General features: G+C 63.3%; 57 protein-coding genes and 1 pseudogene (2 of these 58 only partly in view). 32 read left to right on the top strand and 26 right to left on the bottom strand.

Annotation, left to right across the window (positions count from 1 at the left end; genetic code table 11):
* Positions 1–54, bottom strand: partial view of an L-fuconate dehydratase gene (locus D8767_RS16025; protein ID WP_016714166.1) — the 5' portion only. Its footprint begins 1,260 nt before the window's first position; 54 of the gene's 1,314 nt are visible here — the first part of the coding sequence; the start codon lies at positions 52–54; its stop codon lies beyond the left edge, outside the window.
* Between the two features lie 101 nt (positions 55–155).
* On the opposite strand from D8767_RS16025, the gene D8767_RS16020 reads away from it, so the two are divergent.
* The 17 genes from D8767_RS16020 to ureG all read left to right on the top strand — a co-directional run bounded on the left by D8767_RS16020 (position 156) and on the right by ureG (position 18,511).
* Positions 156–1,103, top strand: coding sequence for a LysR family transcriptional regulator (locus D8767_RS16020; RefSeq protein ID WP_016714165.1), 948 nt, complete (start codon positions 156–158; stop codon positions 1,101–1,103).
* Positions 1,104–1,131: 28 nt separating this feature from the next.
* Positions 1,132–2,079 (top strand): LysR family transcriptional regulator, encoded by a 948-nt coding sequence (locus tag D8767_RS16015; RefSeq protein WP_016714164.1) that lies wholly within the window; start codon positions 1,132–1,134, stop codon positions 2,077–2,079.
* A 191-nt stretch (positions 2,080–2,270) separates the two neighbouring features.
* Positions 2,271–3,812, top strand: coding sequence for a UxaA family hydrolase (locus D8767_RS16010; RefSeq protein WP_016714163.1), 1,542 nt, complete (start codon positions 2,271–2,273; stop codon positions 3,810–3,812).
* Positions 3,813–3,847: 35 nt separating this feature from the next.
* Positions 3,848–4,906, top strand: coding sequence for an Ldh family oxidoreductase (locus D8767_RS16005; RefSeq protein ID WP_016714162.1), 1,059 nt, complete (start codon positions 3,848–3,850; stop codon positions 4,904–4,906).
* A complete protein-coding gene (locus tag D8767_RS16000) occupies positions 4,903–6,147 on the top strand; it encodes a fumarylacetoacetate hydrolase family protein (protein ID WP_016714161.1) in 1,245 nt (414 codons plus the stop codon). Before D8767_RS16005 ends, D8767_RS16000 begins: the two co-directional genes overlap by 4 nt.
* A 99-nt stretch (positions 6,148–6,246) precedes the next feature.
* Positions 6,247–7,548 (top strand): MFS transporter, encoded by a 1,302-nt coding sequence (locus D8767_RS15995; protein WP_016714160.1) that lies wholly within the window; start codon positions 6,247–6,249, stop codon positions 7,546–7,548.
* 73 nt (positions 7,549–7,621) lie between these two features.
* Positions 7,622–9,271 (top strand): VRR-NUC domain-containing protein, encoded by a 1,650-nt coding sequence (locus D8767_RS15990; protein WP_029380298.1) that lies wholly within the window; start codon positions 7,622–7,624, stop codon positions 9,269–9,271.
* Entirely contained in the window at positions 9,268–11,526 is a 2,259-nt protein-coding gene (locus D8767_RS15985) for an ATP-dependent DNA helicase (RefSeq protein WP_016714158.1), read from the top strand. The genes D8767_RS15990 and D8767_RS15985 overlap by 4 nt, the downstream gene beginning before the upstream one ends.
* A 227-nt stretch (positions 11,527–11,753) precedes the next feature.
* The gene (gene xerC, locus D8767_RS15980; RefSeq protein ID WP_016714157.1) at positions 11,754–12,668 is read left to right on the top strand and encodes a tyrosine recombinase XerC; all 915 of its coding nucleotides are present in this window, start codon (positions 11,754–11,756) and stop codon (positions 12,666–12,668) included.
* 279 nt (positions 12,669–12,947) lie between these two features.
* Entirely contained in the window at positions 12,948–13,781 is an 834-nt protein-coding gene (locus D8767_RS15975; protein WP_016714156.1) for an urease accessory protein UreD, read from the top strand.
* Between the two features lie 9 nt (positions 13,782–13,790).
* Entirely contained in the window at positions 13,791–14,093 is a 303-nt protein-coding gene (locus tag D8767_RS15970; protein ID WP_003253929.1) for an urease subunit gamma, read from the top strand.
* Positions 14,094–14,112: 19 nt separating this feature from the next.
* On the top strand, positions 14,113–14,430 hold the full coding sequence (locus D8767_RS15965) for an urease subunit beta (RefSeq protein WP_016714155.1): 318 nt from the start codon (positions 14,113–14,115) through the stop codon (positions 14,428–14,430).
* Positions 14,427–16,130: an urease subunit alpha gene (gene ureC / locus D8767_RS15960; protein ID WP_016714154.1), complete on the top strand. Its 1,704-nt coding sequence runs from the start codon at positions 14,427–14,429 to the stop codon at positions 16,128–16,130. The genes D8767_RS15965 and ureC overlap by 4 nt, the downstream gene beginning before the upstream one ends.
* 10 nt (positions 16,131–16,140) lie before the next feature.
* A complete protein-coding gene (gene ureE / locus D8767_RS15955) occupies positions 16,141–16,638 on the top strand; it encodes an urease accessory protein UreE (protein ID WP_016714153.1) in 498 nt (165 codons plus the stop codon).
* A gap of 18 nt (positions 16,639–16,656) precedes the next feature.
* Positions 16,657–17,202, top strand: a complete 546-nt coding sequence (locus D8767_RS15950; RefSeq protein WP_016714152.1) for a HupE/UreJ family protein — start codon at positions 16,657–16,659, stop codon at positions 17,200–17,202.
* Positions 17,202–17,876, top strand: coding sequence for an urease accessory protein UreF (locus tag D8767_RS15945; protein WP_016714151.1), 675 nt, complete (start codon positions 17,202–17,204; stop codon positions 17,874–17,876). Before D8767_RS15950 ends, D8767_RS15945 begins: the two co-directional genes overlap by 1 nt.
* Positions 17,877–17,887: 11 nt before the next feature.
* A complete protein-coding gene (gene ureG / locus D8767_RS15940) occupies positions 17,888–18,511 on the top strand; it encodes an urease accessory protein UreG (protein WP_010953755.1) in 624 nt (207 codons plus the stop codon).
* An 87-nt stretch (positions 18,512–18,598) separates the two neighbouring features.
* Here ureG and D8767_RS15935 read toward each other — a convergent pair whose 3' ends face one another.
* From D8767_RS15935 to mcpP, 11 genes are all read right to left on the bottom strand, one after another.
* Entirely contained in the window at positions 18,599–19,327 is a 729-nt protein-coding gene (locus tag D8767_RS15935) for a thioredoxin family protein (RefSeq protein ID WP_016714150.1), read from the bottom strand.
* A gap of 94 nt (positions 19,328–19,421) precedes the next feature.
* Complete coding sequence (locus D8767_RS15930) at positions 19,422–21,623, bottom strand: LTA synthase family protein (RefSeq protein WP_016714149.1); 2,202 nt, start codon at positions 21,621–21,623, stop codon at positions 19,422–19,424.
* A gap of 136 nt (positions 21,624–21,759) precedes the next feature.
* The gene (locus D8767_RS15925; protein WP_016714148.1) at positions 21,760–23,040 is read right to left on the bottom strand and encodes a hypothetical protein; all 1,281 of its coding nucleotides are present in this window, start codon (positions 23,038–23,040) and stop codon (positions 21,760–21,762) included.
* Between the two features lie 46 nt (positions 23,041–23,086).
* Positions 23,087–23,839, bottom strand: a complete 753-nt coding sequence (locus tag D8767_RS15920) for a hypothetical protein (RefSeq protein WP_016714147.1) — start codon at positions 23,837–23,839, stop codon at positions 23,087–23,089.
* A 45-nt stretch (positions 23,840–23,884) separates the two neighbouring features.
* On the bottom strand, positions 23,885–24,565 hold the full coding sequence (locus D8767_RS15915) for a C39 family peptidase (RefSeq protein WP_016714146.1): 681 nt from the start codon (positions 24,563–24,565) through the stop codon (positions 23,885–23,887).
* A 63-nt stretch (positions 24,566–24,628) separates the two neighbouring features.
* Complete coding sequence (locus tag D8767_RS15910) at positions 24,629–26,080, bottom strand: hypothetical protein (protein ID WP_016714145.1); 1,452 nt, start codon at positions 26,078–26,080, stop codon at positions 24,629–24,631.
* 51 nt (positions 26,081–26,131) lie between these two features.
* Positions 26,132–26,710: a hypothetical protein gene (locus D8767_RS15905; RefSeq protein WP_016714144.1), complete on the bottom strand. Its 579-nt coding sequence runs from the start codon at positions 26,708–26,710 to the stop codon at positions 26,132–26,134.
* A 1-nt stretch (position 26,711) separates the two neighbouring features.
* Positions 26,712–27,152 carry a hypothetical protein gene (locus tag D8767_RS15900; RefSeq protein ID WP_016714143.1) on the bottom strand — a complete coding sequence of 147 codons (441 nt, stop codon included), beginning with the start codon at positions 27,150–27,152 and terminating at the stop codon, positions 26,712–26,714.
* 297 nt (positions 27,153–27,449) lie between these two features.
* A complete protein-coding gene (locus D8767_RS15895; protein ID WP_016714142.1) occupies positions 27,450–28,019 on the bottom strand; it encodes an AAA family ATPase in 570 nt (189 codons plus the stop codon).
* Positions 28,016–28,582, bottom strand: a complete 567-nt coding sequence (gene pnuC, locus D8767_RS15890) for a nicotinamide riboside transporter PnuC (RefSeq protein ID WP_016714141.1) — start codon at positions 28,580–28,582, stop codon at positions 28,016–28,018. The genes D8767_RS15895 and pnuC overlap by 4 nt, the downstream gene beginning before the upstream one ends.
* Before the next feature lie 93 nt (positions 28,583–28,675).
* Positions 28,676–30,310 carry a methyl-accepting chemotaxis protein McpP gene (gene mcpP, locus D8767_RS15885; protein ID WP_016714140.1) on the bottom strand — a complete coding sequence of 545 codons (1,635 nt, stop codon included), beginning with the start codon at positions 30,308–30,310 and terminating at the stop codon, positions 28,676–28,678.
* 300 nt (positions 30,311–30,610) lie between these two features.
* On the opposite strand from mcpP, the gene D8767_RS15880 reads away from it, so the two are divergent.
* Together D8767_RS15880 and D8767_RS15875 are read left to right on the top strand one after the other, a co-directional pair.
* Positions 30,611–31,441 carry an undecaprenyl-diphosphate phosphatase gene (locus D8767_RS15880; protein WP_016714139.1) on the top strand — a complete coding sequence of 277 codons (831 nt, stop codon included), beginning with the start codon at positions 30,611–30,613 and terminating at the stop codon, positions 31,439–31,441.
* Entirely contained in the window at positions 31,434–31,847 is a 414-nt protein-coding gene (locus tag D8767_RS15875) for a DUF1294 domain-containing protein (RefSeq protein WP_016714138.1), read from the top strand. Before D8767_RS15880 ends, D8767_RS15875 begins: the two co-directional genes overlap by 8 nt.
* Positions 31,848–31,909: 62 nt before the next feature.
* Here the strand turns inward: D8767_RS15875 and D8767_RS15870 are convergent, their stop codons facing one another.
* Complete coding sequence (locus tag D8767_RS15870; RefSeq protein WP_016714137.1) at positions 31,910–32,269, bottom strand: MmcQ/YjbR family DNA-binding protein; 360 nt, start codon at positions 32,267–32,269, stop codon at positions 31,910–31,912.
* A complete protein-coding gene (locus D8767_RS15865) occupies positions 32,262–33,164 on the bottom strand; it encodes a LysR substrate-binding domain-containing protein (protein WP_016714136.1) in 903 nt (300 codons plus the stop codon). Before D8767_RS15865 ends, D8767_RS15870 begins: the two co-directional genes overlap by 8 nt.
* 133 nt (positions 33,165–33,297) lie before the next feature.
* Here D8767_RS15865 and D8767_RS15860 point away from each other — a divergent pair, with 133 nt between their 5' ends.
* Entirely contained in the window at positions 33,298–33,909 is a 612-nt protein-coding gene (locus tag D8767_RS15860; protein ID WP_016714135.1) for an FMN-dependent NADH-azoreductase, read from the top strand.
* Positions 33,910–33,954: 45 nt separating this feature from the next.
* On the opposite strand, the pseudogene D8767_RS15855 reads toward D8767_RS15860, so the two are convergent.
* Positions 33,955–34,824: pseudogene (locus D8767_RS15855) on the bottom strand (NAD(P)/FAD-dependent oxidoreductase); the annotation flags it as partial.
* A 246-nt stretch (positions 34,825–35,070) separates the two neighbouring features.
* On the opposite strand from D8767_RS15855, the gene D8767_RS15850 reads away from it, so the two are divergent.
* From D8767_RS15850 to D8767_RS15835, 4 genes are all read left to right on the top strand, one after another.
* Positions 35,071–35,955, top strand: coding sequence for an O-acetylserine/cysteine exporter (locus D8767_RS15850; RefSeq protein WP_016714133.1), 885 nt, complete (start codon positions 35,071–35,073; stop codon positions 35,953–35,955).
* Positions 35,956–36,024: 69 nt separating this feature from the next.
* Positions 36,025–36,345, top strand: a complete 321-nt coding sequence (locus D8767_RS15845) for a YbjQ family protein (RefSeq protein ID WP_016714132.1) — start codon at positions 36,025–36,027, stop codon at positions 36,343–36,345.
* A 138-nt stretch (positions 36,346–36,483) separates the two neighbouring features.
* Positions 36,484–36,672, top strand: coding sequence for a hypothetical protein (locus D8767_RS15840; RefSeq protein WP_003253897.1), 189 nt, complete (start codon positions 36,484–36,486; stop codon positions 36,670–36,672).
* 145 nt (positions 36,673–36,817) lie between these two features.
* Positions 36,818–37,129, top strand: a complete 312-nt coding sequence (locus D8767_RS15835; protein WP_016714131.1) for a hypothetical protein — start codon at positions 36,818–36,820, stop codon at positions 37,127–37,129.
* A gap of 46 nt (positions 37,130–37,175) precedes the next feature.
* Here the strand turns inward: D8767_RS15835 and D8767_RS15830 are convergent, their stop codons facing one another.
* Both D8767_RS15830 and ampC read right to left on the bottom strand, forming a co-directional pair.
* On the bottom strand, positions 37,176–37,508 hold the full coding sequence (locus D8767_RS15830) for a hypothetical protein (RefSeq protein ID WP_003253895.1): 333 nt from the start codon (positions 37,506–37,508) through the stop codon (positions 37,176–37,178).
* Positions 37,509–37,809: 301 nt separating this feature from the next.
* Positions 37,810–38,952, bottom strand: a complete 1,143-nt coding sequence (gene ampC / locus D8767_RS15825) for a class C beta-lactamase (RefSeq protein ID WP_016714130.1) — start codon at positions 38,950–38,952, stop codon at positions 37,810–37,812.
* Positions 38,953–39,071: 119 nt separating this feature from the next.
* On the opposite strand from ampC, the gene D8767_RS15820 reads away from it, so the two are divergent.
* Positions 39,072–40,064: a bile acid:sodium symporter family protein gene (locus D8767_RS15820; RefSeq protein WP_372237738.1), complete on the top strand. Its 993-nt coding sequence runs from the start codon at positions 39,072–39,074 to the stop codon at positions 40,062–40,064.
* Between the two features lie 47 nt (positions 40,065–40,111).
* Here the strand turns inward: D8767_RS15820 and D8767_RS15815 are convergent, their stop codons facing one another.
* The gene (locus tag D8767_RS15815) at positions 40,112–40,705 is read right to left on the bottom strand and encodes a DUF4157 domain-containing protein (protein ID WP_016714128.1); all 594 of its coding nucleotides are present in this window, start codon (positions 40,703–40,705) and stop codon (positions 40,112–40,114) included.
* A complete protein-coding gene (locus tag D8767_RS15810) occupies positions 40,692–41,255 on the bottom strand; it encodes a TetR/AcrR family transcriptional regulator (protein ID WP_016714127.1) in 564 nt (187 codons plus the stop codon). The genes D8767_RS15815 and D8767_RS15810 overlap by 14 nt, the downstream gene beginning before the upstream one ends.
* An 89-nt stretch (positions 41,256–41,344) precedes the next feature.
* Between D8767_RS15810 and D8767_RS15805 the strand changes: the two genes are divergently transcribed.
* Positions 41,345–42,076: an SDR family oxidoreductase gene (locus D8767_RS15805; RefSeq protein WP_016714126.1), complete on the top strand. Its 732-nt coding sequence runs from the start codon at positions 41,345–41,347 to the stop codon at positions 42,074–42,076.
* A gap of 30 nt (positions 42,077–42,106) precedes the next feature.
* On the top strand, positions 42,107–42,721 hold the full coding sequence (locus D8767_RS15800) for a 2-hydroxychromene-2-carboxylate isomerase (RefSeq protein ID WP_016714125.1): 615 nt from the start codon (positions 42,107–42,109) through the stop codon (positions 42,719–42,721).
* On the opposite strand, the gene D8767_RS15795 is transcribed toward D8767_RS15800, so the two are convergent.
* The 5 genes from D8767_RS15795 to D8767_RS15775 form a co-directional block, all read right to left on the bottom strand.
* On the bottom strand, positions 42,694–42,993 hold the full coding sequence (locus tag D8767_RS15795) for a hypothetical protein (RefSeq protein ID WP_016714124.1): 300 nt from the start codon (positions 42,991–42,993) through the stop codon (positions 42,694–42,696). The two genes, D8767_RS15800 and D8767_RS15795, sit on opposite strands and share 28 nt — an antisense overlap.
* A gap of 2 nt (positions 42,994–42,995) precedes the next feature.
* Positions 42,996–43,541 (bottom strand): cupin domain-containing protein, encoded by a 546-nt coding sequence (locus D8767_RS15790; RefSeq protein WP_003248033.1) that lies wholly within the window; start codon positions 43,539–43,541, stop codon positions 42,996–42,998.
* A gap of 81 nt (positions 43,542–43,622) precedes the next feature.
* Positions 43,623–44,828, bottom strand: a complete 1,206-nt coding sequence (locus D8767_RS15785) for an MFS transporter (protein WP_016714123.1) — start codon at positions 44,826–44,828, stop codon at positions 43,623–43,625.
* 83 nt (positions 44,829–44,911) lie between these two features.
* On the bottom strand, positions 44,912–45,445 hold the full coding sequence (locus tag D8767_RS15780; protein ID WP_016714122.1) for a cytochrome b: 534 nt from the start codon (positions 45,443–45,445) through the stop codon (positions 44,912–44,914).
* Positions 45,442–46,494: a catalase family peroxidase gene (locus tag D8767_RS15775; protein ID WP_016714121.1), complete on the bottom strand. Its 1,053-nt coding sequence runs from the start codon at positions 46,492–46,494 to the stop codon at positions 45,442–45,444. Before D8767_RS15775 ends, D8767_RS15780 begins: the two co-directional genes overlap by 4 nt.
* 124 nt (positions 46,495–46,618) lie before the next feature.
* Between D8767_RS15775 and D8767_RS15770 the strand changes: the two genes are divergently transcribed.
* Together D8767_RS15770 and D8767_RS15765 are read left to right on the top strand one after the other, a co-directional pair.
* The gene (locus D8767_RS15770) at positions 46,619–47,140 is read left to right on the top strand and encodes a sigma-70 family RNA polymerase sigma factor (protein WP_016714120.1); all 522 of its coding nucleotides are present in this window, start codon (positions 46,619–46,621) and stop codon (positions 47,138–47,140) included.
* Complete coding sequence (locus D8767_RS15765; RefSeq protein ID WP_016714119.1) at positions 47,137–47,889, top strand: anti-sigma factor; 753 nt, start codon at positions 47,137–47,139, stop codon at positions 47,887–47,889. Before D8767_RS15770 ends, D8767_RS15765 begins: the two co-directional genes overlap by 4 nt.
* 109 nt (positions 47,890–47,998) lie before the next feature.
* On the opposite strand, the gene xthA is transcribed toward D8767_RS15765, so the two are convergent.
* Positions 47,999–48,811 (bottom strand): exodeoxyribonuclease III, encoded by an 813-nt coding sequence (xthA, locus tag D8767_RS15760; RefSeq protein WP_016714118.1) that lies wholly within the window; start codon positions 48,809–48,811, stop codon positions 47,999–48,001.
* A 162-nt stretch (positions 48,812–48,973) separates the two neighbouring features.
* Between xthA and D8767_RS15755 the strand changes: the two genes are divergently transcribed.
* From D8767_RS15755 to D8767_RS15745, 3 genes are read left to right on the top strand one after another with little or no spacing between them, the layout of a single operon-like run.
* The gene (locus D8767_RS15755; protein WP_016714117.1) at positions 48,974–49,624 is read left to right on the top strand and encodes an N-acetyltransferase; all 651 of its coding nucleotides are present in this window, start codon (positions 48,974–48,976) and stop codon (positions 49,622–49,624) included.
* A gap of 52 nt (positions 49,625–49,676) precedes the next feature.
* Entirely contained in the window at positions 49,677–51,419 is a 1,743-nt protein-coding gene (locus tag D8767_RS15750; RefSeq protein ID WP_016714116.1) for an autotransporter assembly complex family protein, read from the top strand.
* The gene (locus D8767_RS15745; RefSeq protein WP_016714115.1) at positions 51,416–55,090 is read left to right on the top strand and encodes a translocation/assembly module TamB domain-containing protein; all 3,675 of its coding nucleotides are present in this window, start codon (positions 51,416–51,418) and stop codon (positions 55,088–55,090) included. Before D8767_RS15750 ends, D8767_RS15745 begins: the two co-directional genes overlap by 4 nt.
* 18 nt (positions 55,091–55,108) lie before the next feature.
* Here the strand turns inward: D8767_RS15745 and D8767_RS15740 are convergent, their stop codons facing one another.
* On the bottom strand, positions 55,109–55,215 hold the final stretch of the coding sequence (locus D8767_RS15740) for a DUF2589 domain-containing protein (protein ID WP_016714114.1). 448 nt of this gene lie beyond the right edge of the window; the window shows 107 of its 555 coding nt (coding positions 449–555); its start codon lies off the right edge, out of view; it ends in the stop codon at positions 55,109–55,111.

The raw sequence follows: 55,215 nt of genomic DNA, 5'->3' as shown, positions 1-55,215 counted from the left end.
TGAAGTGGGGAAACGGATGTCACGGACGCTGAGGTGGGTAATACGAATGCTCATGGTCGGCTCTTGTTCTGCTCAAGCACTGGGAGCGCTGACTGTAGGTTGTCGAGCGATACAGGCATAATCGCCAAATCTTAACCAGCGATACCGGATTCGATATGTCTCGCTTGCCGCCCGATAACGCCCAGGCGCCTGCCAGCCTTGGCGCACTGAAAATCTCCAGCCGGCAGATCACGCTGCTCAATGCCTTGGGCGAATTTGGCAACCTGCGCCGCGCTGCGGCAGCGATGCACACCACGCAACCGGCGGCCAGCCTGTTGCTGCAGCAACTGGAGGAGCGTCTTGGCGTACGGTTGTTCGAGCGTTTGCCAAGGGGCATGCAAGCAACGCTGTACGGCGAGGTGATGATCCGCTACGCACAGAACGCGTTGCATGAGTTCGAGCATGCCCAGGCGCAAATCGCCGAGCTGGCGCGCGGGGCCTTGGGCCTGGTGCGCGTGGGCAGCGTCATGGGGCCGGTGCCGGGCGTGCTGACCAAGGCGATACTGGCTTACAAGCACGACCACCCCAAGGTACGCATCGCCCTGGAAGTCGGTACCAGCGATACCTTGCTGCCCGCCTTGCTGCGCGGTGACTTCGACATGGTGGTGGGGCGCCTGCCGGACCAGAGCGACAGCCAGGCGCTGAACATCGAGCTGTTCGAAGGGGGTGAGCAGATGCGCGTGATTGCCCGCGCAGGCCACCCCTTGGCCCGCGCCACCGGGTTGCAGCTGGCAGACCTGGTGAGCCTGACCTGGATCCTGCACCCCATCGGCAGCCCGATGCGCCGCCGCGTCGAAAGCGCGCTGCAGGCCGGCGGCATGGTGCAGTCGCTGGACATCGTCGAAACCGCCTCGATCCTGGCAACCACGGCCATGCTCGAAGCCTCTGAAATGATTGCAGTGGTGCCCAATGACGTAGCCGAGCACTATGCCCGCTATGGGATGGTCGCCATCCTGCCGGTGGAACTGCCGCTGGCCATGGCCAACCTCGGTGTACTCACCTTGCGTTCACGGCCCCACTCGGTTGCCCTCGATACTTTGCTGCGCTACTTGCGGGCGCAATGACCTTCACCCAGCATGAGGCCCTGCGTCTATGCCGCCGGACATGACCCATTCCAGCTTTTGCAACTGGATTCGCTACAAGCACCTGGTGCTGATCGACACCCTGGCGCGCACGCGCAACATGCATGCAACCGCCACCCGCATGAACCTTAGCCAGCCGGCCCTGAGCAAGATGCTGCGCGACCTTGAGGAGCAGTTCGGCTTCGCCCTGTTCGAGCGCTTGCCGCGCAGCATGCCACCTACCGAACTGGGCGAGTACGTGGTGCGTTACGCTCAGGGTGCGCTGGCCGAGTCGCAGCAGTTCGTCGACCAGGTCAACCGCCTGCGCAACGGCGGGCACGGCTTTATTCGTGTTGGCGGTATCTTTGCCGCGACTGCATTGGTTCTGCCGCAGGCCATCGCCGCCATCAAGGCGCGCAGCCCGTTACTGTCGATTGAAGTGGTGGAGCACTCCAGCGATCACCTGCTGGCCATGCTTGAGCAGAACAAGCTGGACATCATGATCGGCCGCTTTACTGAGGAACGCTTCAGCCAGCTGTTCGACTTCCAGCCCTTGGAGCCCGAACCTTTCAGCCTGGTAGTGAACAGCGAGCACCCGCTCAACCAGCTCGACAGCACACCCCTTGAAGCGCTAGGCGACTGGCCGTGGGTGCTGTACCCGGTGGGCACGCCGATCCGCAACCGCCTGGAGCAGGCGTTCCGGGTGGCCGGTATCGCCACGCCTGCCGACAGTGTCGAGACCATCTCCATGCCGATGTTCCTGCAGCTGCTGCAATCGGCACCGATGATTGCCATGTTGCCGCGCTCGATGGTTGCCGCACAGCTGGCCAGCGGGCAATTCAAGGAGCTGCGCAGCCCCTTGCATGTACCTGCGTTGGAGTATGGTGTGGTCACCCGTAAGGAGGAACCGCTGAGCGCTTCGGCTCGGGCGTTTGTCGAGATCCTGCTGGAGGGCGCGCAGCGTCGCAGGGCCGTGTAGAGATAGCCCCGGGGGGCGTGTAGCGCAGCCCTCATGGTCGCACAGGTGATTGATAATCAGGTGCTGAAATCCTCTTGCGATAACTTCAGGTTATCGCTTGATCGGATCATCTCATTGGGAATGCCACGCAAGGCTTCTTAAAGTGGCCACAGCCATAACAAGAAGTCAGCCGCACCGCCCTGAGAGGTCCCATGCAACTGATTGCCAAATCCGGTGACCCTGCCGTCATCCGCCTGAACCCGCTGGACAATGTACTGATCGCCCGTCAGCCGCTGCCGCAAGGCCTGCGCCTGGAGGCCGAGGCGATTACCGTGCGCCAGCCTATCCCCTCGGGCCACAAGCTCGCCACGGTTCGTGTGGAGCAGGGCCAGCCGCTGCGCCGGTACGGCCAGATCATCGGTTTTGCATCGCAGGCCATCGATGCTGGCGACCATGTGCATGTGCACAACGTCCAGATGGGTGACTTTGCCCGCGACTATGCCTTCGGTGTCGATACCCGCAGCCAGCCGGGCAGCGCAGCGCAGTTCCAAGGCATCGTGCGCGCCGATGGCCGGGTCGCCACTCGCAACTACATCGGTATTCTCACGTCGGTGAACTGCTCGGCCACGGTAGCCCGGGCGGTGGCCGACCATTTCCGCCGCGACATCCACCCCGAAGCGCTTGCCGACTACCCGAACATCGACGGTGTAGTGGCCCTGACCCACGGTGCCGGCTGCGCTGTGGACCCCAGCGGCGAAGCCCTTGGCCTGCTGCGCCGAACCCTAGCCGGGTACGCCGTGCATCCCAACTTCGCTGCCGTGCTGATCATCGGCCTGGGCTGCGAAACCAACCAGATCGAAAGCCTGCTGGAAACCCAGGGCCTGCAGGCCAGCGCACAGTTGCGTGCGTTCACGATCCAGGGCATCGGTGGCACCTCGAAAACCATCGCGGCAGGCATCGAGCAGGTTCGTAGCCTGCTGGCCGAGGCCAACCAGGTGAGGCGTCAACCGGTCAGCGCACAGCATCTGGTAGTCGGCCTGCAATGCGGCGGATCCGATGGCTACTCGGGGATTACCGCCAACCCCGCATTGGGCAATGCGGTTGACCGCTTGGTGGCCGCCGGTGGTACCGCGATCCTTTCCGAAACCCCGGAAATCTACGGCGCCGAGCACTTGCTGACGCGCCGCGCGGTCAGCCGTGAGGTGGGTGAGAAACTGGTGGCGCGCATTCGCTGGTGGGAAGACTACTGCCAGCGCATGAACGCCGAACTGAACAACAACCCTTCGGCCGGTAACAAGGCAGGCGGGCTGACCACCATCCTCGAGAAATCCCTCGGCGCGGTGGCCAAAGCGGGTTCCAGCAACCTGGTCGACGTGTATCAGTATGCCGAAGCCGTGCGCGCACAAGGCCTGGTGTTCATGGACACCCCCGGCTACGACCCGGTCTCGGCCACCGGCCAGGTGGCCGGCGGGGCCAACCTGATCGCCTTCACCACCGGTCGAGGCTCGGCTTACGGCTGTGCCCCCGCGCCGTCGATCAAGTTGGCTACCAACAACCGGGTGTTCGAGCACCAGCAAGAAGACATGGACGTCAATTGCGGTGGCATTGCCGATGGCTCCACCAGCATCGAGGAGCGGGGTGCGTACATCTTCGATCAGATGCTGCGCATCGCCTCCGGGGCGCGCAGCAAGAGCGAACAGCACGGTTATGGGCAGAACGAATTCGTGCCCTGGCAGATTGGCGCCGTGACCTGATCGTCCGCTGCAGTCCCATTTTCGAGGCAACCGTAATGACCCAACCCACACGTTGCAACGTGCAAGCGCTAACCGCCTTTGTCGAGCAACTGTTCGTAAAAGCCGGTGCCGATAGCGAAGTCGCCCAAGTGGTCACCCGGGTGCTGCTCGAAGGCGAACTGCTCGGGCACCGTACCCATGGCCTGAACCTGGTCAGCCGTTACATCGATGGCATGCTCAGCGGGCAGGTCAAGGCCCGCGCACAGGCGCTGGAGCACGTGTCGGACAGTGGTATTTCCAGCGTGTTCGATGGCCACTATGTACTTGGGCCATACTGCGTCAGCCGTGCACTGGACTGCGCAGCCAAAGGTGCGACCGCGCAGGGCATCGGTATCGCCGTGGTGCGCCGGGCTTCGCACATAGGTTGCCTGGCCGCCTACCTGAAGCCCTATACCGACCAAGGCCTGGTGGCCATGGTCTACTCGTCTGACCCGTCTGTGGCGCTGGTCTGCGCCCATGGCGGCATCGACCCCGTGTACACCCCCAACCCGATTGCTGCCGGTATACCGACCCAGGGCGAGCCGATACTGCTGGACGTCAGCATGTCCACGGTCACCCTTGGGTTGGTGGGCCAATGCCGCGATGCCGGCAGCCGCCTGCCGCACCCGGTGCTGGTGAGCAACGACGGGCAACTGAGTGACGACCCGCGCGATTTTTTCACTACCCCGCCAGGCAGCATCCTGCCTTTGGGGGGGCAGGCCTTTGGTCACAAAGGCTTCGCCTTGGCGCTGCTGGTCGAAGCCCTGACCTCGGGCCTGGCCGGTCATGGACGCAAGGACGAACCCACCCAGTGGGGCGCCTCGGCCACTGCCGTGGTCATTGACCCGCGCTTCTTCGGTGGCCTGGAGGCGTTCACCCACGAAACCAGCTTCCTTGGCCGCCTGATTCTGGCAAGCCGCCCGCTCGATCCCGAACGCCCGGTACGCCTGCCCGGGCAAGCCGGCCTTGCCCTGCGTCGCCAAGCACTGGCGCAGGGCGTAAGCCTGTCGCCGCAGTTGATGGCCGACCTCGACCGCCTGGCCGGGCTGATGGAACTGCCGACATTTTCCCAATGATGCACAGTAAGGGTACACAGATGACTGATGATCGATCGAACACCCATCAACCGCTACCGCTAAGTTTTGATGCCAGCGTGTTCGACAGTGGCAGTTGGGTAGGGCGCGTCTGGTTGCCGGAACAGGGGCCGGCGGTGGTGCGGGTGAAGGCTGGCGCCGTCTACGATATCAGCACCCATGTGGCGACGGTCTCGGCGCTGCTTGAAGTGGATGACCCGGCCGCATACCTGCGTGCCTTGCCGTTGGCCGAGCCGCTCATTGCGCTACCGGCGTTGCTGGCCAACAGCGACCCCGCTCGGCGCGACCCGCGCCAGCCATGGCTGTTGGCACCCATCGACCTTCAGGCGGTGAAGGCCGCGGGTGTGACCTTCGCCACCAGCCTGCTGGAGCGTGTGGTGGAAGAGCAGGCCAAGGGTGACCCGGCCAAGGCCGATGCGATCCGTGACACCTTGGCCAGCCGCATTGGCGCCGACCTTTCGCAGATCGTGCCGGGTTCGGCTCAAGCCGAAGCGCTGCGCAAGGTGCTGGTGGAGCAGGGCCTGTGGTCGCAATACCTGGAAGTGGGCATTGGCCCGGATGCCGAAGTGTTCACCAAGGCCCAGCCGCTGTCGGCGGTTGGCCATGGCGCGGACATCGGCATCCACCCCAAGTCCAGCTGGAACAACCCGGAGCCGGAAGTGGTGCTGGCGGTGTCGAGCGATGGCAGTATCAAGGGCGCCATGCTCGGCAACGACGTCAACCTGCGCGACTTCGAAGGGCGCAGTGCCTTGCTGCTGTCCAAAGCCAAGGACAACAACGCCTCCACTGCATTGGGGCCGCTGCTGCGGCTGTTTGACGAAAGCTTCGGGCTGGACGACGTTCGCACTGCCGAGGTGGACCTGCGGGTGGAGGGTGAAGACGGTTTCGTTCTGTCGGGTCGCAGCTCCATGCGCCAGATTAGCCGCGACCCCCAAGACCTGGTGCAGCAGACGCTTAACGAAAACCATCAATACCCCGACGGCCTGGTGCTGTTCCTTGGCACCCTGTTCGCGCCCAAGCAGGACCGCGACCAGCCGGGCAACGGCTTTACCCACAAGCCGGGCGATGTGGTGAGCATCAGCAACCCGCAACTGGGTACCTTGTGCAACCGCGTGACCACCAGCGACCTGGCACCGCAATGGGCGTTCGGCCTGCGCGCGCTGATCGACAACCTCGGCCGGCGTGGCTTGCTGGAGGTTGCAGCCACTGCACGCAGGCCCTGATCGACACGCTGCGCCAGGGAGGGGCGCAGCATCAACGAGGGATCGCCAAGGCGCTGACAGCGCGGCAACAATAATAATAAAGGTCGACACATGAACCCTATGAAGAAGTACCAGCGCATCACCGTCGTGTTCCTGCTGCTGATCGGCATCGTCAACTACCTGGACCGCAGTGCGCTGTCGATCGCCAACACCTCCATCCAGAAAGACATGATGATCAGCCCTTCGCAGATGGGCATTCTGTTGTCGGCGTTTTCCATCGCCTATGCCTTTGCCCAACTGCCGATGGGCATGATCATCGACCGCCTGGGCAGCAAGATCGCCCTCGGTGCCTCGTTGCTGGGCTGGTCGGTTGCCCAGGCTGCGTTCGGCATGGTCAGCAGTTTTGCCGGTTTCATGGGCCTGCGGGTATTGCTGGGGATTGGCGAGGCGCCGATGTTCCCGTCGGCCGCCAAGGCTTTGTCGGAGTGGTTCGATGCCAACGAACGCGGCACGCCAACCGGCGTGGTGTGGTCGTCGACCTGCCTTGGTCCCTGTCTGGCACCGCCGTTGCTGACGCTGTTCATGGTCAACTTCGGCTGGCGCGGCATGTTCATCATTACAGGCGTGATCGGCGTGGTACTGGCGGTGTGCTGGCTGAGCTTCTACAAAAGCAAGGCGCGATACCTGGCCGAGCTGGCAGCCGAAGGCAAGCCGCTGCCGGGTGAGCACCAGGCGCCCGCGTCCTCGGTGCACGCGCCGAAGCCTTCTTACTTTGCCGGCTGGCTCGACCTGTTCAAGCACCGCAGCACCTGGGGGGCGGTACTGGGCTTCATGGGTGTGATCTACATGCTGTGGCTGCACTTGACCTGGTTGCCGGGTTACTTCGAGCGTGAGCACGGCCTGGACCTGTACAAGACCGCCTGGGTCGTGTCGCTGGCCTACGGTTTTGGCGCGGCAGGTACTATCGTTGCCGGCCGCTTCTGCGACTGGCTGGTAAAACGTGGCATGAGTGTGCTGGGCAGCCGCAAGTTCAGTGTCATCACCGGCCTGGTGCTGGCAGCACTGTTCACCTTGCCGCTGTCGTTCGTCACCGGCCTGACCGGCTGCATCATCCTGCTGTGCCTGGCGCTTTTCAGCATCAACATGGCCAGCGCAACCGCCTGGATGATCGTCAACACCATCGTCGACAGCCAGCGCGTGGCCTCGTTTGGTTCGATCCAGAACTTCGGCGGCTACATCGCCGGCTCTGTCGCGCCGATCGTGACCGGCTTCAGCATCCAGTATTCGGGCTCGTTCACCACGGCGTTCATGATCAGTGCGGTGGTGGCGCTGTGCTCGGCGGTGGCTTACTTCCTGCTGCTGCAGACGCCGCTTGGCAGCGTGAAGGCCGAGGCGGGGGACATGGTCACCGCGACGGAGTGACCCACGGTACTTGCCAGGCGTGCTGGTCTGTATGTATAACCAGTAGTTGTTCCAGCCGCCTGACTCTGTACTTGTGATTGCTCATTCCGTCGACGACCCGTTCTACTACCTGCACAATTTCCGCCAGGTGCTGCTGTGGGTAGAACAGCGCTACCAGGACCTGCTCGATGACCAGGAGCTGGCGTTCATCCAGGCCTTCAACCATCTGGAGGCGCCCGCTCAGGCCTTGATGGTGCGCATGGTCATGCGCAAGGGCGAGTTGTTTCGCAGCGACCGGCTGGACTACGTCGAAATCGGCGATACCGCGCTGGCGCTGCAGCCGTTGCAGGCGCTCGGCTGGGTACGGGAGCCCGAGCAACTGGCACTGGAGCAACTGTTCGCCTTGCTGCGCAAAGACGAGCTGGCCCGTTGCTTCGCCCCGCAATTGAGCCGCCCCCGCGCCGCCAAGCAGGATCTGCTGGCACAGCTGCAACCCTTGGAGCTGGCTGCCCGGCCACTGAGCGAATGGTTCCCTGACAGCAAGGTACGCATTGTCCAGTGGTGCCTGCAGCCCCTGTGCGACCGCATGCGTCTGCTGTTCTTCGGCAACCTGTACCAGGACTGGTCTGACTTCGTCCTCGCCGACCTGGGGGTACTGCGTTACGAGCAGGTACCGTTCAGCAACGATTCACGTGCCTTGCAGCAACGTGCCGAAGTCGACCTGGCCATGGCGCTGCACCAGTGCGCCGAGCGCCTGGAGCAGGGCGGCGACCCGCTGCCAATCCTCGCGGCGTTGCAGGGCCTGCACAGCGACAACCCCTGGCTGGCCCGGCGCCATGCGCGGTTGCAATTCGCCCTGGGCCAACACTGCGAGCGCCTGGCTGAATGGGACCTGGCCATGGCCGTGTATGCGCAGTGCAACCATGCCCAGGCACGTATCCGCCAGGTGCGGGTGCTGGAGCGCAGCGAACAGTGGCCCCAGGCCCACGCATTGGCGTTGCAGCTGGCTGCGGCACCTGCTAATGCGCTGGAAGTGCAGGCGCTGGAGCGCATGCTGCCGCGCCTGGCGCGAAAACTCGGCGGCCCGCCACAGCGGCGCCAGCGGGTTGCGCCACTGGAGCTGATCGAACTCGAACTGCCCCGCGAGCACGCAGCACTCGGCGTGGAGGAAGCCGTGCGCCAGCATCTGGCACAAGCGGGAGGCCAGGCACACTACGTGGAGAACACGCTGTTCAACAGCCTGTTTGGCCTGTTGTGCTGGGAGGCCATCTTCGCTCCGGTGCCCGGCGCGTTCTTCAACCCGTTCCAGGCAGGGCCGCAAGACCTGCACGACAGCGACTTCCAGCAACGGCGCAGTGCGCTGTTCGATCACTGCCTCGGTCGGCTCGACGAGGGTAGCCATCGCCAGGCGATTCTCGACTGCTACAAGGCCAAGCAGGGTTTGCAGTCGCCATTCGTGTTCTGGTCCATGCTCAGCGAGGAACTGCTGGAACAGGCCTTGGCTTGCCTGCCGGCGGCCCAGTTGAAGCAGTGCTTCCTGCGCCTGTTGCAGGACATTCGCAGCAACCGTGCCGGCATGCCCGACCTGATCCAGTTCTGGCCCGAGCAGGGCCGTTATCGCATGGTCGAGGTCAAGGGGCCCGGTGACCGCCTGCAGGATAACCAACTGCGCTGGCTGGAATTCTGCCGGCAACACGGACTGCCGGTCGCGGTGTGCCATGTACGCTGGAGCGAAACACCTTGAGCTACAGCGTGGCGGTGCGCGCCTTGTGCGAGTTCAGTGCCAAGGTCGGTGACCTGGACCTGCGCTTCACCCCGTCGCCCACCGCTCAAGAGGGCATTGAAGGGCACCAGCGGGTAGTGGCACGGCGTGCTGCCGGCTACGAGTCGGAGATTACCCTCGAAGGCCAGTTCGAAACCCTCAAGGTGCGCGGCCGTGCCGATGGTTATGACCCGGCCAGCAATCGCCTGGAAGAGATCAAGACACACCGTGGCGACCTGGCGCGCCAGCCGGCCAACCACCGGCAGTTGCACTGGGCGCAGGCCAAGGTTTATGGCTGGCTGATGTGTCAGGCGCGTCAACTGTCGGCCATCGAGGTGGCGTTGGTGTACCTGGACGTCGACAGCGATGGGCAGACGCTGTTCAGTGAGCATTACACGGCTACTGAACTGCGGGCCTTCTTCGAAATCCAGTGTCAGCGCTTTCTGGGCTGGGCTCAATGCCAGCAGCAACGTTTGGTCGAACGCGATCAGGGCCTTCAGGCACTGAGCTTTCCCTACCCACAGTTCCGCCAGGGCCAGCGGCAATTGGCCGAAACCTTGTACAAGGCGGTGAGTACCGGCCGTTGCCTGATGGCCCAGGCCAGCACCGGCATTGGCAAGACCCTCGGGACCTTGTTCCCGCTGCTCAAGGCCATGGTGCCGCAGCAGCTGGACAAACTGTTCTTTCTCACGGCCAAGACGCCGGGCCGGGCGCTGGCGCTGGACGCCATGCGCCAGATTACCGATGCAACGCCCCAGCCCGCGTTGCGCACACTGGAGCTGATCGCCCGCGACAAAGCCTGCGAGCACCCGGACAAGGCCTGTCATGGCGAGTCCTGCCCATTGGCGGCGGGCTTCTACGACCGCTTGCCGGCGGCGCGCGAAGCGGCGGCAGCACTGCCGTTGCTCGACCGCGCCAACCTGCGTGAAGTGGCCTTGGCACATCAGGTATGCCCGTACTACCTGGGCCAGGAGATGGCGCGCTGGGTCGACGTGCTGGTCGCCGACTACAACTACTACTTCGATGCGCATGCGCTGCTGTACAGCCTTGCCCAGCTCAACCAGTGGCGCGTTGCCGTGCTGGTGGACGAAGCGCACAACCTGGTCGAGCGTGGGCGCGGCATGTACAGCGCCAGCCTCGACCAGGGCCAGTTGCTGGCATTGCGCCAGAGCAAACCACCCGGGCTTGGCAGTGCGCTGGACCGGCTGAACCGGCAATGGAACGCGTTGTACAAAGAGCAGCGTGCGCCGTATCAGGCCAGCGAGTCGTTGCCCGAAGGCCTGCTGCGTGCCTTGCAGCAGTGCATTGGGTTGATTCAGGATCAGATGAACCAGGCGCCCGCGTACATGGACCCGCAGGTGTTGCAGTTCTTCTACCACGCCTTGCAATTCACCCGGGTGGCCGAGCTGTTCGACGAGCACTTCCTGTTCGACATCAGCCAGCGCCAGGGCCCACGCAAGCGCCGGCTGGCTACGCTGTGCCTACGCAATGTCACCCCGGCGCGCTTGCTGGCCCCGCGCATGCAGGCGGCGCGTAGCGTGACGCTGTTTTCCGCCACACTGAGCCCGCGGCATTTCTACAGCGACCTGCTGGGCATGCCAGCCGACACCGCCTGGCTGGAAGTGGCCGCGCCGTTTCGCGCAGAGCAACTTGAGGTGCGGATTGCCAGCCAGGTGTCTACCCGTTACCAGCAGCGTCACGCCTCTCTGGCGCCAATCGTCGAGCTGATTGCCCGGCAGTATGAGCGGATGCCGGGCAACTACCTGGCCTTCTTCAGCAGTTTCGAATACCTGCAGCAGGTGGCAGGGCTGTTGGCAGAGCAGCATGCGCAGATTCCGCAATGGGCTCAGGAACCGGGCATGGACGAGGCGGCCCGTCAGGCATTTCTCGATCGTTTTGTCAGCGACGGGCAGGGCATCGGCTTCGCCGTATTGGGCGGTGCTTTTGGTGAGGGGGTGGATTTACCGGGCACGCGCTTGATCGGCGCGTTTGTCGCAACACTCGGGCTGCCGCAGGTCAACCCGGTCAACGAGCAGTTCAAGCAGCGCCTTGGGCGGCAGTTTGGTGCGGGGTTCGATTACGCCTATCTCTACCCGGGGGTGCGCAAGGTGATCCAGGCGGCGGGCCGGGTTATCCGAGGTGACCAGGACCGTGGCGTACTGGTGCTGATTGATGAGCGCTTTGCCGAGCCCCGGGTGCAGCAGATGTTCCCAGGGTGGTGGCCGACGGCCATTTAGTTGGCTGGCAGGCTTGGCGCCGTACGGGCGGCCCTTGACGCTGTAAATGGGTTAAGATCTGGCCCGTGTCAGTTATAAAATCCATGAATATCAAGATGATGGCACTTCTTCGGGTTCGAATGGCGTGCGCTTGAAACGTCATTGGCCCTCGTTCATCAATCGTTTCAACTTGCTTGAGATGCTGGCCGGCTCAATACCGGCCGCCGCTTCGCTACAGGATTCACGTTTTGTCCGATCTCTCCAACAATCCGCTGCTGCAGTACATGGCCCGCCTGGCCCCATCCAGCCAGCAAACCATGCGCTACATCCTTCAGGACGCCGCCGACCGGCTGGGCTTTGTCGACTGCAACATCGTCGATGTGCCTTGGCATCGGCTCGAGCCCGGCCATGTGATCGCGCTGGTGGCTGCCCTGCGTGCCGACGGATACGCCCCCAACAGCTCGTCGTTGTACGTCAACGCGATTCGCGGCGTGATGAACGAGGCCTGGCGCCAGGGCCTGATCGATCATGAGCAACTGTTGCGCATTCGCGAGGTCAAGCCGGCCACTGGCACCCGCCTGCCACCCGGGCGCAACTTGCGGCGCAGCCTGATTCGCGAATTGATGGACGTGTGCGCGGCCGACCCTCGGCCGCAGGGCGTACGCGATGCCGCGATCATTGCCTTGCTGTACGGAACCGGCATGCGCAAGTCGGAGTCGGTCGACATCGACCTGAACCAGGTCGATTTCGAGGCGCGCAGCCTGCAGGTGGTGGGCAAGGGCAACCACCAACTGGTCAAGTACGCCCCACCGTGGGCATTCGAGAAGTTGCAGGCCTGGCTCGACCTGCGCCGCCAGGACCTGCCTGCCGGTGCGGAGGATGACCCGTTCCTGTTCAACCGCATCCGCCGTGGCAGCCACATTACCCGGGCGCGCATTACCAAACATGCCATCTACTACATCGCCCGCCAGCGCGGTGCACAGGTGGGGGTGAAGATCATGCCGCACGACTTCCGCCGGGCATTCATCACCCGGGTGATCGAAGAGCATGACCTGTCGATTGCGCAGAAGTTGGCACACCATGCCAATATCCAGACCACGGCCATCTATGACCGCCGTGATGACAACGAACGCCGCCGTGCGGTGGACCGTTTCGACTACTGAGTCTTGTTGTGTTTGGGGCCGCTTTGCAGCCCCGATTGCACTTCTGTAGGCACCGAAACAGGGCCAGTGCGCGCCCCCGCTTTGTGCGCCATTCCCCCATATGCCCTGTGCCAGAGCGGCTACGAAAAAAGTTTCATCTGCCTTCACCTGCGGAGTTGGCCCGCAAACTGCTATATCCAGCCTGCGAATTTGATCGAGTGGTCAGGCCGTGCGCGCTAGCAGCCGCCCGCGCCGGACCCTCTAAACGGCCAGCAGGCCACGGATTTCAGGGGCCGCAGGATGTCGCTCGCGGAGCAGATCGAACAACAACAAGACGATGCAGGCTGGAGCGCCCACCTGCAGTTGCGCTTTGTCAGGCGCGACGACGTGACCCGCCTTGGTGCGTGGCGCCATTTCGGACCTCTTTTGGTGCAGCGGCCTTTCTATCCTGAAGGTGCGCCGTGCCATGTCTATGTGTTGCACCCGCCGGGTGGCATTGTCGCCGGCGACCGCCTGGAACTGGATATCCACCTGGAACCTGGCAGCCACGCGCTGCTGACTATGCCCGGCGCCAGCAAGTTCTACCGCAGCATCGGCCCCACCGCACGGCTGACCCAGCGTTTTCGGCTGGCGGCTGGCAGCACCCTGGAATGGCTGCCGCAAGACAGCATCTTCTTCTCCGGCGCCCGCGCCAGCCTCGACAGCCGTTTCACCCTGGAACCCGGGGCGCGGCTGCTGGCCTGGGAAACCTTGTGCCTCGGCCGCCCGGTCATGAGCGAGCGTTTCGAGCAGGGCAGGCTGGACAGCCGTTTGCACATTGAACTGCCCGACGAAGTCGGCCTGCACGAACGCCTGCGCATCGAAGGCGGGCGCCTGGACAAGCTCGCCGGCCACCCGCTGCTCGCCACGTTCTGTGCGGCACCGGCCGACCAGGCGGTGCTGGAGCAGGTTCGCCCACTGCTGGATGAACTGGACACCCCGGCCGGCGCGACCCTGCTGGGGTCGTTGCTGGTCATCCGTGTGCTCGACCACGACAACCAACACCTGCAACGCACCCTGCAACGTCTGTGGCATGTGCTGCGCCCGGCCGTCCTCGGCCTGCCAGCTTGCCCACCACGCATCTGGGCCACCTGAGAGAGCGCCATGGAGCTGACCCCAAGAGAGAAAGACAAACTGCTGCTGTTCACCGCTGCCTTGCTGGCGGAACGGCGCCTGGCCCGTGGCCTGAAGCTGAACTACCCGGAAGCGGTGGCGTTGATCAGCGCCGCCGTGCTCGAAGGCGCACGCGATGGCCGCACTGTGGCCGAGTTGATGAGCCTCGGGCGCGAAGTGCTGACCCGCGAGCAGGTGATGCCCGGCATTGCCGAAATGCTCCACGACGTGCAGGTCGAAGCGACCTTCCCGGATGGCACCAAGCTGGTGACCGTGCATGACCCCATCGTCTGAACCTGCCAAGGAGCCCCGCATGATCCCAGGTGAAATCCAGGTCGCTGCTGGCGACATCGAACTGAACAGTGGCCGGGAAACCGTCAGCGTCAGCGTGGCCAACCACGGTGACCGGCCGGTGCAGGTCGGCTCACATTACCACTTCTTCGAAGTCAACGACGCGTTGGTGTTCGACAGAGCGCCCACTCTGGGCTTTCGTCTGGACATTCCGGCCGGCACTGCCGTGCGTTTCGAGCCAGGCCAGGCGCGCACCGTGCAATTGGTGGCCTACGCCGGCAAGCGTGAGGTCTACGGCTTCCAGGGCAAGGTGATGGGTGCGCTGGAGGGCAGGGTATGAGCCGTATTTCCCGCCAGGCCTATGCCGACATGTTTGGCCCCACGGTGGGCGACCGCGTGCGGCTGGCCGACACAGCGCTGTGGGTTGAGGTAGAGAAGGACTTCACGATCTATGGCGAAGAAGTGAAGTTCGGCGGCGGCAAGGTGATCCGCGATGGCATGGGGCAGGGCCAGATGCTGGCCGCCGAAGCCATGGACCTGGTGCTGACCAATGCGCTGATCATCGACCACTGGGGTATCGTCAAGGCCGACATTGGCATCAAGCACGGGCGTATCGCAGTGATCGGCAAGGCCGGCAACCCCGATGTGCAGCCGGGCGTGAACGTACCGGTCGGGCCAGGAACCGAAGTGATCGCGGCCGAAGGCAAGATCGTCACCGCCGGCGGGGTGGACTCGCATATCCATTTCATCTGCCCGCAGCAGGTGGACGAGGCGCTTAACAGTGGCGTCACCACCTTCATTGGCGGCGGCACCGGGCCGGCCACCGGCACCAATGCCACCACCTGCACGCCCGGCCCCTGGTACCTGGCGCGCATGCTGCAGGCCGCCGACAGCCTGCCGATCAACATCGGTTTGCTGGGCAAGGGCAATGCCTCGCGGCCTGAAGCGCTGCGTGAGCAGATCGCTGCGGGCGCTGTCGGCCTGAAACTGCATGAAGACTGGGGCTCTACGCCTGCAGCCATCGACTGTTGCCTGGGCGTGGCCGAGGAAATGGACATCCAGGTGGCGATCCACACCGACACACTCAACGAATCCGGCTGCATCGAAGACACCTTGGCGGCCATCGGCGACCGCACCATCCATACCTTCCACACCGAAGGTGCCGGCGGTGGCCATGCGCCGGACATCATCCGCGCGGCGGGGCAGGCCAACGTGTTGCCTTCCTCGACCAACCCGACCTTGCCGTACACGGTCAACACCGTTGACGAGCACCTGGACATGCTGATGGTCTGCCACCACCTGGACCCAAGCATTGCCGAGGACGTGGCCTTTGCCGAATCACGCATTCGCCGCGAAACCATTGCGGCCGAGGACATTCTCCATGACATGGGTGCCTTTGCCATGACGTCGTCCGACTCCCAGGCCATGGGCCGGGTCGGGGAAGTGGTACTGCGTACCTGGCAGGTCGCGCACCAGATGAAGCTGCGCCGCGGGCCTCTGGCACCTGACACTGCCTACAGCGACAACTTCCGGGTCAAACGCTACATCGCCAAGTACACCATCAACCCGGCACTCACCCATGGCATCGGCCACGAAGTGGGGTCGGTGGAGGCGGGCAAGCTGGCCGACCTGGTGCTGTGGTCGCCGGCGTTCTTCGCGGTCAAGCCGGCGCTGGTGATCAAGGGCGGAATGATCGTCACCGCACCCATGGGCGATATCAACGGCTCTATCCCCACGCCGCAGCCGGTGCACTACCGGCCCATGTTCGGCGCCCTGGGCGCTGCGCGGCATGCCACACGCATGACCTTCCTGCCCCAGGCGGCCATGGACCGCGGCCTGGCAGAAGAGCTGAACCTGCGCAGCCTGATAGGCGTGGTCAACGGCTGCCGCCGGGTGCGCAAGCCGGATATGGTCCACAACACTTTGCAGCCGCTGATCGAGGTCGATGCGCAAACCTACCAGGTGCGTGCCGATGGTGAGCTGCTGGTCTGCGAGCCGGCCTGCGAGTTGCCGCTGGCTCAGCGTTATTTCCTGTTTTGAAGGAGCACCGATGATTGTCTTGACCCGCCGCATCACCGAGCCCGGCACGCTCACCGAAACCGGCACCGTCACCCTGGATGTGGACAGCCGTATCAAGAGCCGCCTGCGCGTGACCCTGGACGATGGCCGCGAGGCCGGCCTGATGCTCGAACGCGGCCACCTGCTACGCGGGGGAGAGTTGCTTGCCGATGCCGATGGCAGCCAGCTGATTCGCGTGCTGGCGGCACCCGAAACGGTGTCGACGGTGCGCTGTGCCGACCCGCACCTGTTGGCCCGTGCGGCCTATCACCTGGGGAACCGCCACGTGCCCCTGCAGATCGAGCCTGGCCTGCTGCGTTTCCAGCACGACCATGTGCTGGACGACATGCTGCGTGGTCTGGGCCTGACGGTGGAGGCCGAACAGGCTCCGTTCGAGCCCGAAGCGGGCGCCTATCAGAGCGCGCCGCATGGCCACAGCCATGCCCACGGCAACGATCACCCGTTCGTTCGCCTGCCTGCCCATTCCTGAACTGCCCTGGAGCAACCCATGAAAAAGACGTTCGCCCTGTTTCTACTGATGCTGGCGCTGCCGGCTTTCGCTCACCCTGGGCATGACAGCAATCCGTTGCACGATGGCCTGCTGCACCCGCTGACGGGCCTTGACCACCTGCTGATGCTGTTGGGCACTGGCGTACTCGCTGCACTGACCCGGCGCAGCCTGACACTGCCCCTGGCAACCCTGGCGGCGATGTTTGGCGGGGCAGTCTGTGGCCACTTGTTCGGTGACGTGCTGGGCATGGAAACCTTGATTGCCGGGTCGCTGCTGGTGGCCGCCGGGGCGGTGCTGCTACCAAGCCGGCAGTTGCTGCTGGCCATGGCCATGCCGGTGTTTGCCCTGTTCCACGGCTGGGCCCATGGCGTGGAAGCCACGCCGAGCGCGTTCTGGCAGTTCAGCGCCGGCTTTGTCACGGTCAGCGGCTTGCTGTTGGCGGCGGGCTTTGCCATCGGGTGCCTGCTGCGCCGGCACAGTGGCCTGCAGAAAGCCTTCGGTGGTGGCCTGCTGGCCGGTGCCGCGCTGGTGCTGGCCGGTTGATGGACAGCGACCTGGCGTTGCTGCGCCTGTTGCAGCTGGCCAGCCCCGGCCTGCCGGTGGGCGGTTTCACGTATTCGCAAGGCCTGGAGTGGGCGGTCGAGGTGGGCTGGGTGAAGGGCGTGGACGGCTTCGCAGCCTGGCAGCGCGAGCAGGTCGAAGACACCTTGGCTTGCCTGGACTGGCCGGTGCTGGCGCGCTTGTATCACGCTTGTCAGGCCGAGGACGCCGAGGCCTTCGGCCATTGGAGCCGCTTCTTGCTGGCCAACCGCGAAACCGCCGAGCTGCGCCTGGAAGAGCAGCAGCGTGGTGCGGCGTTGGCGCGTCTGCTCGACGGCTGGCAACTGGGCCAGGCGCCGGCGTGGCGCGCCAGCCTTGAATTGACCCAGTTGGGCGGTATGGCCTGGTTGGCTGCGCACTGGGGCATTCCACTGCGTCAGCTGGCCCTGGGCCATGGCTTTGCCTGGCTGGAAGGCGCGGTCATGGCCGGGGTCAAGCTGGTGCCGTTCGGCCAGCAGGCGGCCCAGACCTTGCTGCGCGACCTGGGCACCGAATTGCCCGCTGCACTTGACCAGGCACTGGCGCTGGCCGATGACCAGCTCGGTGGCGGCCTGCCATTGCTGGCCATTGCCTCATCGCGTCACGAAACCCAATACACCCGTTTGTTCCGTTCCTGAGGACTGCCTTCATGCAAAGCTATCAACAACCCCTGCGCGTCGGTGTCGGCGGCCCGGTCGGCTCTGGCAAGACCGCACTGCTGGAAGCGCTGTGCAAGGCCATGCGCGATCACTACCAGATTGCTGTGGTTACCAATGACATCTACACCAAGGAAGACCAGCGCATCCTCACCGAAGCCGGCGCCCTGGAGCCGGAGCGGATCGTGGGCGTGGAAACCGGTGGTTGCCCGCACACGGCCATTCGCGAAGACGCCTCGATGAACCTGGCCGCCGTTGAGGCTCTAGCACGCAAGTTCGGTAACCTGGAGGTCATTTTCGTGGAAAGCGGCGGTGACAACCTCAGCGCCACGTTCAGCCCGGAGCTGGCCGACCTGACTATCTATGTGATCGACGTGGCTGAGGGCGAGAAAATTCCACGCAAGGGCGGCCCGGGCATTACCAAGTCGGACTTCCTGGTGATCAACAAGACTGATCTGGCGCCCTATGTGGGGGCTTCGCTGGAGGTGATGGAGCGCGACACCCAGCGCATGCGCCCGCAGCGGCCGTGGACGTTCAGCAACCTGAAGAAGGGCGAGGGGTTGCAGGCGGTGATCGACTTTATCGTCGAGCGCGGGATGCTAGGCGTTCGCGGCTGATGTGATGGATCGAGTGCTGGCTGGGCCGTGGCGCGGTCATTGTGGGAGCGGGAAACCCGCTCCCACAGGGTTTCGTGCTGGGTTGGGTCATTTGTGGCAGCAGTGAGGTTTATCTGGCTGCCCTTCATACCGGTCATGGTGCCGTACCCAGTCCATGGTCCCGCCTTCGTTGCGCCCCAGTGGCGCAATGTCCAGGAAGTTGTAGGTATTGACCAGAATGTCCAACCCACGGGCATAGGTCGAGTAGGTGTGGTAAACGCTGCCGTCTGCTTCACGGTAGAACGCACTCAGGCCAGGCAACTCGCTTTCACTGCCGTCATAAGGCTCATAGTTGTACTGCCGTTCTCCCTTGCTGCCCACACTGACGCCGAAGTCCTCGTTGAAACCACTGCCCTGTGACGAGTACCACGGGAACTGCCAGCCCATGCGGCGGCGAAACGCCTGAAATTCGGCATAGGGGGCCCGTGACACCGCCACCAGCGACACGTCGTGGTGCGCCAGGTGCAGGTTGGCGCCGTCAAAGTGGTCGGCCAGGAACGAACAGCCGGGGCAGCCTTCGCTCCAGCCTTCGGCGAACATGAAGTGGTAAAGCAGTAGCTGGCTGCGGCCTGCGAACAGGTCAGCCAGGCTCAGTTCGCCATCCGGCCCCTGGAAGCGATAGCCTTGCTCGACCTTGACCCAGGGCAGGGCGCGACGGGCTGCGGACAGCGCGTCGCGGTGGTGGGTAAAGGCCTTTTCGTGCAGCCACAGTTGCCGGCGTGCCGCCAGCCACTGGCTACGGGAAACCACCGGGTGCCTGCTTTCGCTTGTGCTCATGGTGCTGTCTCCACGCTGGGGGTTCACACACTAGTCGAGCACGCGTTTGCCGATTCGACAGGCACCGGTAGCCGGGCGATGAGTGGTTATCCGCTCAGCCCGAATGGGCAATGTGGCCCTCGGTCAGTTCATCTGCGGCGTCATCCTCTCCGGGCAGTGCGGTGATCACGCTGAAGTCGCTGACTTCCACCTTACCGCCGCCATACCCCAGCAAATGGAAGGAAAACGCTTTGCGCTCGGTCGGGTTGTCAAAGCTGAATTCCATCTCCAGCGGTTCGTCGGCGGTGACCTTCACCTCGGCAGGCAGGCCCAATGGCACGTCCTGCTCCAGTTGCTTAGCCTTGAGCTGAATGTAGGCGACACGCTTGGGGTCCAGCGAGCGCACCTTCACCCGCACGCGAGTGTGCGAGCCTTCCGGCATTTCAAGGTACTGGGCGCCGATAAGGTTATCGGCCCAGTCATCGTGAATGCGCTTGCGCAGCTTGATCGGCGAAGGGCCGCCGAACTGGTAACGCAGGTTGAGCGGGGTTTGCAGCAGGGACTGGTCGAGCACCCCGGCCAGGGCGCCGATCTGCTGGCCGAGCAGGCTATCGCCCTGGCCCAGATAGCGGGCCTGGTCGGCAATGAAGCCCTCGCTGGCGTAACGCCGGCAGCGCTGCTGGAAGTCACATTCGGTGAAGACGCCTTGGCCGTTGTGATAGCGCAGCATGCCATTGGTGTAGGAAATCATTTCGCGGCCGGTATCGTAGTCGCGGTACAGCGAGCGACCACCAAGCGCTATTGGAATGGGCAGTGCAAAGTAGTCGAGCACGGAGGTGGCCAGGTCGATATGGCCGTATGTGCCGCGCTTGATGTGGGGCAGTTGCGCCTGTTCCGGCGCCAGGGTGAGGTTGAAGCCCCAGGACGAGGCCAGGCGCACACCGTCGATGCCGTGGGACTCGTCGGAGGTCACCACAACCAACGTGTCCTTGAGCACGCCCTGGCGTTCCAGATTATCGAGAAACGCCCCGAGCGCATCGTCCAGGTAGGCCACCGCAGCCTGCTTGGGCGTGTCATAGCGTTCCAGGTACTCGGCGGGTGCCGAATACGGCTGGTGCGTGCCTACGGTGAGCAGGGTCAGCATCCAGGGTTTGTCCTGCTTTTGCAGCTGGCCGACGTAGTCCAGGGCGCCTTCGAAGAAGGCCCGGTCATCCTTGCCCCAAGGGAAGTCCAGGTAGTTCTCGTTGCGGAACCACTCCAGGCCGTGCACCGAATCGAAGCCGATGTGCGGCATGATGCGGTCCTTGGCCATGAAGCGCAGGCCGGCACCTTGCAGGTAGTGGGTGGTAAAGCCGGCCTGGCGCAGTTGCGCCGGCAGGCAGGCCTGGTTGCGTTCGTTCTGGGTTAGCAGCTCGACGCCCTTGGGCGTGCCATTGGCCAGTTTGTCGTAGTCACCACACAGCATCGCGTACAGGCCGCGGATGGTCTGGTGGGTGTGCAGCACGTAGTCCGGGGTGTTCATGCCGCGCTCGGCCCACTGGCTGACCTTGGGCATCAGGTCTTCGTCGAAGCGGCTGTGCAGGGCCTGGCGATTGGGCCGCAGGTAGGCCCCGGGGATACCTTCCACCGTGATGACCAGCAGGTTGCGAGCACTGCCTGGCCCGGCCAGCAGGCGCTGGCCATGCAGGTCGGATTGCGTCAGGCCGCTGCTGGCCAGCGGCGTGAACGTTTGCGTGCGGCCCATCCAGCCCTCGACCTTGCGCTCCAGGGTGCCGACTCCGGCAGACATCAATTGGTGGGTGAGGTTGTATTGCCGCCATTGATCGGCGTCGCTGGGTACCAGCTGCTGGCTGCCCCAGTGGGTAGCGAACAGCAGCGCGGGAACGGCCCAGGCCTTGCGCGGCAGCGGCTGGCTGCGCCGGGTGCGGCTGCGCCACGCGCAGGCCAGCCAGGCCAGCAGGCCTGCGCCCATTACCCAGGGCAGCCAGGCATGGGCCAGGCCGCCGCCGGTAGAGTTCTCCATGAATTGCGGGTCGACGAGGTACGTCAGGTCAGCGCTGGTGGGCAATCGGCCCACCGCGCTCACGAGTTCGGCCGAGGCCACCCACAGGGCAGCCCAGGCCAGCAGAACGGGCAGGACCAGCCACCATGGCCGGCGGTGCAGCAGCAAGACCAGCAGGCTGCCGAGGGCGAGGTCGGACAGGTAACCGAGCGGGTTGGACCAACCCAGCATGGCGCGCGTACCCAGTGGGATCACCAGCACCAGGGCTGCCAAGGCGGCAAGCCGGGTACGTGGGTGGTCGGACAGGTTCTTCACAAAAACTTCCCTTTTGCCATTAAATCGTCATGCATCTGTGCTTGATGATAACAGGCCGGGAAGTGGAAAGCGGTTGGCTACAAGGCTGGTAACCAAAAGCCATGCCCGCTTGCACGGGCCTGGCTGAAGGCAAGTATCAGAAGTAGTAGGGGAATTTCAGGCTGAAGGAGAAGTCTGGCGCATCATCGGTCAGACCAATGGACAGGTTGGGGACAATGGTCAGGTTGTTGGTGGCGGCGAAGGTCATGCCGATGTTGAAGTTGGCGGCGTTGTAGTCACTGTTGGAGATCGATTGCCAGTCACCACCATCCGGTTTGATCTTGCTCTTGCGGGCGAACTGGTCGGACACCGAGAACGACATACTCATTTTTTCGTTCAAGGCGAAGGCAATGCCACCACCAATTTGCCAGGAGTCGCCGAGCTTCACGTCTCCCGGCACCTTGCTGTTGACCTGTGGGCTTATGTCGCTGAACGAGTCTTGCATGTTGTAGGTGTAGGACAGGCTGCCAAACAGCACGGCCGGGTCGAAGGTCTTGACCAGCGAGATGCCCGGTGTGATCGACCACACACCGTTACCGGTCGGCAGGCTTTCCGGTACTGCCAGGTTACTGTTGCCGTCGACCTCGCGGAGCTTGATGCCATAGGGGTCTTTGCCGGTCGGTGCCTTGATACGCAGCGTGGCTACAGCGTCAGGCCAGGTCTCGTCCTCGTCGATGAACTTGTACGCTACGCCAACGTTGATGTCGCCGATTTCCGGGTCACGGGTCACGCTGGCGTCGGAGGTGCTGGCCCCGGCGCCACCCGCGCCGCCGGATGAGTAGGTAGACTCGCGGTACACAACGGGCACGTTGATATCGAACTGCCAACGCTGCGCCAGGTTGTAGCGCGCGGTCATGTCCAGGGTCCAGTTGTCGGCCTTGATGCGGTCCAGGTTGATACTGCCGAGGAAAATCGAGTCCAGCGCCAGGAAACCGTTGAGCGTGAGCGCACGGGTATCGTAATGGGTGTAGGTCAGGCCGGTTTCGAAGCTGAACTTGCCGCCACCGAAGAAGCCGCTGGCTTCGTCATACAGGTTGGACACACTTTGTGCCGGCTCCGAGTCGGCGGTGAGTGCCTGGCCGTAGGAGCTGCCGGTGGTGCCCGGCGCGCCGGATGCGACAGTCTGTGCCCCCTTGACCCCTTCAGCGGGGGATTTAACCAGGCGTTTGGGTTGCGCTGCCGCCGGGGCTTCCTCGACCTGTCGCACGCGCTGTTCCAGCACCATCAGCGCTTGCTGCTGGGCTTCGTAACGGCGTTTAAGCTCGATCAGTTCCTGCTTGAGGGCCTCGACCTGTGGGTCGGCAGCTGCGTAGAGCATTGTGGCCGGGGCCAGGGTAGTCAAACACACAAAAGCGTTGAGCGTTAAAGATCGGTGCATGGATTTGCCGTCCCTTCCGACTACTTTTGATGAGACTGAGCGTAGATCAGTATCCGAAGGTGCGAAGACCTTTGAGCTGGTCGAGGCTACCGTTCAGCGAGGCGGCCGTTGGCACGCTTTCACGCATGACCACATTCAGGGAAGTGACGTTGTTGACCAGGTTGCCATTGCCGAGCAGCGTCGAATTCTGCATCAGGCCGCCCTGGGCCAGGCGCTGCACGCTGCTGCCCTGGTTATTGCTGGCATTGATATTGAGCTGCACGCCCACGCCGGTCGAGGACACGCTGAGCGAGCCGGCGCCGTTTTCACCGACCAGGGTCTGGCCAGCGGCCAGTACCTGGCCTTGCTGCTGCACGGCGGGGGCCTGGTTGGCTTTGGTGACGTTGATATCAACGTTGTTGTAGGCCGTATTGTTGTCACCGGCTGCACGCACTACCTGGGTGACACCCTCGGTGGTGGTCAGGCCGTTTCCACCTGTGACCACGCCCGTGCCCGCAGAAGCGGCACCGCTCGACGTGGCACCGGTGCCTTTTTCGTCGATCATCGAGACATAGAACTGGGGCTTGATGGTCGACTGCTGAACTTGCAGCGTGGATGTCGCCCCGATCACGTCCCCTTTGGCATTTTGCCAGGTGCTGGACATGACAATCCCGAAACTCACGATGCGCCCCGGCATCACATAGCGGCCACGCAGGTTGGCCAGCTCCTGGTCCTTGAGTTCGATGGGTTTCAGCGCCTCGGCGTGGCTTGGCAGGCTGGCGGCCAGGCAGGCCATGGCCAGCCACAATGAAGTCTTCATGAAATGCTCCCTGGAGCCTCATGCTCCTTGTCATTAGAACAGTCGTTAGAAGAAGTCGCTTTTGATGAAGCCGAAGTCCAGCAGCTCGGTGTCCTTCACTGGGGTGAAGTTGTTCACCCGGCCCTTGGCAGTCAGTGGCAGGGGCGGGTCGAGCAGGACATTGTTCTTGTCGTACCCTTGGCCGATCACAGCGAAGATGATGCCGTTCCAGCCCTTGAGGAAATCATCGATCTTGTAGCGCTTGTGGCCTAGCACCGGGTCACCGATGTACACCCAGCCTTTGTCGACCTTTTGCATGACCACGAAGTGCTTGTAGCCGCGCACGTCCATCAGCACCACGACCGGGATGCGCACACTGTGCAGGGTGTCGGGTGCTACCCGGTAGCCGCGGGCACGCATCCCCAGGCTTTCGACGTAGCGTTTCATGTCGAGCATCGAGAAGCCTTGCGTGCGCACCAGGTTCTGGTCGGCGTGGGCCAGCATGCCTTCGATGATCTGATGTTCGTCCACATCCAGCCAGTAGGCCTGGCGCAGGATGGTCGCCAGCGCGGCGGCGCCGCAACTGAAGTCGGTTTTTTGTTGCACCAGGTCGGCGAACTTGCGTTCACGCACGCTCTGGATGGGTTTGAACACCACGGCGCCGCCCGGCAGGACGGACAGCGGCATTTGTGCGGCTTCGCTCACGCTGGCTAGGCACAGCAAAAACGCCAAGGCAATAATGCGCATGATCGGATGCCTTCCGGTGGGTGTTGAAGAAAGGCCCCCCGAAGGGGGCCTCAAGCGCAGCGTTTAGAACGAGGTGTTGGAAATGGCCAGCGAGTTGCTCTGCTGGTTGCCCACACCGGCTGCCACGTTCACGCCCAGGTTGCCGCTGCCACCGTTGACCGAACCGCTAAGGGTTGCAGTATTGGTAACAGGGTTGGCCCAGCCGGTCGGGGTCAGCACTTGGAAGGACACAGTATTGCTCAAGTCGTAAGCGCTGCTTTCGCTGTAGCTCTTCGAAACGTCGTTCGAGGATTGTTTCGATTTCTCGCCAGACTTTTCAAACGCCGAGGCCGAAGCATTCTCGTACGAAGAGTCGTGAGACTTGGTGTACGAAGAGTCTTTGGACTTGTCGTAAGACGATTGGCGCGTCTTGTCGTAGCTGGAGTCGAAGGCTTTCTCGAACGACGAGTCGTATGCACTTTCGTGCGACTTGTCGACCGATACGTCCAACGATGCACTGAGCGAGCCATCGAAGGTGCTGGAGCGGGTGCGTTCGCGGCGGCCATCATCGGTGGTGAAGGTGCGCGTAGCATTGGCTGCGGCATCCAGCGAAGCGTTCAGGCTGGCGCTGCTCGACGAGCTGTTGCTGCCACTGGCAGAGCCACTGGCATTCCAGCCGTTGGAACCGCTTGCCGACATGCTGCTGGAGCCACTGGCGTTGCTGGATTTCGAGCCGCTGGAGTTCCAGCCGCTAGAGCCGCTGGAGCTGGCGCTTTGCGAGCCGGCCACGCTGAAGCTCGACGAGGAGCTGCGGTCGTCGGTCGAGTTGAACGTACCATCACGCGAGCTCGAACCGCTGGCCGAGGTGGTGATGGTGATCGTGTCGACGCGGTAGGTGCGGTCCGCGCTGTTGTTCACGACCAGGCCTGGCCCGTCCTGTTCGGCAGAAGCCGTGGCAGTGGCGTTACCCAGAGGCGCACCGGTGTTGGCGATGGCCATGGTGTTTTTCTGTTGGTTGAGGTCGCCACCGGCGATGTTGATGCCGATGTTGCCCTCAGCCCCGCTGGCCGAGCCGCTCATCACAGCAGACGACTGGGTCGAATAGTTGTCGACCCGGTTGTTGTCGCTGGTTTGCACGACATCGGCAGTAGCACTGGCCATGCCGAACACGAAGCTGTTGTCCAGGCTCGACTCGGAGCCGGCGTTGGCAATGGCTGCGGCGTTATCCTGCTGGTTGCCGTTACCGGCCGCCACGTTGATACCGACGTTGCCACTGGAGCCTTCGCCCGACTGGTTCATCTCGGCTTCGTTGATGGTGCCTTGATTGCTGATACGGTTATCGGTGCTGGTTTGGGTATCCCAGGCATTGGCCGTTGCATACACAGGGATTTTGGTTGGAGGAGGCGTGTGATGACCATTGTTATGGTGGCCGTTGTGGTGGTCATTGCGCCGATCGTTCTGCCCAGCTTGTACAGCAACAGCCATGACCGCAGCAATTGCGAACACCAGAGGCTTGATTGCCATCGAGGGTTTCATGGTGATTCTCCGTACTCTATGTTGGTTAAGTGTCGTTCTTAACTGAAAGGGTCAATCCGCGACCCGGATGCTCAAGGTGTTGGCCATTCGGTTTCCCACCCCGGCACTCTGGTTCAACTGGATCACCCCGCGGCTACCGGTGAAGGCCTGGTCACTGGTGGTGACCTGGCGATGGCCTGTTGGAGTGTCAGTTGGACCGGAGTTGTTGAGCAGCGCCACGTTCTGTTGCATGAGGACGCTGTCGTCGATGCTTTGCGGTTGAGCACTGAGGGTTATGCTCAGGGCATTGGCTTGCTGGGTATTGGCGCCGGCACTCTGGTTGACGCCCAGCGCACCACTGCCGTTGCTGAACGCGTTGCCTTGAATGGTCGAGCGGGCATCCATCGTCGGGTCGGCCGGTGTGTTCAGCCGTTGCCGGATCTGCGTGCTGGCATTCGCTTCAGGCCCGACAGCGATGGCCCGCGCATTGGCCTGTTGCTGTTTGTCGCCGGCGGCCTGGTTGACGGAGAGGTTGCCCTGATAGCGACTGCCCGAGCTGTCGATGTTGGCATTGTTGATGACGGGAACCAGGGAATCGGCGAAGCCTGGCGTACTGCACAGGGTGGCCAGAATCAGCAACATGTGCTTCATGTCACTTGCCCCCGCCGGTCAGGATCTGCAACGGCGCGAGGCCGCGTTGCACACTTGAGTTGACCATGTTGGAGATGCCGTTACCCGCGCCCCCCGTGCCACGGCCGCCTGACAGGTTGGGCAATTGGTTCTGGTTGCCGAGGTTGCCCCCCAAGTTGTTGGTCTGCTGGGTAATCATGTTGCTGATGCCGGCGCCACTGCTGATGCTGGCGAAATCGCCATCGCTCAGTTCGTTGGTTTGCTTGAGCACGTGGGCAGAAGGGTTGGCGTTGACAGTGGTCGGGCTCGGGTCAGGGATCAAGGGCGGGATCGTCGCGTTGCGCACCTGCACGTCGCGCTTGATGATGATGATTCCTTTGTCTGCGTGGGCCGTGAGGCTCAATGCCCCCAGTACACAACCCGCCAACAACAGGTGATAGAGGCGTTTGTCACTCTTCCTCACGACGGCAACTCCTTCTTTGAGCGCTGGCCTTGTTCAGCGATGCAAAGGACAGAGCAGATGGTGTGCCGCTTTTGAGAATCGTTTTTAGATCAGACAGTTAGGGCAAGAGGCTGACAAACTGCGGCGCATTCTGTCTCAGCGGTGAAACAGCCAGCCGTGAGCGTTGCTGGCCAAGCCAGCTGTGGCCTTGATTGGAAGGGTTTTTGCAGGGTTGTTTCATGGGGTTGACACTGCCCCCGAAACGGGGGGAAGGCCCGCAATTCCGGGGGCTTTGCCCCACTAGAGTGTGTCAGTGGGTTAACACTCGGTCGGGCAGGATGGCGCATCGCTATCAAGAAGCGTAGCAACGGCTTGCAAGGCCAGCAACTGACGCTGTGGCCAATTGCCCTCAAGTATCTGGTGCGCCTGATTGTGCTGTTTGAGCCAGGCCAGGCTGTCGTCGAAAAAACGCTGGCGGTCGTTGATGTCGGGTTGGCTGCGCTGGCCATCGGCAACCCAGTCCACCCCCTGTGGGCTCAGCAGCAGGTGCAGGTCGTAGTGCCGTTCAAGCAAGGCTTGTTCCAGCCAGGCCGGGCAGTCATTGAACAAGGCGCGGCTCCAGAGCATGTTGCTGAGCAGGTGGGTGTCGAGGATCAGCAGCGGTGGCGCCTGTTCGCGCGCCCGGTCTTCCCAGGCCAACTGGCCGTGTGCGATGGCAGGGATATCGGCATAGCAGGTATCGCGGCACTCCTGGTCGATGAAGTGGCGCACGTACTCGGCCACCACCACGCCGCCGAAATGCGCCTGGATCACACCGCTGAGCCAGCTCTTGCCGCTGGATTCGGGGCCGCACAGCACCAGGACCTTCATGGCGTGTTGTGTGCTCATGGTTGCGCCAACGCCGGGTCGCGGCGCCATTCCAGCCAACCGCGCACGGCAATCAGGGTGAGCACGGCAAAGAAGCCTGCCGTGAAGTACAGCTGCTGGTGCAGGTACAGGCCTACATAGACGATGTCTACGGCCACCCACAGCGGCCAGCATTGCAGGCGCTTCTGGGCCATCCACAGTTGCGCCACCAGACTGAAACCGGTCAGGGTGGCGTCGAGCCAGGGCAGGACGGCATCGGTCCAGTTGGCCATGGCCGTGCCCAAGGCTGCGCTCAGGAGTACCCCGGCAGCCAGGCCGGCAAATAACGCTGGGCCTTGCAGGCGCGATACCTGGCGGGCGTCCTCGGTGCGGCCGGGGCGTTTCCATTGCCACCAGCCGTACAGTTGCAGGATGGCGTAGGCCAGTTGCAGCAGCATGCCCGAGTACAGCTTTACCTCGTAGAACAGCCAGCCATAGATCAGCACCATGACCAGGCCGATTGGCCAGCACCAGGTGTTTTGTTTGACCGTGAGCCAGACAGCGGTGACGCCGAGGACGGCGGCGATGAGTTCAAGGCCGGACATCGGCGATCCTTGGAGACTGCGGGAGAGGGCCGCGATTGTAGCGGGTCGGCCAGGGAAGGTGTAGGGCGCAAAGCGCCCCCGGCATTTTGGCAGTTATACTCGGAACTGCCGCAGTAATTGCTCTAACTCTTCGCTCAACTGCCCCAATGCCACCCCGGCATCGCTGGACTGGCGCGCCGCATCGGCCGTCTGCTGGGACAGCCCGGCGGTATCCAGCACATTGCGGTTGATCTCCTCGACCACATGCGACTGCTGCAAGGTGGCGCTGGCAATGGAGGCATTCAGCGCGGTCAGGTTGGTCAGTGCCTGGTTGATAGCGTCCAGGCTCGCACCGGCTTCTCGGGCCTGCTCGACGGTTTGGCGCGAGGCTTCGCTGCTGGTGTCGATGGCTTTGACCGCTGCGTCCGACTGGCTTTGCAGGTGTTCGATCATGGTGTGGATCTCGGCCGTCGATTGTGCGGTGCGCTGCGCGAGCAGGCGAACTTCGTCGGCGACCACGGCAAAGCCACGGCCTTGTTCCCCGGCCCGTGCCGCTTCGATGGCAGCATTCAACGCCAGCAGGTTGGTCTGCTCGGCGATGGAGCGGATGACATCGAGCACACCGCCGATGCGCGTGCTGTGGCCGGCCAGATCGCGAATCACCTGCACGGCCTGGTCGATGGTCAGCGACAACCGGTCGATCTGCGCCAGGCTGCTATGAATCGCTTGCTGGCCATGGGTTACCTGCTGCTGTGCGGTGCGCATTTCCCCGGCGGCCTGTTCGGCAGTCTTGGCCACGTCCTGCACGGCATAGGTCACCTCGTTCACGGCGGTGGCTACCTGGTCCATCTGTAGCGATTGTTGGGCGCTGTGCTGCTGTGCGGCGCCTGCATTGTCGCCGACGTGCCCGGCGGACTGGGCCAGCGCGTGGGCCGCCCCTTGCAGCTGGCCGACCACACCCTGCAGCTTGCCGTTGAAACGGTTGAAGTGCTCGCCCAGGTGGGTGATTTCGTCACGGCCGTGGGTGTCCAGGCGCCGAGTCAGGTCGCTTTCGCCGCTGGCGATATTGCCCATGGCCTGCACAGCCTCCTGCAAGGGGCGGGCAATGCTGCGCGCAATCAGCAGGACTACCAGTGCCATCAGCAAGGCAATACCCACACCCACCAGCGAGGCATCGCGCAACTGGCGGGCGAATTCGGCCTGCACGTCATCGACGTACACGCCCGAACCGATGATCCAGCCCCAGGGTTTGAACAGCTGTATATAGGAAGTCTTGGCCACCGGCTCGCTGGCACCGGGTTTGGGCCAGCGGTAGTTGACCGGCCCTGCACCCTGCTGGCGGGCCAAGGCGACCATTTCGTTGAATACGGCAAAGCCGTTGGGGTCGCGAATGGCAGAAAGGTCCTGGCCATCGAGCTTGGGGTTGGCCGGATGCATGATCATCTTTGGCCCCAGGTCGTTGATCCAGAAGTAGTCATCGTGGTCGTAGCGCAACGCACGTACCACCTGCAGTGCCTGTTGCTGGGCGGCTTCGCGGCTGAGCGTGCCGGCCGCCTCCAGCCCTTGGTAATAGGCCAGCACGCCAGCGGCGGTCTGCACCACATGGCGGGTTTTTTCCGCTTTGGCCTGGTAAAGGTCACCGTGGATCTGGCGCAGCATAAGCAGCCCCAGCACCACCAGCATGGCCACCGCCACCACAAGGATCAGCCACAGGCGCCGGCTGATCGACATCGATCTTAACGTGTTCATCCAGGAGCTCCCGCATTGTTCTTTTTATTGAGGTGCATCCAAGCATGCTTTGCGACAGGCCCCCACTCGACTAATGGCTAAGTGCTATCTTTGAAATAGTCTGCAGCAGGTCGCGTAAAGCGATTGCAAAGGCGCTCTGCTAGGATTTCGGCCGCGCAAGATGAAACCTTTAGCGAGCGTGAACTTTTCTACTGGCGTTGCGCCCAACAGTCGCTGTAAAACAGCCGGGCCGCGTGCGGCAAATTCAAGCAAATCAAGAACAAGGGGCCCGCAGCAAGCGGCGCTCCATCCGGGGGAATGATGGATTTTTGGACTGCCTTTCAGGCAATCATCTTAGGCGTGGTCGAAGGGCTGACAGAGTTTCTGCCGATCTCCAGTACCGGGCACCAGATCATCGTCGCCGACCTGATAGGTTTTGGCGGTGAGCGTGCCATGGCATTCAACATCATCATTCAGCTGGCAGCGATCCTGGCGGTGGTGTGGGAGTTTCGTGGCAAAATTTTCGAAGTGGTGTTTGGCCTGGCCAGCCAGCCCAAGGCGCGGCGTTTCACCGGCAACCTGCTGTTGGCGTTCATGCCGGCGGTCGTACTGGGCGTGCTGTTCGCCGACCTGATTCACGAGTACCTGTTCAACCCGATCACCGTGGCGGCGGCATTGGTGGTGGGTGGCGTCATCATGCTCTGGGCCGAGCGCCGCGAGCACCGCGTGCAGGTGGACCATGTGGACGACATGCGCTGGACCCATGCGCTGAAGATCGGCTTCATCCAGTGCCTGGCAATGATTCCGGGCACTTCCCGCTCGGGCTCGACCATCATTGGCGGCCTGCTGTTCGGCTTGTCGCGCAAGGCCGCGACCGAATTTTCGTTCTTTCTGGCGATGCCGACCATGGTCGGTGCGGCGGTGTATTCGGGTTACAAGTACCGTGACCTGTTCCAGCCCAGTGACTTGCCGGTGTTTGCGATTGGCTTCGTGACGTCGTTCATCTTCGCCATGATCGCCGTGCGTGCGTTGCTCAAGTTCATTGCCAACCACAGCTACGCGGCGTTTGCCTGGTATCGCATTGTGTTCGGCGTGCTGATTCTGGCGACCTGGCAGTTCGGCTGGGTTGACTGGTCGACAGCTCATGGCTGAGGTGTTGCGCGGGCAACGGGCGGAGGGCGTACGCAATGTGCGCCTGAAACTGCTGCTGTTGGGGGTATTGTGCCTGTTGCCCGGGTTGGGCGCTGCGCGCATGGCCTGGAACGACCAGGCCTGGTGGCCGTTGGCGCTGTACCCGGCCATGAGCCTGATCAGCCTGTTGCTGTATTGGCAGGATAAGCAACAGGCGCGTACCCAGGCCTGGCGTACGCCCGAGAAAGTGCTGCATGCCAGTGAGCTGTTGGGTGGCTGGCCGGGGGCGCTGGTGGCGCAGCAGGTGTTCCGGCACAAGACCCGCAAGGTTTCATACCAGCTGGTGTGCTGGGGGATTGTGCTGGTGCACCAAGTGTTCTGGGCGGACTGGCTGTTTTTTGAGGGGCGTTATCTGCCCTTTACTTGAGCGCAGCCTGTACCGGCCCCTTCGCGGGCTTGCCTGCGAAGGGGCCGGTACAGGCTGTCTATCTATATCACCAACCCCACCTGCAAGCGCTTCGGCAGCCGGCGCACCACCAGTTGGTGCGAGCGCTGCAACACATCACACAGCTCATCACGCCCCATGGGGTAGGGCAGCGCCATGCTGATCCATTTTGCCCGCGCCAGATAGGGCGCTGGTCGTACCCCTGGGCGGTCGCAATAGCCGAGAAACAGTTCATCGGCCACCTTGAACGACAAACCCGCACCGGCCAGGTCGAGCACGGCGAACATCTTGTTGCCCGCTACTGAAAACACCCGAATGCCACCCCATTTGTAGTCTTCTCGCGCACCCGGCAGGCTCAGGCAAAACGCCGCCACTTGGGCTTCGCTCATCTTCCTTTCAGACATACCGCTCTCCACAAGCTTCGAATGACGCTGCCAGGTGATCGATCCACACCCGCACAGCGGGCAGCAAACCACGCCGGTGCGGATACACGGCCTGCAGATACCCGCCCGGCAATGACCACTCGGGCAGCAGGCGCACCAGCTCGCCGCGTTCCAGTTCTTCTTCGCAGAACATGCTGGGCAGCGCAGTGAACCCTAGTCCGGCCCGTACAGCAGCATTACGTACTACGAAATCATCAATGGCCAGGCGCGGCTCCAAAGCAATTTCCTGCTGCTTGCCCTGTGGACCGAGCAGGCGCAAGTGTACCAAGCGGTCGGCTTCGGCGGCCCCCAGCACGGGCAACGACGCCAACTCTGCAGGTTCGCGAATGTGATCGGCAAACCCGGGGGCAGCCACCAGCTGCATTTGCGCCTGGCGAAGGCGGCGGGTGACCAGCGCCGGGTCTTCATCGCCCAGGTCACGCACGCGCAGCGCTACGTCGATGCCTTCGGAAATCAGGTCGACCCGGCGGTTGAGCAGCACCATGTCCAGTTGCACCAGCGGGTACTGCTCAAGAAAACGGCTGATCACATCTGGCAGGAACGCGTGTGCCAGCGCCACCGGGCATGACACCCGCAAGCGCCCGCGCGGTTCACTGCTCATGCTGGCTACGGCCTCATCGGCAGCTTCGGCTTCCAGCAGCATGGCCTGGCAATGATGCAGGTAGCGTTCACCTACTGCGGTGAGCTTGAGCTGCCGCGTGGTGCGTTGCAGCAAGCGCGTGCCAAGGCGTTCTTCCAGCTCGGCGATACGCCGCGACAGGCGCGACTTGGGGATACCCAGCTGGCGCCCGGCTGCGGCGAATCCACCGGCTTCGACGACGCGCGCGAAGTAAAAGAGGTCGTTAAGGTCTTGCATGGGCCTGTCTCACTGTTCCACCTGTGGGACAAACTAACGCATTTTTGCCTCCTTATCAGCCATTACGCACCCCGCTAGGATTCTCCCCATCGTGATCGCCCACTGGCGCGGTCTTCAATCACAGGAGAGTCCCATGAAACTGTTGCACATCGATTCGAGCATCCTGGGCGACAATTCCGCCTCCCGCCAGCTAAGCCGCGAAGTGGTCGAGGCCTGGAAAGCAGCCGACCCAAGCGTGGAAGTGGTTTACCGTGACCTGGCCGCTGACGCCATCGCCCACTTTTCCGCCGCCACCTTGGTAGCTGCCGGTACCCCTGAAGACATGCGCGATGCTGCCCAGGCTTTTGAAGCCAAGCTCAGTGCTGAAACCCTGGACGAATTCCTGGCTGCTGATGCTGTAGTCATTGGCGCGCCGATGTACAACTTCACAGTACCGACCCAACTCAAGGCCTGGATCGACCGCGTGGCAGTTGCCGGCAAAACGTTCCGCTACACCGAAGCTGGCCCGGAAGGCCTATGTGGCGACAAGAAGGTGGTGCTGGTTTCTACCGCCGGTGGCCTGCACGCTGGCCAGCCGACGGGCGCGGGGCATGAGGACTTCCTGAAAGTGTTCCTGGGCTTCATCGGTGTCACCGACCTGGAAATCGTCCGCGCCCATGGCCTGGCCTATGGCCCGGAACACCGTAGCCAGGCGATTGACGCTGCCCAGGCTCAGATTGCCAACGAGCTGTTTGCTGCTGCCTGATGGCAAGTATGGGGCCCGTCACGGCCCCATTGCCGGTAAGCCGTGTCAGGCCACCGGAATACTCGGATCAGCCGCCGCCAAAGCGGCTGTACGATCTGCCGCTGGCGGGTAGATCCACACGGAGTTGATCTGCGATTTCAACACCTTGGCCTCCGGCGGCGCCACCGCACGCGCCCATCCTTCGGTATACACCGCGCCCCAGGCGCCCAGGTCCAGGCAGGTTACGTACTTGGGTTGGCTGTAGGTTATAGGCGCCACGCCAATCAACTCGGCCGCCGCATCATTGCCCTTGACCTTGAGGTTGCCATCCACATGCAATCGGCCCTGGCGGTCGCGCTCGCCGGTGATCTGTTCGGTGAGCGGGTTGGCCTTGAAACCTACTGTCCAGACCACCGTACTGGCATCGATGCGCTGGCCGTTGTCCAGCAGCACGCCGGCAGGGTCTACCGAGGCCACCGTGGCACCACAGATCCATTCCACGCCCAACGCCTCGCAGGCCTGTTCGATGGCCGGGCGAATGCCGTCACCCAAGGCGGCACCGATTGTTGCGCCGCGGTCGACCACTACTACGCGTAACGCGGCGTCTTCACCCCGGATTTTGCGCAGCCGCGCTGGAAGTTCGGTTGCCGTTTCGATGCCGGTAAAGCCGCCACCGGCCACTACCACGGTGTTGCGTGCCGGTGTGTCGGGCAAGCTGGCCAGGGAGTTGAGGTGGGCTTCCAGGCGTGCGGCGCTGTCGATCTTGTCGACATCGAAGACGTGCTCGATGCCGGCCATGTCAGGCCGGTTGAGCACACTGCCACAGGCCATGATCAGGCGGTCGTAGGGCAGGGCACACTGGGTGCCACTGCGGGTGCGGTAGCTGACGCGGTGGGCCTGTTCATCAATATGGAAAGCTGTGCCTTGCACGAAGCGCTCCTTTTCAAGTTCGGTTAACAAGGTAGACCATGTTGCGGGGCAACGATGTTACGAACGCCTGCAGGCGTGCTTCAGAATGTTGGCGGGTGATCACCTGGTTACCAAGGCTGACCGCATTCGCACTTCATGCAGTAACAGTCACTGTTGCGCAACCCTTGGCCACAACTGTGCTGGTCGCAGCCGAAGGAATAGCCTTATGCTGTAACGAAATATGTCTAGAAAAGCCTGAAGAAGGAACCCGCAATGCCGCTCAAGGACCTGCTCATCGCCCTGGTGGTGATTGTCGCCTGGGGAGTCAACTTCGTGGTCATCAAGGTTGGCCTCGATGGCTTGCCGCCGATGTTGCTGGGGGCATTGCGCTTCTTGTTGGTGGCGTTTCCGGCCATCTTGCTGGTCAGGCGGCCTAAACTGCCGTGGCGCTGGCTGATCGCCTACGGGGCCACCATTTCGCTGGGCCAGTTCGCCTTTCTGTTCCAGGCCATGTACAGCGGCATGCCGCCAGGGCTGGCCTCGTTGATTTTGCAGTCGCAAGCGTTCTTCACCCTCGGTTTCGCGGCATTGTTCCTGGGGGAGCGGCTGCGCTTGGCCAGCGTGCTGGGGCTGCTGGTGGCGGCCAGCGGCCTGGCATTGATCGGCAGCGAAGACGGTGGCCATGTACCCATGCTGGCGCTGGTGCTGACCCTGTGCGGCGGTGCCATGTGGGGCCTGGGTAACATCATCACTCGGCGGTTTGGTTCGGTTGACCTGGTAGCACTGGTGATCTGGGGCGGCCTGATCCCGCCGTTGCCGTTCCTGGCGTTGTCCTGGTGGCTGGAAGGGCCTGAGCGCATTGGCCATGCGCTGGCCAATATCAGCTGGAGCTCGGTGCTGGCGTTGGCGTACCTGGCCTTTGTCGCCACCATGCTTGGCTACAGCTTGTGGAGCAAGCTGTTGTCACGCCACCCGGCTGGCAAGGTGGCACCTTTTTCGTTGCTGGTGCCGGTGATTGGCCTGAGTTCGTCGGCATTGCTGCTGGGCGAACGGCTGACCGCAACCCAAGGTTGGGGGGCATTGCTGGTGATGGTCGGGTTGCTGGTGAACGTGTTTGGCGCGCGCGTTGGCCAACGCTTGCGCGCGGCCAACGCGTAAAGCGGCCCCATCTGCCGGACTGCGCTCTGTTAGAATCGGCCTCTTTTGCCAGGCCAGCGGAGCGCACCCATGATCATTTCCACCACCAGCCAGCTCGAAGGCCGCCCGATTGCCGAATACCTGGGCGTGGTCAGCTCCGAATCGGTGCAGGGCATCAACTTCGTGCGCGATTTCTTTGCACGCTTTCGTGATGTGTTCGGCGGCCGTTCGCAAACCCTGGAGAGCGCGCTGCGCGAGGCGCGCGAGCAGGCAACCGAAGCACTCAAGGCTCGGGCACGCCAGTTGCAAGCCGATGCGGTAGTGGGTGTGGATTTCGAGATCAGCATGCCGTCGGTACAGGGCGGTATGGTCGTGGTATTTGCCACCGGTACGGCAGTGCGCTTGAAGTAGAGCGGGTTGCCACTGGTCGGCTGCCGGAATCTTGTCCGGGCGGTCCGCAAATGACCAGCTAGTCTCATTTTCACAGGCCGCGTTTCCTGGGCAGCTCTTCTGGTTGCCGACGCGACCGCCACTGGAGGGAGACAGGGCATGAGCGAATCCTTTTTCGAAGACCTGAATGACGCGTTCCCTATCAACAGCCAGGTGCGTTGCGGCCAGGCGGCCTTTCGCCTGGGCTTCGCCCACATGACGCTGGATGATTCCGAACAGCTCCAGCCTGCACACCTGCAGCGCAGCAAAAAAGGCCGCTTCATGCCGCGGGTTCCGCTGAAGAAGTGAATCCCGCCCCCCCGGACATGACCCCGCTGAATGGCGGGGTTTTTATTGCGCTTTGTTGATCCGCCTCATGGCATTGCCGGGTAGCACTCGCCGGCTGGCCGAGGTTGTGGTTTTCTGGCGGGGCATTCCAGTAACGGAGGATTGAATGCTCATGCGAGTCAGGGAAAAGACCTATTGGCAGTGGGCCGACGCCCAACTGCACAGCCGCAGCCACGATGAAGCCCTCAGTGACGGCACCACGCTGGATGTGCAGGTGCGCCTGTCGCGCCTGGGGGCCACCCAGCTGTTTTTGGGGTTGTACGCTGGAGATGGGCGTGCACTGCTGGAGGAGTACTACCCGACACGGCCGGGCGAGACCATGACCCGCGCCCTGGTATGGGGTGTCGACCGCGCCCGGGCGATGGCAACCGGTGCCTTGCCCTTGCCAGAAACCTGCAGCCGGCGGCGCCAGGCATGAAAAAGCCCGGCCAAAGTGGGCCGGGCTCAGGTAAAGGCGGGAACCCTCAATTGAGCGGTTCGATCACCTTGACTGCCTGCTGCTCACGGGCAGCGGGCCATTCTTGTTGCAGGGTCTGCAGCACGCGGCCAACGAACTCGGTGTCGGCGGCGGCCTTCTTGCCGACGTAGCCCTGGCCACGGCGGTAGACCTTGAAGCGTGCACGCATGCTGGGCAGGTGCTCTTCAAATTCATCTTCGACGGTGTTCGGTGGCAGGCGGTCGAGGCGCACTTCACCGGTTTGGCTGACCCACAGCAGGTGGTCGTCAAGGCTGTCTTTGCGCACGGCGAACAGCTGGGCCAATTGGTCGATAGTCGGATTGTTGTTCAAGTTCATCATAAAGCCCCCATTACCCATTCGTAGGTGATTTTCACAGTTGGCGCTATCACGGTGTAGCGCACTACCAAGGCTGCTACAGCAGCATCGCAACAGGGGCTTTCTCACGCTGCCTTTTGGACAGTTTCCCTCTCCACGGACGGCCTGCGTTACCGCGCAGGCCGTCTGGAACACCCTTGCCACCGCTCCCGATCGGGGAGACGGCTTCATCATGCACAAGGGCGATGAACGGCGTCAACCATTTTGTAGTGAATATTTTTTGGCACTACATTTCTGTCGTTTTGTTCGACAATCGCTGCTCGTACTACAGGCCGGACAGTATCTCGAAGGCGGCGCGCACCCGCGCTTCGTTCGGGTAGTTTCGGTTGGCCAGCAACACGATAGCCAGCTGTTCGGAAGGCACGAACGCGGCGTAGGCACCAAAACCGTTGGTTGAACCGGTTTTGTTGTACCAGGCAGCCGGCTGGGCGGGCAGGGCCGGTTGCAAGCGTGTGGTTGCCTGGGGTTCACGGATCAGCCGCGGGCTGTTGCCATCGACCAGCGTGGCCAGGGTTGCCGGGTAGGGGTAGCGTTCCCAGCCCAGGCCCTGCGTCATGGCGCCGACCTGGAAGTAGCCTTGCTGGGTGATGTCGATGGCTTTCACCAGTGTCGCTGGCAAGCCTTCAGGCTGCATATGCAGGCGCACGTAACGTAGCAAGTCGCTGGCACTGCTCTTGATGCCGTAGGCTTCGTCGGCGTACGGGCCGGGGCGGACGCGCACCGGTTTTTCGGCGGCATCGTACCCTTGGGCATAAAGGCCCTGGGCGCTGGCCGGGATGTGCAGGTAGGTGTTCTCAAGGCCCATTTTCGGCAGCAGGCCTTCGGTCATCAGTGTGGCAAATGGCTGGTGCTGCGCGCGGGCGGCAAGGTCACCAAACAAGCCAAGGCTAGGATTGGAATAGCAGCGTTGCGTACCGGGCTTGGCGTGGGGCTGCCAGTGTTGGAAGAAATCGACGACCTGCTGCGGGGTTTGCACCGCATCCGGGAACTGCAAGGGCAGGCAGTCGGCACTGTAGGCGCCCAGTTCCAGCACCGTGGCGTCGCCGATGGGCGTGCCGGCCAGCGCCGGGTGGTAGCGCTTGGCCGGCGCTGTGAGGTCCAGCTGGCCCTCGGCACTGGCCAGTGCAGCCAGGGTGGCGGTGTAGGTCTTGCTCAGCGAACCGATCTCGAACAGCGTGTCACGGCTCACCGGCACGTTGTCGGCCTTGCTGGCCACGCCGTAGCTGAAGTAGTGCGCGTGGTCGCGGGCGTAGATGGCCACGGCCATGCCGCTGATGCCTTGCGCCTGCATCAGTGGGCGGATGATACGGTCTACCTTGGCTTGCAGCTGGTCATCGGCCTGGGCGTTGGCATGGCCCAACGTGAGGGTAATGGCGGCCGCAAGCGCGGCCAGGCGGGAGAGGGGCATGGTGGGATCCTTTTGTGGCGTGTGTCCGTTGAGCGATACCGGTGGGGGTTCCGGCGTTAGCGGCGAAAAGCCGCAGACCTTATCGTTTGCCCTTGCACAATGACAAGATGGACACAGTGATGAAGTATTTGCGCATGTTATTCGACAATTTCACCCTGGCCTTGCTCGGGGTGGTGCTGATTGCCACCGTGTTGCCTTGCTCGGGCGATGGCGCAGTGTATTTCGGTTGGCTGACCAACCTGGCCATCGGCCTGCTGTTCTTCCTGCACGGCGCCAAGCTGTCGCGTGAGGCGATCATTGCCGGTGCCGGGCACTGGCGCCTGCACCTGCTGGTGTTCTCCTGCACGTTCGTGCTGTTCCCGCTGCTGGGCCTGGCCTTCAAGCCGCTGTTCGTGCCGCTGGTGGGCAATGAACTGTACCTGGGCGTGCTCTACCTGTGTGCCTTGCCGGCTACCGTGCAGTCGGCCATCGCGTTCACTTCGCTGGCCCGTGGCAATGTGCCGGCGGCCATTTGCAGTGCTGCCGCGTCCAGCCTGCTGGGTATCTTCCTTACCCCGTTGCTAGTGATGATGCTGCTGGGCGCCAGTGGCGACACCGGCTCTGGCCTGGATGCCGTGCTGAAGATCACCCTTCAACTGCTGGTGCCGTTCGTGGCGGGGCAGATTGCGCGGCGCTGGATCGGCGCCTGGGTCAAGCGCAATGCCCGTTGGCTCAAGGTGGTGGACCAGGGCTCGATCCTGCTGGTGGTGTACACCGCCTTCAGCGAGGCAGTCGTCACCGGGCTGTGGCACACGGTATCGCCGCAGCACCTGGCCGGGTTGTTCGCCGTGTGCGGGATTTTGCTGGCGGTGGTGCTGTTTGGCACTCGCCTGCTGGGCAAGATGCTGGGCTTTGACCTGGAAGACCGTATCACCATCCTGTTCGCCGGCTCCAAGAAGAGCCTGGCGACCGGCGTACCGATGGCCCAGGTGTTGTTCGTGGGCAGCGGCATTGGCGCGATGATCTTGCCGCTGATGCTGTTCCATCAGATCCAGTTGATGGTCTGCGCGGTGCTGGCGCAGCGTTATGCCAGCCGAGAGCAGGTGGCAGAAGAGGCATCGGCGGCGTCCTGAAAAACCAAGCGCAGCGGGCGCGCCCACAGCGTCGCGTACCGCTGCAGCTATCTGGCCTGGCCCGAGCCGTGTTCGCGCAATGCCTTGCCCACCTCTGCCTCGATCTTGTAGGCCGGTCCCTCCAGGTCGTCGTAGTTGCGCGTATAGCGCCGGGCGAATTCCTCTACCCCCAGTTCCTGATATTGCTGCACATGCTTGAGCTCATGCGCCCACAGGGCAACGTTGTTTTCGGCATCGTCGGCCCGGCGGAAGATGATCGTGTCGATCAGCGTCACAGCGTTCACATCAGGATTTTGCAACAATGCATTGGCCGCGCTCATCTGCTGTTCGTCACCCACCCGGAAGCGCGCTGCGTCAAGCACGGCAAAGTCGTACCAGGGTTCGAGTTGCGCCCTGATATGCAGCGGGATCGGCTCGACGCCGTTGGCGGTGGCCTCATCCCTGGCCTGGCGCAAGGCGAACGTCAGGCTGGAAGACGCCATGACCTCCACATCCTTGAGAATCTGGCCGGCCTGACCAGGGTCTATCGGCGCACAAAAACACCCCATCAGGCACACTTGGTATTGCCCGGGTGGGCACGCTTGATCGGCAAGCGCGGGCAGCGCCAGCGTGAGGCCCAGTAGCAGGCTAATCCGCTTCATGCAGGGCCTTTTCGACAAACTGGCGGCTTGCGTCCAGCACCTGCGACTGCACACGCTCAGTGGCCAGCATACGCCCGACCATCAACGCACCGACGCATTGGCTGATGAGCACCCAGGCCAGTTGATCATCCTCCAGTGTTGCACTCCAGGCCTGATGCAGGCTGACCAGCCAGTGCTCGGCCTCTTCGCGCACGGGGGCGGCGGCCCGGGCGATTTCCACACCTAGCGGCGGCAGCGGGCAGCCACCCTCGGCATTGTGCAGGTGTGCCAGGCTCAGGTACTGCTGCAGGCAACGGCCCAGCCGCTCGCGGCTTGCCCCCGAACTGGCCAGGCGTGCCAGCGGGCTGTTGCACAGCTCCTGGCGCACCACTTCAGTGAACAGGTCGTCTTTGGACGGGAAGTGGTTGTAGAAGGCGCCGCCGGTCAAGCCGATCGCTTTCATCAGCCCGGCCACGCCGGTGCTGGAAAAGCCTCCCCGCTTGGCCAGCGCGCCGCTGCTGGCCAGCAGCCGCTCGCGGGTTTGCTGTTTGTGTTCATTGGAGTAGCGCATTGACATGCCTCTGCTGGCGGGCTTGACGATAACCGCGATCTTAACATAGCGTTCGTTTACTAAACGATCATTTACCAATGGAGACAGGCATGGCAGAACAACAAAAAGCAGTGCTGGTGATTGGTGCGGGCGACGCCACCGGGGGTGAGATTGCCAAGCGCTTTGCCCGCGAGGGTTATGTCGCTTGCGTGACCCGGCGCCAGGCCGAAAAACTGCAACCGCTGCTGGAGGAAATACACGCTGCCGGCGGCAAGGCCCATGGGTTTGGTTCTGATGCGCGCAAGGAGGATGAAGTGGCCGCGCTGGTCGAGACTATCGAGCGTGATATTGGCCCTATCGAGGCGTTTGTCTTCAACATCGGCGCCAATGTTCCCTGCAGCATCCTTGAAGAAACCCCGCGCAAGTACTTCAAGATCTGGGAAATGGCCTGCTTTGCCGGTTTTCTCACGGCTCAAGCAGTTGCCCGGCGCATGGTCCAACGTGAGCGTGGCACCATTCTGTTCACTGGCGCCACCGCTGGCACGCGTGGTGCAGCCGGGTTCGCCGCTTTTGCCGGGGCCAAGCATGGCCTGCGTGCCCTGGCCCAGAGCATGGCGCGCGAGCTGGGGCCGCGGAACATCCATGTCGCGCATGTGGTGGTAGACGGGGCCATCGACACGGCATTCATCCGTGACAGCTTCCCCGAGCGTTACGCCCTCAAGGATCAGGATGGCATTCTTGACCCCGCGCACATTGCCGACAGCTACTGGTTCTTGCACGCCCAGCCGCGAGATGCCTGGACATTCGAACTGGACCTGCGCCCCTGGATGGAACGTTGGTAAGCCCCTCTCACCCAGCAAGGACCGAAACCCATGCACAACACTGTCGATTTCTATTTTGACCTGGGCAGCCCGGCCAGCTACCTGGCCTGGACGCAACTGCCGGGCCTGTGCGCTCGCCAGGGTGCCACACTGCGCTACCGGCCAATTTTGCTGGGGGGCGTTTTCCAGGCGACTGGCAATGCTTCGCCGGCCATGATCCCGGCCAAGGGCCGCTACATGTTCACCGACCTGGCGCGCTTTGCCGCACGTTATGGCGTGCCGTTCGGCATGCCGCCGGGGTTCCCGGTCAATACGCTGAGCTTGATGCGCGGCGTGATCGGCACCCAGTTGCATTCACCGGAGCGGTTCGAGTCGTTGCTGTCGGCGCTGTTCAATGGGCTGTGGGCGCAGCGGCGTAACCTGGGCGACAGCGCCATTCTGGATGAAGCACTGACAGCGGCAGGCTTCGATCCAAAGGCTTTTCACGCACTGACGGCTGACGTTGAAGTGAAGGCGGCGCTCAAGCAGGCGACCGAGGCGTCTGTGGCGCGTGGGGTATTTGGTGCGCCGACCTGTTTTGTGGGTGAGGCGATGTTCTTTGGGCAGGACCGCCTGGACTTTGTCGAGGAGGCGTTGAGTCAAGGGGCTAGCAGCTTTTCCAGCTGAGTGCGCTCCCACAGGCTTAGCAGGTCGACCGGGTTGGTGCCGTAGCGCTGCCAATCTTCGAGCCCGGCTTGCTGGCCGCCCGGGGCATGGCAGTGGACGCAGTGTGCAAGGCCTTCGGCATCCATGGCCAACGTCAATCGCCAACCCTGAATGCTCACATCGACCAGGCTATCAGCGTGGCGTGCACACACTTCAAGTGGGTGCACGCCCAAGGCTGCGTTGCGCAGGCATTGATAAATGTCGCGCGTGTTCAGCGAGGCCCGTTGCGTCAAGGTCAGAAATTCGCCGGGGTGTTGGCGCTGATGATCTCGGCCTCGTCCGGGCCAATGTTCTTGAAACTGTGCGGCAGGGTAGTGGGAATGTAGTAGCCATCGCCCGAGTTGAGGACGCTGACCTGGCCATCGACCCACAGCTCCACGGTGCCGCGAGTGACCAGGCCACATTCTTCGCCCTCGGCATGCACGATTGGCTCGCCCGAGTCGGCGCCGGGGGCATACAGTTCGCGCAGCATGCGCATCTGTCGGCCTTCGACACTTGCACCGACCAGCAACATGCGCAGGCCGTTGCGGCCCAAGTCGGGCTGTTCGCCACCCCGGAACACATAGCGCTCTTCACGCACCGGCTCGTCGAAGCTGAAAAACTCCGCCAGGCTCATGGGAATGCCTTCAAGCAGTTTTTTCAGGGAGCTGACCGAAGGGCTGACGCGATTCTGCTCGATCTGCGAGATCGTCGAATTGGTCAGCCCGCTGCGACGGGCCAGTTCCCGTTGGGAGAGGTTGTTGCGTTCACGCACCAGTTTGAGTCGCGTCCCCGTGTCCATAGCCGCCTTGTAATCAGAGGTGTCAATAATAATGAGCGATGCGCATTAAAACACACTCTGCGCGCTTGCGCGCTGTGCTTCTCAAAGCCGCTGTTCACGCGGCATCGGCCACAACCCGACCAGTAACAACAGCACGGCCACGGCCAGGAATGGCAAGCGCGGATCGAGCGCATACACCAAGGTACCGGCCAGCGGCCCGATCACGGCGCCCATGCCTTGTGCCGCGCCAATGGAGCCGGCTGTAGCGCCTTGTTCAGACGCCTGCATGGCATTGGCCGCCAGCGCTGAGAACGACGGGAAGACAAAGCCCATGCCGGCTGCCGCGACGAAGTAGCACGCCCATAGCCAAGGTGCGGTAGCCGCGAGCGAGCCGCAGGCAAAGCCTATGGCCGAAACCGTGGCGCCTACCCGGATCATCTTCAGCGGCGGCCATTCCAGCTTGCGCAGCAGTATCTGCGACAGCATCAGCGCCACGCCTACGGTAGTCAGCGCGATGCCGGCGGCCTGGGCCGCTTCTGCCGGGCCCAGGTGCAGGCGGTCGAGGGCGAAGAAACCGACGACGATCTGCGACACGGTGACACTGAGCATGGCGCTGAACGCCACCAGTAAGGGCCGGCGCAGGCGCGGGTCGCCTAACCGCACCGGGCTGGGGGCGTGGCTGTGGGGCAGGGCCTGCGGCTTGAGGGTGAACAGCAGCACAAGGAAGGCGCTGGCCGGCAGCAGTGACATGATATGGAATGGCAGGCTCAGGCTATGCCGCGCCAGTAGCGCAGCCAGCGCTGGCCCGACCACCAGACCGACGGCGTTGGCCGCCCCTAGCGAGGCCATGGCGCGCGCGCGCCGCTGCGGCTCGACATGGTCGGCGATCAGTGCGTTGCAGCCTACCGGAATGGCGGCATAGAAAGCGCCGATACAGCCGCGCGCGACCATCAGGCCGAAGAAGGCCAGGGTCGCCCCTGGCATGAAGCGCAGTGCACCTTCAACGAACAGGCACAATAGCCAGTACGCCAGGGTGAACCCCGCAGTGCCCAGCAACAGAATGCGCCGGCGGCCCAGCCGGTCTGAAGCCCGGCCCCAGGGCCGGGCCAGCAGCACCCAAACCACGCCGGCCATCGTTACGGCGGCCCCGGCCTGCCAGGTGGCCATGCCGAGTTGGCGGGCGATCGGGCCGATCAGGGCGACGAAGGCCATCATCGACATGGTACAGGCCATGTTGGCCAGCAGCAGTGGACGCAAGTCCAGCGTGCTGGCAGGTAGGAAGGTTGCAGAATCCTTTGCGACGTTCATGGGCAGTCCAGGGTAGTGCGGCAAGTGAAAGCCGATCTTATTAAGAACGGTTATCGTTTGTCGAACCCCTGGGCTGCTACCGGTCAGTCGCTGCGACGCAGGGGGCCAGGCCACATGCTACGCAACACGCCGTCGCGGCGCACCCACGCGTGCATCAAAGCCGCCGCCACATGCACCAGCACCGTGGCGAACAGCAGGTAGCCAGCCCAGCCATGGGCCTGGCGCAGCACGGCATACAACTGCAGGTTGTGCGGGGCGATGGCGGGCAAGCCCAACGGGCGAGGGTAGTCGCCGGCCGACAGCATGGCCCAGCCCAGCAACGGCATGGCCAGCATCAGGGCATAGAGCAACAGGTGCGAGGCCCCGGCGGCCCGGCGCTGCAGTGTCGGTAGCGCCTGCGGCAGCGGCGGGTGAGGCACGGCCAGGCGTACAGCGATGCGCAGCACGACCAGTACCAGCAGGGCCAGGCCGGTGGCCTTGTGCAGGCTGATCAGCACGGGGTGGCGCGGTGACAGGTCGGCGACCATGCTTACGCCGATGAACAACATGGCCAGGATCAGCACGGCCATCAACCAGTGCAGCAAACGGGCGAACGGGTGGAAGGCTTCTGGTCTCATGGCTGGGCTCCGGTGCTGAGCGATTCACGGCTGCGACGATTGAACGATTCCGAATAGGCGGCGGAACGGGCGGCGAGAATCGTGTCGCCTGACGCCTCGATGCCGTGTGGCAGAATCAGCGGGTCGAAGTTGAGGTCGCGGCAGGCTCCTTGTTCCGGGGCGTCGACGTGCTCCAGCACCAGGGTGCCGGCGTCTACACTGCGCCGCTCGGTGGGCCAGGGGCGGGCAGGATCGTCCACTGCATCGCCCGGGTCGGCCAGCACCAGGCGCAGCGTCCAGCGTAGCGGGGCTTGGGCCAAGCGCTGCTGCAGGTCGTGTTGCAGGAACTGCTTGTCATCTACTTGGGCAGGCAACGCGGCAAACGCGGCTTGCGGCTCAAGCTGCCAGCGCACCGGGTGGGCCACCCCGGCCGGGTCGATCAGGCGGAAGGCATTGATGCTGTGGTATTGCGTGCTGGCGAAGCTGTCGCTGGGCTTGTAGCTGGCCGCCCATTGGCGAAACGCCGCGCTTTCCGGGTGGGCAGCAAAGAACGCCTGTAGCCTGGCGGGGTCCGGCTTGTGGGTGGTTGGGTCTGGTGCGCCCGCCAGCACTTGCTCGTAGAACCCTTGTGGGGTGCTGACCGCCAGCACTGGCGGGTTGTTCATGCCGGTGCGCCAGACTTGGCCGTCGTCGGTGCTCAGCTGAATCGCCAGGCTGCGTACCGGAATGCCGGTGTCCGGGGCAAACGGGTTGGCACCGCCGATGGCGAAACGGCCGATCACCGGCACCCGGGACTGGCTGAATGCTCGCGCCGTGGACAGCTTGGCGGCCTGCCCGCTGGCCTGGAAGTAGCCGCTGACGCACAGGCCTTTGGCGTGGTTCTTGCGGTAGCCCGGGTAATGCCCGGCCTGGGCTTCGAAGGTGTCGATGATGCGCTGCGGCGTCAGCCGGCTTTCGCCGAGCCAGCCGGCGGCATAGGCAAAGCCGGCGCCTGCGGCCAGCATCACGGCGCCGATGGCAGCCAGGCGCAACGCTTTGGCCGGGCCGTGCAAGGGTGAGTTCATGGTCATCGTCCGGTTGGGGGAATGTGCCGGTACGACGGCTCAGGGAAAAACTTATTCCATCGGCGGGAATAGAATTTGCTGCCAGGCGTCTGCCTTTTACACTGACAACTTCAAAGGCCGGGACTTTGCCATGCACGATCTGGACGACCACCAGTGGCGCGAGCTGCTGGCCCGCCTGCGCCGCTTTGCCGTGTGGCTGACCCGCGAGCCGGGCAGCGCCGACGACCTGGTGCAGGCCACGGTCGAGCGGGCCTTGAGCCGGCGTGACCAGCAACGCGATGCTGATGCGCTGCGCGCCTGGCTGTTCACCATTCTTTATCGGCAGTTTCTCGACGGTAAGCGCCGCGAGCGCCTGCATGCGCGCTGGTTGTCCTGGTTCGGCCGCGCCGAGCGTGACGACGAGCCGGTTGGCGACAACCTCGAAGCCATTGTCCTGGCCCAGGCCGACCTGCAGGCGTTTGCCCGGCTGTCGGCAGAGCAGCGCGCCCTGATGTTGCTGGTCAGCATCGAAGGTTTGAGTTACAAGGAGGCCGCCCAGGCCTTGGGTATCCCCATCGGCACTGTGATGTCGCGCCTGTCGCGCGCGCGCAATGCCTTGCGCGAACTGACCGAGGGCAACCCGCAGCCCCCGGCCTTGCGGAGACTGAAATGACGCGCCTGATCCCCAGCGAAGACGAATTGCACGCTTACGTCGATGAGCGCCTTGGGCCTGTGCGCCGGGCCGAGGTGCAGGCCTGGCTGGCGGCCAACCCACAGGCTGCGGAGCGGGTGGAAGGCTGGCGTGCCGATGCCCGCCGGTTGCGTACCGCGTTGGCCGGGTTTGGCGAAATGCCCGGGGCCGCGCAGTTGGACCTTGGGCAGTTGCGGCGGCAATTGCGCCAGCGTCGTCAGCGACGCTGGGCGACGGCGGCGGTGGTGATGCTGGCATTGGGTGTGGGAGGGCTGGGCGGCTGGCAAGTGCGCGATGCCACCCTGGCGCGGGTCGACCTGCCCATGGCCGATGCCGTCCAGGCACACCGCTTGTTTGCCGGCAGTCAGGCGCTGGATATCCAGGCCAGCGACCCGGGGCAGTTGCGCGACTGGCTGGGTCGGCACTTCAGCCGCGTGGGTCAATTGCCGGATTTGGCGGGCTATGGCTTCAAACCGGTAGGCGCTCGCTTGCTCAGCAACGAGCAAGGGCCGGCGGCACTGCTGGTGTTTGAAGATGGCAAAGGCCAGCGCATCAGCCTGTTCCTGCGTTCACCGGGCGAGCTTTATCGGCGCATGCCGGACGGGCAGCGGGTCGATGGCCAGCTGGAGGCAAGGTATTGGTCGCATGGGGCTTACAACTTTGCCTTGGTCAGCGCGGCGGACGATGTGCGCGGGGCGGGGGTGGGAGAGGCGTTGCGGTTGGGGTTGTGAGTGGTGAGAACTGGATCTTGTAGTGCTTGTGAGATCGAGCGCCGCCCGCGCGGCGCTCGATATCGCAAGCACCGCAAACCTCAAGGCAAGCTCACAATTGTCCCGACGATCAGCCCAGCTCCAACCAGATCGGCGCATGGTCCGACGGCTTTTCCATCCCGCGCAGTTCATAGTCCACGCCCGCTGCCTTGATCCGTGGCACCAGCTGCTGCGAAGCCATGATCAGGTCGATGCGCAGCCCACGCTTGGGATCGTCCTCGAAACCACGGCTGCGGTAGTCGAACCAGCTGAAGCGGTCGGTGACATCCGGGTAAAGGTGACGGAAGCTGTCGACCAGCCCCCAGCCTTTCAACCGCTCCATCCACTCACGCTCTTCCGGCAGGAAGCTGCACTTGCCGGTCTTCAGCCAGCGCTTGGCGTTGTCCGGGCCGATGCCGATATCGCAGTCCTGCGGCGAAATGTTCATGTCGCCCATCACCAGCAGTGGCTGGTCGTTGCGGAACTGGCCCTCCAGCAGTGCCTGCAGGTCGCTGTAGAAGCGCTGTTTGGCCGGGAACTTGGTGGGGTGGTCGCGGCTTTCGCCCTGGGGGAAATAGCCATTCATGATGGTGATCGGGTTGCCATCGGCATCGCTGAAGGTGCCCCAGATAAAGCGGCGTTGGGCGTCTTCTTCATCGGTTGCAAAGCCTTTTTGCACGCTAAGCGGTGCCTGGCGCGACAGCAGGGCCACGCCGTAGTGGCCTTTCTGGCCATGGTAGTGCACGTGGTAACCCAGTGCCTGCACGTCGGCCAGCGGGAACTGATCGTCGCTGACCTTGGTTTCCTGCAGGCCGATCACGTCCGGCTGGTGCTTTTCGATCAGCGCCGCCAGCTGGTGCGGGCGGGCCCGCAGGCCGTTGATGTTGAAACAGACGATCTTCATGGAAAGATAATCCCGGTAAAAGGCGCGATGCTAGCCGACATCGCCCGTCATCACCAGCGTGGCGGCCGGGCGAACCTGCTGCTAACGTGCTGTTGGGGGTGAACGAAGCGCGCAGGGGCACCTCCAAGGCACTGTATGCTCATTCCAGGAGGTCTGCCCGCAATGCCCGATACCAACGCCGCCCCGGCCCGTGTCTGCTTGCTCGATGATGGTTACAGCCGCGAGGCGCGTTCGCTGCTGTACAACGCCTACCGCCATGAACCCACCTTTGCCTATATTTTCGAGGCCCAGCGCCCAGGGTATGAGCGGCGTCTTCGGGTGATGGTGCGCGAATGGGTGCGCCAGCATTTCTACCTGCAACTGCCTGCCATCGGCCTGCTGGTGGAGGACCGCCTGATCGCCCTGGCACTGATCGTGCCGCCGCTGCGCCGGCTGGGCGTGGCCGACAGCTGGGCCTGGCGCCTGCGCATGATCCTGGGTACGGGCCCGCGCTGCACGCGGCGCTACATGGACTATCAGGCCGCGCTGGCTACCTGCCTGCCCACTGACCAGGTGCATGTACTGCCGTTGTTGGGCGTACACCCGCAGTTCCAGGGCAAGCACTACGGTGAGCAATTATTACAAGCTGTGCATGACTGGTGCGCGGACGACCCTAGCACCCAGGGTGTAGTGCTGGACACCGGCAACGAGCATTACCTGGCCTTTTACCAGCGTCAGGGTTATGAGGAAATTGGCGAGGTGGCTGTAGGACCCATCCGGGAAAGGGTGTTCTTCCATCCGAATCCTGTCTCTTCAAATTCCGCTTTTGCCTGAACAGGCTGCCAGGCGGCTCCCTTGAGCGCCTGGCTCTGGTAGCATTCGCCGCATGACGTATTCAGGAAGATTGACCTGGGGCCTGGTTTTCTGGGCCGCCAGTTTCGCAGCATGGGGCCAGAGCGAGTTGCTGGTGAAGGTAAAACCGGCCAACAAGGCGCTCAAGGCCAATGTCGAAGGCTATATAGGCACTTTGGGTGACCGCGATGAAGAAGCGCTTTTACGCTTCAGTCGCGGGGCAGAGGAGCAGGCGCGCAAAGCGGCGCAGGCACTTGGCTACTATCAGGCGCAAATCGATACCGAGGTCAAGCCCGCCAGTGACGCTGACCATTCCCCACAACTGATCATCCGCATTAACCCCGGCGAGCCGATTCGCCTGCGTAACGTGACCGTGCGCATCGACGGCCCTGCCAGCGAAATGAAGGCCTTCCGCGTTCCCGACAGCAAGGCGTTGCGTGCCGGGGAACAACTCAACCATGGCCATTACGAGGATGCCAAGCGCCTGATCCAGAACCAGGCATCACGCTACGGCTTCTTCAGCGGCCGCTTTACCCGCCAGCGCCTGGCGGTCGACCCGCAGGCTGGCGTGGCCGATATCGAACTGGTCTACCAAAGTGGCCCGCGTTATCGTCTGGGTGCCGTCACCTTCGGTGGCGACACGCCACTGGACGACGACCTGCTGCACCGCATGGTGTCGTTCAAACCGGGGACTCCCTACGATTCTGAACTGATCGCCGAACTGAACAATGACTTGCAGTCGAGCGGCTATTTTGAAGGTGTGCGCGTGGATGCAGCGCCCACCGCCGCTGTGGGCGAAGAAGTCCCTGTGGATGTGCGCCTGGAAACCCGCAAACCTCGCACCATGGGCCTGGGGTTGGGCTTCTCGACCGACGTCGGGCCACGCGGCAAGGCCAACTGGACTCGCCACTGGGTTAACCCACAGGGCCATAGCTACGGCTGGGAAACCGAGCTGTCGGCGCCGCGGCAGAACGTCGGCCTGTGGTACGACATTCCCCTCGACCCGCCGCTGACCGACAAGCTGCGCTTCGCGGGTGGCTACCAGAACGAGGAACTTGCCGGTACCGACACCCTCAGCAAACTGTTGACGGTCGGCCCCGAGTGGCACAGCAAGCTGCCCAGTGGCTGGCAGCGGGTGATATCGCTCAAGTACCAGCGCGAGGAGTATCGGCTGGGTGACGACTCCGGGCTGAGCAACTTGCTGATGCCGGGCGTCAGCTATTCCTTCCTGCGCAGTGACAACCGTATCGACCCGCATAACGGCTACCGCCTGCAGTTCGATGTACAGGCGGCCAAGGAAGGGCTGGTTTCCGATACCAACCTGTTGCACGGCAACGTGCTGCTCAAGGGCCTGACCACGCTCGGCCACAACCACCGCTTGCTCGGTCGCGTACAGTTCGGCGGCAGTGCGACCAATGGCTTCAAGAACAACATCCCGCCATCGTTGCGCTTCTTCGCCGGTGGTGACCAGAGCGTGCGTGGCTACGACTACCAGACCCTGTCGCCCAAGAACAGCGACGGTGACCGTATTGGCGGGCGCTACCTGGTGGCCGGCAGTGTCGAGTACCAGTATTCGCTGACCGAGAAGTGGCGGCTTGCAACGTTCGTTGACCAAGGCAACTCGTTCAACAACCTGGAGTTGCCCAGCCTCAAGACCGGGGTGGGCTTTGGTGTGCGCTGGGTCTCGCCGGTCGGGCCGCTGCGCCTGGACCTGGCCAAGGCGCTGGATGACGAAGGGGGCATTCGCCTGCACTTTTCCATGGGGCCTGAGCTTTGAAACGTGTGACCAAATACATTCTGTTGGGCCTGTTCGGGGTCGTCGCGAGCCTGGGCCTGGCACTGGGTCTGCTGGTGGGCACCGAGGCTGGCAGCCGCTGGGTGCTGGGCAAGGTGCCCGGGCTTGAAGTGACCGATTTTCAGGGGCGCCTGGCGGGCAGTTGGCAGGCCAGCAGGCTGCGCTGGGCCGATGGTGGCAGCAGAGTAGAGGTACAGGCACCGCTGCTGGCCTGGTCGCCTGCGTGCCTGATGCGTTCCACCTTGTGCATTGACCAGTTGCAGGCGCAGCGTATCGACATGGCCTTTGCACCCAGTGCCGAGCCGGCCGACAGCGGCCCGCTGCAGCTGCCTGCGCTGCGCTTGCCGTTGGCCATCGAACTGGGTGAGGTCAAGGTCGGCCAACTGCGGCTGGACGGCAGTGACCTGCTGGGCGACTTGCAACTGGCGGCGCACTGGACCAGCACCGGCATGCGCATCGACAGCCTGCACCTGCAGCGCGATGACCTGAAACTGACCGTGCAGGGTGACCTGCAGCCCGAGGGTGACTGGCCGCTGCAACTGCAGGCTCAACTGCAATTACCGGCCGTAGAGGGCAAACCCTGGCAGCTGGCGCTGACCGCCACGGGTGATTTGCAGAAGACCCTGAAGCTGGCAGGCACCAGCAGCGGTTACCTCGACGCCACGTTGAACGGGCAGTTGCAGGCGTTGGCCGAGCACCTGCCAGCGACCTTGCAGATCCGTTCCGAGGCATTCAAACCAGCGGGCGCGTTGCCTGACACTTTGCAGTTGAACCAGCTCAAGCTTGATGCAAAAGGCGACTTGCTCAAGGGGTATCTGCTGTCGGGTACGGCCAGCCTGCCGGCTGAACAGTCGCCGATCGCCTTGGCCTTGTCCGGCCTGGTCGACAGTAAAGGTGCCAGGCTCGATGCACTGGACCTGACCGCCAGCGACACCCAACGGCTCAAGCTGCAAGCCACGGCCGACTGGCAGCAAGGCTTGAGCGCCGCTGCGCAACTGGACTGGCAGGACTTCCCGTGGTTGCGCCTGTATCCATTGGAGACGCCGCCCCAGGTTACCCTCAAAGCCTTCAATACCCAGGTGCATTATCGCGATGGCATCTATCAGGGTACCTTCAAGGGCGACCTTGACGGCCCAGCGGGTGCATTCAGCGTGGCCAGCCCGTTCGAGGGCGACCTGAGCCAGGTGAAGTTGCCGCAGCTGGCGCTGACCGCCGGGCAGGGCAAGGCTGCCGGGCGTGTTGCCGTGCGTTTTGCCGACACACTGGCCTGGGATGTCGACTTGCAGCTTTCGGCGCTCGACCCTGCTTATTGGCTGGCCGAACTGCCGGGCACGCTGGCAGGGCCGCTGCGCAGCAAAGGCGAGCTGAAAGGCGAGGCGCTCACCCTTGACGCGCAACTTGACCTGAAAGGCCGTCTGCGTGGCCAGCCAGCAGTGCTCAAGGCCGAGGCGCAGGGGGCAGGGCAGAGTTGGACGCTCGGTGCACTGGCTATCCAGCTGGGTGACAACCGCATCAATGGCAGTGGCAGCCTGCAGCAGCGCCTGGCCGGGCGAATTGACCTCGATTTGCCGCGCCTGGGCCAGTTGTGGCCAAGGCTGCAAGGCCAGGTCAAGGGCCGGCTGGACCTCGCCGGCACCTTGCAGGCCCCGCAAGGTACGCTGACCCTGCAGGGCCAACGGTTGGCCCAGGCCGAAAACCGCCTGCAACAGCTGGGCCTGGAGGCCCGGCTGGACAACGCCCAGCGCGGTGTAATCGAACTCAAGGCCACAGGCATCCAGCTTGGCGATACCGCCTTGGGCACGCTTCAGGCCAACGGCAAAGGTGACATTCGCCAGCAAGCCTTGACCCTGGCGCTGGACGGCCCGCAACTCAAGCTCGACCTTGGGCTGGATGGCCAGTTGAGCAAGGGTGACTGGCGAGGGCGCCTGGCCAGTGGGCGTATTCAGGCCGGTGGCCAGGACTGGCAGTTGCAGGCGCCGGCACGGCTTCAGCGCCTGGCCAGTGGGCAGCTGGATTTCGGTGCCCATTGCTGGCGCTCCGGCCAGGCCAGCCTGTGTGGTGATGACCAGCGCCTGGCCCCCGACCCGCGGCTGCGCTACCACCTCAAGCAGTTCCCGCTGGACAGCCTGGCCCAATGGCTGCCGAAGGACTTCGCCTGGCAAGGCCTGCTCAATGCTGATATCAACCTGGACATCCCGGCCAGTGGCCCCAAGGGTACGGTCGTGGTCGATGCCAGTGGCGGCACACTGCGTGTGAAGGATAAAGATCGCTGGATCGACTTCCCTTACCAGGCCCTGCGCCTGGACAGCACACTGGCACCGCGGCGCATCGATACGCGCCTGGCGTTTCGCGGCGAGCGCCTGGGTGAGTTGAACGTCACGGCCCGGCTCGACCCGCTGGGCAAGAACAAGCCGTTGTCGGGTGATTTCCGCCTGGCCGGGCTGGACCTGTCGGTAGCCCGTCCGTTCGTGCCGATGGTCGAGCGGCTGGCCGGGCAGCTCAATGGCAGTGGTCGGCTTTCCGGTACGTTGCTGGCGCCGCAGGTCAACGGCAACCTGATGCTCAGTGGTGGCGAAGTCAGCGGCGCTGAACTGCCGGCCAGCCTTCAGGACCTGTCATTGCAGGCGCTGATTGCCGGCGAGCGCGTGCAGCTTGACGGCAACTGGCGCAGTGGCGAGGCAGGGCGTGGCCAGTTGAGCGGCAACCTCACTTGGGGCCAGGCACTGGGCATGGACGTGCGCTTGCAAGGCCAGCAACTGCCGGTCACGGTCGAGCCTTATGCCACGCTGGAAGTTGCCCCAGACCTGACCCTGCGCCTGATCGACGACAAGCTGGCGGTTACCGGCAAGGTACAGGTGCCCAAGGGCAAGATCACTGTTCGCGAGTTACCCCCGTCTACCGTCAAAGTGTCGGATGACACAGTCATCGTCGGCCACCAGACAGAAGAGGGTAAACCGCCCATGGCGATGGCCATGGACATTGACGTCGAAGTGGGTCGCGACAAACTGTCGTTCAGCGGCTTTGGCCTCACCGCCAACCTGCTTGGCCATGTACACATCGGCGATAACCTCGACACCCGTGGTGAACTGAGCCTGGCAGACGGACGCTACCGTGCCTACGGCCAGCGCTTGACCATCCGCCGGGCGCGGCTGTTGTTCGCTGGCCCGATTGACCAGCCGTATCTGGATATCGAAGCCATCCGCAAGGTTGACGATGTCATTGCCGGTATCCGCCTGAGCGGCAGTGCCGAGCAGCCGACCACCAAAGTGTTCTCGGAACCGGCCATGAGCCAGGAGCAAGCGTTGTCGTACCTGGTGTTGGGGCGGCCGTTGGGCACGTCCGGCGAAGACAACAACATGCTCGCCGAAGCGGCCTTGGGCTTGGGCCTGGCCGGTAGCGCCGGCATTACCGGCAGCCTGGCTTCGAGCCTTGGGATTGACGATTTCCAGCTGGATACCGAGGGTTCTGGCAACACAACCAGCGTGGTTGCCAGCGGCAATCTGACCGAGAAGTTGAGCCTGCGTTACGGCGTGGGCGTGTTCGAGCCTGCCAACACCATTGCGTTGCGCTACAAACTGAGCAAAAAGGTGTACCTGGAAGCTGCCAGCGGGTTGGCCAGCTCTTTGGACATCTTCTACAAACGCGACTTCTGAAGGGGGGCGGGGCGGCCGTCAACGGACGGTGGCTGCCTCGATGAACTCATTGGTGTCGGGCGAGGGCGGGGCAGCGGGAGCACGTACCGGGATAATCAGGCTGGTGTATTCCTCGATCAGCCGGT

Source organism: Pseudomonas sp. LTGT-11-2Z (genome assembly GCF_003691445.1).
In the GTDB taxonomy this organism is placed as follows: Bacteria; Pseudomonadota; Gammaproteobacteria; order Pseudomonadales; family Pseudomonadaceae; genus Aquipseudomonas; species Aquipseudomonas monteilii.
The sequence above is the reverse complement of the archived record's forward strand: the minus strand, read 5'-3'. Positions and strand labels throughout refer to the sequence as shown.

What these genes read in the sequence shown, in the direction of transcription:
- D8767_RS16020 (WP_016714165.1), top strand. Translation starts at nt 156, where the DNA reads ATGTCTCGCTTGCCGCCCGATAACGCCCAGGCGCCTGCCAGCCTTGGC.
- D8767_RS16015 (WP_016714164.1), top strand. Translation starts at nt 1,132, where the DNA reads ATGCCGCCGGACATGACCCATTCCAGCTTTTGCAACTGGATTCGCTAC.
- D8767_RS16010 (WP_016714163.1), top strand. Translation starts at nt 2,271, where the DNA reads ATGCAACTGATTGCCAAATCCGGTGACCCTGCCGTCATCCGCCTGAAC.
- D8767_RS16005 (WP_016714162.1), top strand. Translation starts at nt 3,848, where the DNA reads ATGACCCAACCCACACGTTGCAACGTGCAAGCGCTAACCGCCTTTGTC.
- D8767_RS16000 (WP_016714161.1), top strand. Translation starts at nt 4,903, where the DNA reads ATGATGCACAGTAAGGGTACACAGATGACTGATGATCGATCGAACACC.
- D8767_RS15995 (WP_016714160.1), top strand. Translation starts at nt 6,247, where the DNA reads ATGAAGAAGTACCAGCGCATCACCGTCGTGTTCCTGCTGCTGATCGGC.
- D8767_RS15975 (WP_016714156.1), top strand. Translation starts at nt 12,948, where the DNA reads ATGTCGCTCGCGGAGCAGATCGAACAACAACAAGACGATGCAGGCTGG.
- D8767_RS15970 (WP_003253929.1), top strand. Translation starts at nt 13,791, where the DNA reads ATGGAGCTGACCCCAAGAGAGAAAGACAAACTGCTGCTGTTCACCGCT.
- D8767_RS15965 (WP_016714155.1), top strand. Translation starts at nt 14,113, where the DNA reads ATGATCCCAGGTGAAATCCAGGTCGCTGCTGGCGACATCGAACTGAAC.
- ureC (WP_016714154.1), top strand. Translation starts at nt 14,427, where the DNA reads ATGAGCCGTATTTCCCGCCAGGCCTATGCCGACATGTTTGGCCCCACG.
- ureE (WP_016714153.1), top strand. Translation starts at nt 16,141, where the DNA reads ATGATTGTCTTGACCCGCCGCATCACCGAGCCCGGCACGCTCACCGAA.
- D8767_RS15950 (WP_016714152.1), top strand. Translation starts at nt 16,657, where the DNA reads ATGAAAAAGACGTTCGCCCTGTTTCTACTGATGCTGGCGCTGCCGGCT.
- D8767_RS15945 (WP_016714151.1), top strand. Translation starts at nt 17,202, where the DNA reads ATGGACAGCGACCTGGCGTTGCTGCGCCTGTTGCAGCTGGCCAGCCCC.
- ureG (WP_010953755.1), top strand. Translation starts at nt 17,888, where the DNA reads ATGCAAAGCTATCAACAACCCCTGCGCGTCGGTGTCGGCGGCCCGGTC.
- D8767_RS15935 (WP_016714150.1), bottom strand. Translation starts at nt 19,327, where the DNA reads ATGAGCACAAGCGAAAGCAGGCACCCGGTGGTTTCCCGTAGCCAGTGG.
- D8767_RS15925 (WP_016714148.1), bottom strand. Translation starts at nt 23,040, where the DNA reads ATGCACCGATCTTTAACGCTCAACGCTTTTGTGTGTTTGACTACCCTG.
- D8767_RS15920 (WP_016714147.1), bottom strand. Translation starts at nt 23,839, where the DNA reads ATGAAGACTTCATTGTGGCTGGCCATGGCCTGCCTGGCCGCCAGCCTG.
- D8767_RS15915 (WP_016714146.1), bottom strand. Translation starts at nt 24,565, where the DNA reads ATGCGCATTATTGCCTTGGCGTTTTTGCTGTGCCTAGCCAGCGTGAGC.
- D8767_RS15910 (WP_016714145.1), bottom strand. Translation starts at nt 26,080, where the DNA reads ATGAAACCCTCGATGGCAATCAAGCCTCTGGTGTTCGCAATTGCTGCG.
- D8767_RS15905 (WP_016714144.1), bottom strand. Translation starts at nt 26,710, where the DNA reads ATGAAGCACATGTTGCTGATTCTGGCCACCCTGTGCAGTACGCCAGGC.
- D8767_RS15895 (WP_016714142.1), bottom strand. Translation starts at nt 28,019, where the DNA reads ATGAGCACACAACACGCCATGAAGGTCCTGGTGCTGTGCGGCCCCGAA.
- pnuC (WP_016714141.1), bottom strand. Translation starts at nt 28,582, where the DNA reads ATGTCCGGCCTTGAACTCATCGCCGCCGTCCTCGGCGTCACCGCTGTC.
- mcpP (WP_016714140.1), bottom strand. Translation starts at nt 30,310, where the DNA reads ATGAACACGTTAAGATCGATGTCGATCAGCCGGCGCCTGTGGCTGATC.
- D8767_RS15880 (WP_016714139.1), top strand. Translation starts at nt 30,611, where the DNA reads ATGGATTTTTGGACTGCCTTTCAGGCAATCATCTTAGGCGTGGTCGAA.
- D8767_RS15875 (WP_016714138.1), top strand. Translation starts at nt 31,434, where the DNA reads ATGGCTGAGGTGTTGCGCGGGCAACGGGCGGAGGGCGTACGCAATGTG.
- D8767_RS15870 (WP_016714137.1), bottom strand. Translation starts at nt 32,269, where the DNA reads ATGTCTGAAAGGAAGATGAGCGAAGCCCAAGTGGCGGCGTTTTGCCTG.
- D8767_RS15865 (WP_016714136.1), bottom strand. Translation starts at nt 33,164, where the DNA reads ATGCAAGACCTTAACGACCTCTTTTACTTCGCGCGCGTCGTCGAAGCC.
- D8767_RS15860 (WP_016714135.1), top strand. Translation starts at nt 33,298, where the DNA reads ATGAAACTGTTGCACATCGATTCGAGCATCCTGGGCGACAATTCCGCC.
- D8767_RS15850 (WP_016714133.1), top strand. Translation starts at nt 35,071, where the DNA reads ATGCCGCTCAAGGACCTGCTCATCGCCCTGGTGGTGATTGTCGCCTGG.
- D8767_RS15845 (WP_016714132.1), top strand. Translation starts at nt 36,025, where the DNA reads ATGATCATTTCCACCACCAGCCAGCTCGAAGGCCGCCCGATTGCCGAA.
- D8767_RS15840 (WP_003253897.1), top strand. Translation starts at nt 36,484, where the DNA reads ATGAGCGAATCCTTTTTCGAAGACCTGAATGACGCGTTCCCTATCAAC.
- D8767_RS15835 (WP_016714131.1), top strand. Translation starts at nt 36,818, where the DNA reads ATGCTCATGCGAGTCAGGGAAAAGACCTATTGGCAGTGGGCCGACGCC.
- D8767_RS15830 (WP_003253895.1), bottom strand. Translation starts at nt 37,508, where the DNA reads ATGATGAACTTGAACAACAATCCGACTATCGACCAATTGGCCCAGCTG.
- ampC (WP_016714130.1), bottom strand. Translation starts at nt 38,952, where the DNA reads ATGCCCCTCTCCCGCCTGGCCGCGCTTGCGGCCGCCATTACCCTCACG.
- D8767_RS15820 (WP_372237738.1), top strand. Translation starts at nt 39,072, where the DNA reads ATGAAGTATTTGCGCATGTTATTCGACAATTTCACCCTGGCCTTGCTC.
- D8767_RS15815 (WP_016714128.1), bottom strand. Translation starts at nt 40,705, where the DNA reads ATGAAGCGGATTAGCCTGCTACTGGGCCTCACGCTGGCGCTGCCCGCG.
- D8767_RS15810 (WP_016714127.1), bottom strand. Translation starts at nt 41,255, where the DNA reads ATGCGCTACTCCAATGAACACAAACAGCAAACCCGCGAGCGGCTGCTG.
- D8767_RS15805 (WP_016714126.1), top strand. Translation starts at nt 41,345, where the DNA reads ATGGCAGAACAACAAAAAGCAGTGCTGGTGATTGGTGCGGGCGACGCC.
- D8767_RS15800 (WP_016714125.1), top strand. Translation starts at nt 42,107, where the DNA reads ATGCACAACACTGTCGATTTCTATTTTGACCTGGGCAGCCCGGCCAGC.
- D8767_RS15790 (WP_003248033.1), bottom strand. Translation starts at nt 43,541, where the DNA reads ATGGACACGGGGACGCGACTCAAACTGGTGCGTGAACGCAACAACCTC.
- D8767_RS15785 (WP_016714123.1), bottom strand. Translation starts at nt 44,828, where the DNA reads ATGAACGTCGCAAAGGATTCTGCAACCTTCCTACCTGCCAGCACGCTG.
- D8767_RS15780 (WP_016714122.1), bottom strand. Translation starts at nt 45,445, where the DNA reads ATGAGACCAGAAGCCTTCCACCCGTTCGCCCGTTTGCTGCACTGGTTG.
- D8767_RS15775 (WP_016714121.1), bottom strand. Translation starts at nt 46,494, where the DNA reads ATGACCATGAACTCACCCTTGCACGGCCCGGCCAAAGCGTTGCGCCTG.
- D8767_RS15770 (WP_016714120.1), top strand. Translation starts at nt 46,619, where the DNA reads ATGCACGATCTGGACGACCACCAGTGGCGCGAGCTGCTGGCCCGCCTG.
- D8767_RS15765 (WP_016714119.1), top strand. Translation starts at nt 47,137, where the DNA reads ATGACGCGCCTGATCCCCAGCGAAGACGAATTGCACGCTTACGTCGAT.
- xthA (WP_016714118.1), bottom strand. Translation starts at nt 48,811, where the DNA reads ATGAAGATCGTCTGTTTCAACATCAACGGCCTGCGGGCCCGCCCGCAC.
- D8767_RS15755 (WP_016714117.1), top strand. Translation starts at nt 48,974, where the DNA reads ATGCCCGATACCAACGCCGCCCCGGCCCGTGTCTGCTTGCTCGATGAT.
- D8767_RS15750 (WP_016714116.1), top strand. Translation starts at nt 49,677, where the DNA reads ATGACGTATTCAGGAAGATTGACCTGGGGCCTGGTTTTCTGGGCCGCC.